The following is a 55,624-nucleotide window of genomic DNA, read 5'->3' as shown; positions in this document are numbered from 1 at the left end:
GCATCCCGCGCGACCTCGTCACCCCGATCCCGGCGTGCAAGAAGACCGACGGTTCCGGAACCGCGTCGGCGATGGCGGCCCAGCCGATCAACACGTCGTTCAGCGACGGCGGACTCAACTGCGTGACCCAGACCGTGCAGGGACTGACCGGACTGGACATCCAGTACTCGGCAGCGGTCTCCTTCAACGGCGTCATCGAGATGTCGAACGCGATCGGTGGCGTGCCGGTGTGCGTGGCGCAGCCGATCAAGGACTCCTACACGGGGCTCGACCTGCCGGCGGGCACCTCGACGCTGCAGGGTGACGAGGCGCTCGCGTTCCTGCGCACCCGGCACGGCGTCGGCGACGGATCGGACCTGGGCCGGATCTCGAGCCAGCAGGTGTTCCTGTCCTCGCTGCTGCGCACCGTGAAGTCGAACGACACCCTGACCTCGCCGACCACCCTGTACAAGCTCGCTCGCGCGGCAGCCTCGAACATGCAGCTGTCCGAGAGCCTGAACGACGTCGGGACGATGGTGCAGATGGGCCGGGCGCTGCAGGACCTGCCGCTGTCGCAGGTGAACTTCGTGCAGTACCCGGGCACGACCGGCGGCACCGGGGTCTACGAGGGCAAGGTCCAGCCGACGACGTACCTGGCCGACCAGCTGTTCGCGAAGATCAAGGCGGACCAGTCGTTCTCGCTCGGCGAGGGCAGCACGGGCATCGGGTCCGAGGCGAACACGGCGGCGCCGTCCGCTGCTGCCTCGTCGCCCGCGGCTGCTGCACCCTCTGCTGATGCAGCACCGTCGTCGCCTGCTGCCGCCGCTCCGTCCGCGCCGGCGCCGTCCTCGGTGGCCCCGTCGGCGACGCCGGAGACCATCGACGGCTTGGAAGGCCAGTCCGCCGATCAGGAGACCTGCTCCAAGGCCTTCGGTTACTGACCCGGCGCGTCCGGGCCCTGAGCTCGCGAAAGCGACAGTCTGCCGCCGAACATCCGCGGCACACTGTCGCGCTGACGACACAGACCGCGGGCTGTGCCAGGACACTGTCGCTTTCGCGTACTGGTCGGTCGTCATGCCCGAACGCAGAAACGGGGGCGCGGTGGTGGACCGCGCCCCCGGAAGTCGCTCCCCGAGCGGGCGCCAGGCAACCGGGCGCGCCGGGCCCGGCTCGGAGAGCGACGTCGGTGCTGTGTCGCGACTACGGGGACGAGCCCCGGAATGTGATCGCCGCGCCTCGATGATGCTATGCACCGGGGTACGCAGCGACAACCCCGTGGTGTCCCCACTTCGGGGGACCCGCGTTCTGCGACCGTGCCACGCGCGGAGGCGCAGCCGGGATGTGCTCGGGTCGAGAGTGGCCCGGTCCTCCTGTATGGTGGTGGGAGTGCTCGCGAGGGCGCTTGGAGACGTCGCATAGTCCGGCCGAGTGCACCACCCTGCTAAGGTGGAGTCCCCTTTAGGGGACCGAGGGTTCAAATCCCTCCGTCTCCGCACTCCACGAAACCCCGGTCCGATCGGACCGGGGTTTCGTCGTCCCTGCGCCCGACTCGATCAACCGCTCTTCCCGATGTTCACTTTTGGCGAGTGTTCAATTAAAGTGAACACGCCCGACTATTGAACGGTGGTGTCCATGGGCGAGGTCCTCGCAAGCATCCGAGAACGCCTCAGCGACTACGGGTTGGGGCTGACCGCGCGTGGCGGTCCAGACCGTGTCGACCTGGGCGTGTGGGACGCCGAGCTGACTCGACTCGACGGACAGTGGCGGAAACCGGTGACCGCCGCGTTCCTGCCTGCGATGACCCTGGGGGCCTACGACCGGGTGCTCTGGCCCTCGGACCGCCCTCGAGATCGGTTGGTCCTCGGTCACCGCATGACTCCGCGGAGTGCGGCGCAGTTCCGTGCTCTCGGGGTCAACTACGTCGACAGCGCAGGGAATGCCTTCGTCCAGGACCCGACGCTGCTGATCGACGTCCGGGGGAAGGTGCCGGTCGCGTCGGGCCGGGGAGACCCCGAGGCGGTGGGCCTCGTCAACCTGTTCAGCACGAAGCGGGCGCAGGTGCTGTTCGCGCTCCTGAGCTGGCCCGCGCTGACGGAGATGTCGACGCGCACGGTAGCGAGGTGCGCAGGAGTGTCCGTCGGGCTCGTCAGCGAGGTGTTCGAGCAGCTCAACGCGACCGATCGGGCTCCCTCTGACCTCGTTCCCGGTGGGCGCTCACGAGACGCCCTGATCGACCAGTGGACGGCGGCGTTCCCCACAGGGTTGGGCGCCGAGCGGCGAACGCGACGATTCGAGAGTGGAGACCTCGACGTCCGGCCGGTCCCCGGCGTCGAGATGATGGTGAGCGGTGAGGCGGCGACCTCGTGGGTGCGTCACCAGACGGTCTCCCTGTGGGTCCGCCCCTGGCAGCCCGCGATCGCGTTCGCCAACAGGTGGCGAACCGGAGGGGGATCGAACGTCGCGGTCCGTGACATGTTCTGGCTTGCGCCCGTGCCGAGACCCGGCGGGATCCGAGCGGCGCCGCCGCTGCTCGTCTACGCCGAGCTCATGGCTGCGGGCGATGGTCGCGCGCGTGAAGCCGCGGGGCGCCTGCGCCACGAGACGGACCTCGTCGATGCATGAGGCCGATCGGCTGGTGATGGTCGATCACGTCGTCAGTGACCTCGTCGATCGCCGTGGCGTCGATCCGGACCGGTTGATGATCGTCGGTTCGGAAGCACGAGACCATCTGCACCACACCGTCTTCAGTCGGAAGGATCCACTCCGGGGGACGCAAGACGTCGACGTCGCCATCGCCACGGACGACTGGGCGACGTACGAGACAATCGTCGACGAGTACCCGGTGACCGGGGCCAACGGCGTGCGGTTCGTCGTCGCTGACGTCGAGGTGGACTTCATGCCGTTCGGCGGTGTCGAAGATCCGGACGGGGTCGTCGAACCGGCGGCCCGCCGTGAGCAGATGAGCGTGTACGGCATCGCGGACGTGTTCCGTTCGGCGCCGCCGGTGGTGCTTCCGAGTGGTGTGGAGGTGCGCTTCCCGACTGCCGAGGGCTACACGCTGTTGAAGCTACGCGCCTGGGTGGATCGGGCGCACTACAACGACAAGGACTCCGAAGACCTCGCGATCGCTGTCGATTGGTACTGCGGCGACGCGGCGATCCGCAACTCGCTCTGGGACGAGGTCGACGATGCGGTGTTCGAGGCGCACTCCCACGACACTGACCTCATCGCGACCTGGTTGCTCGGTACGCGCGCCGCAGCCGTCGTCGGTCCGGAGCGGGCGGGAGAGCTCGCCGCATTGCTCGAGCGGACACCGATCAGGCCGCTTCGCTTCACGTTCTCGCCACTCTCGTCGATGCGGAACGACGAGCGGGTGCGTCGGATCGAGGCACTCACGGCCGGGTTCACCCGCGGCACCGACCGCTGACCCGACGGGTGACCGTCAGGCCGTCGCGACGCTCCCTGTCGAGGTCAGCTCGCCGCCCCCGCGCGTGCGACCACGCCGCACGGCACCCATGGCCACGAGCGTCAGGGCCACGGCGGCCAAGGTGATCCCGGCACCCGCCCAGATCGGCGACGTGTAGCCGAGCCCCGCGGCGATGGTGAGCCCACCGATCCAGGCGCCGAGCGCGTTGCCGAGGTTGAACGCGGCGATGTTCGCGCCGCTCGCCAGGGTCGGCGCGTGGTCCGCGTACTGCATCACGCGCGTCTGCAGGGCCGGCACGGTCGCGAACCCGAAGGCGCCCATCGACACGAGCGCGATGACGGTCAGCACGGGCGAGGTCGCGACGAGGGCGAACAGCCCGAGCACCACGGTGAGGGCGACCAGGACGACGAGCAGGGTCCGGTCGATCGAGCGTGCGGCGAGCTTGCCGCCGACGAAGTTCCCGACGAACAGTCCGACGCCGAACACGACGAGCAGCCACGGCACCGCCGACGACGGGAACCCGGACACCGAGGTCAGCGTGTACGCGATGTAGGTGAACGCCCCGAACATCCCGCCGTATCCGAGCACGGTCATGCCGAGCGACAGCCACACCTGGCCGGAGCGGAAGGCGCCCAGCTCGCGGGCGAGCGACGGGGTGTCCGTCGCGCGAACGGCGGGGTCGGCGGGGACGAGCACGAGCACACCGATCATGGCGACGACACCGATCACGACGATCGCCCAGAAGGTCGAGCGCCAGCCGAGCGCCTGGCCGAGGAACGTGCCGAACGGTACCCCGAGCACGTTCGACGCCGTCAGCCCCGTGAACATCAGGGCGACCGCCGAGGCGCGCTTCGAGCGCTCGACCATGTTCGCGGCGACGACGGAGCCGATGCCGAAGAACGCTCCGTGGCAGAGGGCCGCGATGACGCGTCCGGACATCATGACCTCGTAGGTCGGTGCGATCGCGGACAGCGTGTTGCCGACGATGAACAGCACGAGCAGTCCGAGCAGGACGGGCTTGCGGGGGAGCCTGGTGGTGGCTGCGGTCACGCCGAGGGCGCCGACGATGACGGCGAGCGCGTAACCGGTGACGAGCCAGCCGGCAGTGGTCTCGGTGACGCCGTAGTCGGCGGCGACCTCGGGCAGCAGGCCGGTGATGACGAACTCGGTCAGTCCGATGCCGAATCCGCCGAGTGCGAGGGCGATGAGTCCCGCGGGCATGGGGGTTCCTTCCGTTGTGCGGTGCAGCTGTGCCGCGTACGCTGGTTGTTGCAGGCGCGGGGTATCGATAGTTGCACACGCGGACTATCGGCGCAAGCAACTGCATGCGCTCGCAACGACCGTGGCGACCGACCGTGCAATCGACCAGAAGGAGCCCGATGTCCGTCGACGACACCTCCACCGCCGTCCGCGCCCACGGTTGGCGCACCCTGGCGGCGCTGCACGGCCTGATCGAGACGCGGCTCGAGCGCGCGCTGCGGGACGTCGACCTGTCCGTCGTCGAGTTCACCGTCCTCGACGCACTGCGCCGGCAGGACGGCTTCCACATGCGCATGCAGCAGCTCGCCCGCGCCGCTGCACTCAGTCCGAGTGCGACCACCCGTCTGGTCAACCGTCTCGAGGAGCGTGCTCTGCTGACGCGCGTCCTCTGCGCCGACGATCGCCGGGGCATGTACACGGAGCTCACCCATGCGGGTCAGGTGCTGCTCGAGCGAGCGACCCCGATCCACGCCGCGGCGCTCGAGGGGGCGCTCGCCGAGGCGCGCGACGTCCCGGAGCTCGAGGAACTCGCCGTGTCGGTCGACCGGCTGGAAGGCGCGACCGCCTGACTCGCCGACCCGCCGACCGGGAGGCCCGGATCGCCGCCGCCTCGCGCGCTGCGTTCGGCGGGTGGTCGCGTCTCAGGCCCGCGGCGGCCCCGTCGTCGACCGCACCACGAGCGTCGGCGGCACGAGCGTCCGGATCGGCTGCGCCGGACCCGAAGCCGAACCCGGCTCCGACGAACCCGAACCGATGCGCTCGACCAACCGCACCGCCGCGAGCCGCCCGACCTCGTAATTGTGCGGGTCGACCGTGGTCAGGCGCAGCAGGGGTGACGCGGCGAGCGGTGTCTCGTCGTTGCCGATCACCGAGACGTCCTCGGGCACGCGGAGCCCGGCTTCCCGCACGGCGGCGATCGCGCCCATCGCCATGACGTCGTTCGCGGCGAACACGGCGGTCAGGTCCGGGTGTTCCTGCAGGGCGCGGCGGGTGCCCTCGTACCCGGTCGCCTCGGACGTCGGGCCGTCGCCGTAGACCAGGGGCGTGATGCCGGACGCGACCAGCTGCGCGACGGTGGCCTCGCGGCGGACGGCAGCCGGGCCTCCCGAGCCGGTGATGTGGACGATGCGGCGGTGACCGAGTCCGATCAGGTGATCCGCTGCCAACCGGCCGCCGGCGGCCTCGTCCGAGGCGACGACGTCGAGGCCGACGGGCACGTCGGCGCGTGCGCCGGCGACGACGACGGGGGTGTCGGCGGGCACGACCAGGTCGGGGGAGCCCTCGGCGGCGAGCACGACGCCGTCGACCCGCAGGGAGACGAGGTCGTCGAACGGCGAGGAGTCGAGGTGGGCGTTCGCGCGGGTGTCCGCGAGGGTGAGGCGCAGGCCGTGTGGAGCGAGTGCTTCGCGGATGCCGTCGAGCAGGGGGACGAACCACGGGTTGCGGAAGTCGTCGACGACGACGCCGATCGTGCGGGTCCGGGTGCCGGCGAGGATCGCGGCGGCGCGGTTCCGGCGGTAGCCGAGCTCGGCTACCGCCGCGAGCACGGCCGAGCGGCGTGCATCGGAGACCCCCGGGTCGTCGCGGAGGACCATCGACACGAGCGACTTCGAGACGCCGGCGCGTGCGGCGACGTCGATGATCGTCGGTGGTCGTGACACGCGACTCCTTGACAGGACATGGGGTGGGACGGCTACAGTCTACCGACACGTTCTGGAACGTTCCAGAACGTGAACCCAGCGACCTTCTCGAAGGAGAGAACATGAGCGACAGCATCGGCGTCGCCGTCATCGGAGCCGGCATGGCGGGCAAGGCCCACATGGCTGCGTGGCGGAACGCGCCGTCCCTCTTCGCATCGACGCTGCCGCCCGTGCGGCTCGTGTCGGTCGGCGACGTCTACGAGCCCCTCGCGGCCGAGGCCGCCCAACGGTTCGGCTACGCGCGGCACGACACGGCCTGGCGGGCCGTCGCCGAGGCCGACGACATCGACGTCGTGAGCGTCGTCGTCGCGAACACGCTGCACCGCGAGATCGTCGAGGGGCTCCTCGCCGCGGGCAAGCACGTGTTGTGCGAGAAGCCGCTGTCGGACTCGCTCGAGGACGCGCGGGCGATGGCCACCGCGGCCTCCGAGGCATCGCAGCGCGGGCTCGTCGCCCGCGTCGGCTTCACCTACCGCCGTGCCCCCGGTCTCGCCGCGATCAAGCAGCTCGTCGAGGACGGCACGCTCGGCCGCGTCCTGCACGTCTCCGCCCGCTACTGGACCGACTACGGCTCGTCGCCGGACGTGCCGTTCTCGTGGCGCTTCGCCGGCGCGCCCGGCACCGGAGCCCTCGCCGACGTCGGCTCACACCTGGCGTACGTGGCCGAGTTCCTGGCAGGCGAGGTGCAGAGCGTCAACGGCGGCATGTTCACGACCGCCGTCACGAAGCGCCCGATCGCCGCCGGCTTCGCCCTGCGCGGCCAGGCGGTCCCACTGACGGGCGAGTTCGCCGAGGTCGAGAACGACGACTACGCCACGTTCAACGCGCGCTTCGGCGACGGCACGGTCGTCGGCTCGCTCGAGGTGTCCCGCGTAGCGGGCGGGCACCCGAACGGTCTCGTCATCGAGGTCTTCTGCGAGAACGGTGCCGCCCGCTGGGACCAGGAGCGCGCCGCGGAGATCGGCCTCGCGCTGCAGTCCGACGGCTCCCGGCTCGGCGGGTACCGTCAGGTCGTGCTCGGCCCGGACCACCCCTACGTCGCCGGCGGGATGGCGATGGACGCTCCCGGTGTCGGGTGGGGCCAGAACCAGATGTTCGAGTACCAGGCACGCGCGTTCCTCGACGAGGTCGCCGGCGTCGCCGACCCGCTGCCGGTGAACGCCACGTTCGACGACGGCGTCCACAACATGGAGATCCTCGACGCGGTGGCGCGGTCCGCCGCAGCCGGCGGCGCATCGCTGGACGTCCGCCCGACCGAGACCGTCCGCACCACTGAAGGAGCGCACGCATGAAGCTCAGGCTGTACAACGCGATCTTCCACGACCGGCCCCTCGCAGATGCCCTGACGGCCATCGCGGGCAACGGGCTGACCGGCATCGAGCTGAACACCGGCGGGTTCCTGCCGCCGGTGCACGTGCCGGACATCGACGCGATCCTTGCGTCGGACGAGGCCCGTGACGCCTTCCTCGCGCAGTTCGACGGCACCGGGGTGTCCATCGCCGGCCTGAACTGCAACGGCAACCCGCTGCACCCGGACCCCGCGATCGGTCCTGCGCACGCGGAGGACGTCCGCCGCAGCATCCGCCTCGCGGCACGCCTCGGCCAGGACCGCGTCGTCACCATGTCGGGCCTGCCCGCGGGGGAGCCCGGTGGCACCCGACCGAACTGGATCGTGAACGCCTGGAACTCCGCCGCGCTCGACGTCATCGAGTACCAGTGGAGCGTCGCGGTGCCGTTCTGGCAGGAGATCGACGCCCTGGCCCGCGAGCACGGGGTCGGGGTCGCACTCGAGCTGCACCCGCAGAACGTCGTGTTCAACCCGGCGACGATCCGCGAACTCGTCGAACGTGGTGGGCTGACGAACGTCGGCGTAGAACTCGACGCGTCCCACCTGTTCTGGCAGCAGATGGACCCGGTGGCGGTCGTCCGCGACCTCGGTCCGCTCGTGTTCCACGCCGCCGCGAAGGACGTCCGGATCAACCCGCACGCGGCGATCAACGGCGTGCTCGACAACTCGTTCCGTCGGCTGTCACCGGACGAGCAGCGCACGAACCTCGGTGGCGACGAATGGGCCAACGAGTGGCCGAAGCCGTCGGCGTGGGACTTCGTCGCGCTCGGCAAGGGGCACGACGAGGCGTACTGGTCGGCGTTCCTCGAGGCCCTGCGCGAGGTCGACCCGGACATGTGGGTGAACATCGAGCACGAGGACACCGAGCTCGGCCGCGAAGAAGGGGTCGCGGTCGCCGCGAAGGTCCTGCTCGCAGCCGACACGGCGCTCACGACGCGCGCGTGAGTCGCGTCTGAGACGCACCACGTGATCCAGTGCGCATCGGTGACACGCCCACCGGGCGCTGTCACCGGACCGATGTAGCATGCACGACACCTGTCCCGAGACGAGGAGCCCTGCGTGCCGGAGCCGACCGACCCCGCCTTCCCCCTCGAGCGCATCCGCGATGTCGGGGACGCCATCGTGGCGTCCGTCTCGACGGTCATCGACGGCAAGGACGAGGCGATCCGCACCGCCCTCACCGTGATGCTCGCCGAGGGGCACCTGCTCGTCGAGGACGTCCCCGGCGTCGGGAAGACGGTGCTGGCAAAGGCCCTCGGCGCCACGGTCGGCGGCACCGTGAACCGCATCCAGTTCACCTCGGACATGCTGCCGTCGGACGTGACCGGGGTGAACATCTTCGACCAGTCCTCGGGCACGTTCCGGTTCTCACCCGGACCGGTCTTCGCGAACGTCGTCATCGGTGACGAGATCAACCGCACCAGCCCGAAGACCCAGTCCGCCCTGCTCGAGGCGATGGCCGAGTCGCAGGTCACCGTCGACGGTGTGACCCGGCTGCTCGACCGGCCGTTCATGATCGTGGCGACGCAGAACCCGATCGACATGGAGGGCACGTACCCGCTGCCCGAGGCCCAGCGTGACCGCTTCATGGCGCGCATCACGATGGGCTACCCGAGTGTCGACGCCGAACGGCAGATGCTCGCGAACCGCGGCGGTGGCGACCCGCTCTCGCACCTGCGCCCGATCGTCGACGTCGCCACCCTGCGCGGTGTGATCGAGGCCGTCGCGACCGTGCACATCGCCCCCGACGTCGAGGCGTACATCATCGCGATCGTCCGCTCCACCCGGACCCACCCCGACCTGGTGCTCGGTGCCAGCCCGCGTGCGACGCTGCACCTGGCCCAGGCCGCCCGCGCCCACGCCGCACTGCTCGGCCGGCCGTTCGTGACCCCGGACGACGTCGCCGCCCTCGCGCCGATCGTGCTCGCACACCGGCTCGTCCCGGTCGCACGGGGTCTCGGCGGCACGGGTGAGGACACCGTCCGCGAGATCGTCGTCCGGATCGTCTCCGACACCGCCGTGCCGTTCACGGCGACGCCCGTCCGCTCCTGATGCCCGGCAGTTCGGCACCGTCGGCGCTGCTGCGGCGCACCGGTGCCGCGCGCTCGACACTCGGGCGCTTCGGGCGCCGCGGTCTGACGCTGCTGCGCCGCACCCCGTTCCCGCGGCCGACGGTGCGCGGCTGGACCGTCATCGCGATCGGCATCGGGCTGATCGGCGGTGGGCTCGTCGGCACCACGAGCGTCGCCGTCTCGGCCGGTCTGCTGCTGCTCGTGCTCGTCGTGCTCGGCATCGTGATGGCGTTCGTCGTCGCCGCGCCGCTCCGGGGCAGCCGCAGCACGACGCGGGCCATCGTGCAGGTCGGCGAGGTGTACCGCGAGCGCATCACCCTCGGCAGCACCAGCCTGCCGATCGGCCCGCGGTCCACCCTGCTCGTGCGCGAACAGCTCGAGGACGCCTTCGCCAGTGTGTCCGAGGCGGAGACCTACGCACTGGTCGGCCCGGGCGTCCCGGCCGCCGTGCTCGACGTCGAGGCGCTCGCGATGCACCGGGGTCGCACGCTCGTCGGGCCGGTCACCATCCGGGTCGAGGACCCCTTCGGCCTGCTCCGCATCGACCGCCCGGTGGTGGCGGCCGAAGAGGTCGTGGTCGTCCCCGCGAGCGCACCGCTCGGCGCGATCGACACCGGTGCCCTCGCCGGGGCGGTCTCCGCCGACGAAGGCCGGGTCGGGCAGGGTGGGTCCGCCGACGACAGCGAACTCCGGCCGTACCGTCCCGGTGACCCGATCCGCCGCGTGCACTGGGCACAGAGCGCTCGCCGCGGGGAACTGCACGTCCGGCAGACCACCCAGGCGCAACCGCCGGAAGCCGTGATCGCGCTCGACGTCCGACGCGAGTCGTACCAGAGCCTCGGGCGCGAGGACCTGGCTGAGCTCTCCGACCTCGGCGGCGACCAGGCGTTCGAGCACGCGGTCGTCGTGGCCGCCAGTGTCGCCCGCGCCCTCGCCGCCCGGACGTCGCGCGTCGTGCTCGTCAGCGACGGGCCGTCCGGCAGCACCCGCCACACCGGGGACGCTGGCGGCCTCACCGACGTGCTCGTCGGGCTCGCCGACGTCCGGCTCCGCAGTGATGCCCGGCCGGTCACCGACGTGCTGCCCGAGATCCGCGGGCGCGACGTGCACGGCATGACCGCGGTCGTCACGGGCAACTGCACCGCCGAGCAGGCAGCCGAACTCGTCACGGCGACGAGCGGCTCGAGCCGCGGGATCATGGCGACGATCGTGCCGCCGGACCCCGTGGTGCGGGGGATCCTCGACCGCGGCGGTTGGCGCACCCTCGTGGTGCCCGTCGTCGGGGCGACCGCCTCCGGAGCCGCACGGTGAGCGGCACCGCTGCGCCGTCGCGGCGGACCGTCGACGTGCACGAGGTCCTGGACCGCGACGACGACACCCGTGACTCCCCGAGCACCTGGGTGGTCGCCCTCGCCCCGGTGCCGGTGCTCATCGCCGCGCTCGCGATCCGTCCGCTCGTGCAGGGCACCGCCTGGTGGGTGTCCGGCGTGGTGGTCGTCGCGGTGCTCGTGGCCGTCATGCTCGCGGTCCGCCGCCGGGCTCCGGGAGTCCGGTTCGTCGCGCTCGTGGCGGCGCTCGTACTGTGCTCGTGTGCCGCCGCCCTGGTCAACGACGTGCAACCGCTCGGATGGCTCGACGCCGACGGTGCCCTGGGTGAGACGCTCGCCGCCATCCGGCTGAACCCCGCCCCGTTGCCGCAGACCGACGCGATCCGCCTGGTCGTGACGGTGTCGATCGCCTGGGTGGCGGGGGTCTCGCTGTTCCTCGCCGCGATCGCCCGGATCCCCTCGCTCGCCGCGGCCCCTGCGCTCGTCATCCTCATCGTGCCGGGGATCATCACCGGGCAGCCCGCCGGCACCGCGCTCGTGATCACCACGGCGATCTCGTTCCTCGCCCTGCTCTGGCTGTCGGTCCGACCGGTGCAACGAGCGCTGCCGGCCGCGGTCGTCGGGGCCATCGGACTCGTCGTGGCGATCGGGCTGCCCGCGATCGTGCCGCTCAACGCCAGTTGGCTGTCCGGGGTCACCGGAGCGATCCGGGCTCCGATCCAACCGGGTCGACCCGGCACCCTGCTCGAACTCGGCAACGACCTGCGCCAGCCGAGCGAGCTCGAGGTGCTCCGCTACCGGTCGTCCGACGGGCAGCCCGAGTACCTGAAACTCGCCGACCTCGACGAGTTCGGCACCGGGGACTGGGTGCCGACGGTGACGAACGCCGCCGAGGCCGAGACCGCCGACCAACAGCAGTGGGCCGAGGGCGTGAACCCCCGCCTGGCGACCCGCGGCGACGTGACCGTGCGGATCACCGGGCTGTCCAGCACCTACCTGCCGGTGCCGTCCGGCGCGGTGTCGATCGAGTCGCGGTCCACCAACCTCGACCTGTCGCAGTGGCGCTGGATGGGGAACTCGAGCACCGTTCGGTCGACCGGCCCGGCGACGCCCCGCGGGGCCACGTACGAGGTCTACGGAGCCTCGACGTTCGCGAACGAGTACCTGGACGCCGTCGCCCAGTCGGGGGCGCTCGCCCGTGCCGACGGCCGGGGGTTCCGTGCGCCGAGCGACGACCAGCTGCAGACCGACCTCGCGCTGCCCGACAAGCTCCCGGCCAACATCACGTCGACGGCCGATCGCGTGGCAGGCGCTGCGTCCGACGACTACGGCCGGGCCCGCGCCCTCGAACAGTGGTTCCGGAGCGACCTGTTCACGTACTCCGAGACGGCACCGGTCGAGCAGGGCTACGACGGCGACAGCATGGACGTCGTCTCGACCTTCCTGCGGGTGCGCGAGGGGTACTGCGTGCACTTCTCGTCGGCGATGGCCGTGATGGCCCGGACGCTCGGGATCCCGTCGCGCATCGCGGTCGGCTACCGGGCGGGGGCGGCGCAGCCCGACGGTGAGTACGCGGTGTCGAACCGGCAGCTGCACTCGTGGCCCGAGCTGTACATCCAGGGGGCCGGCTGGGTCGCGTTCGAGCCCACGCCGGACTCCGACGCGGCGGCGCAGCCCTCGACCGAACCCACCGCGACCCCGACCGCGGCGACGCCCGAGTCGCCGCTGCCCGCGCCCGAGCAGTCCGCCCCCGCCGAATCGTCGGCGACGCCGACCCCATCGGCGTCGGCGCAGCCCGGTGCGGCCGGCGCGTCGGGCGGCAGTGGTCCGGCCGGCCTGCTCTTCGGAGCGGCACTCGTCCTCGCATTGCTCATCGCCCCCGGACTCGTCCGAGCGCTCCGACGGCGGTCGCGGTTGTCCGCCGTCGCCGCGGGTCGCTCACCGGCGGTGACCGCCTGGCGCGAGGTCCTGGACGACGTCGCCGACCACGGGTACGCGCCGGGGCTCGCTCCTCCGGGCGATGCCGCGGCCGCCGCACGGACCGCACGAGCCGTGCTCGGACGGCTGCGGCCGGTGCTGCCGGGCTCGGTCGTGCCGCACCTCGACGCCGTGGTCGATGCGGTCGATCGTGAGCGGTTCGCCGCCGGCGGGGTCGCACCGGTCGACGGCGATGTGCTCGTGCGGCACGTGCAGCAGGCGCGGGAGTCCCTCGACGCCTCGGTCTCCGGTGCGCGGGTGGTGCGGTCGCGCGTGCTGCCGCCGAGCCTGCTGCCGTCGTCCGCGTGGTCCCACGAGGGCCGCCGGCGTTCGCGTCGCCGCCCCGCCTGACGGGTGCGGCCGGCTGGTCGCACGGTGCGGGCATCGCCGGCTGGTGCGAGGTAGACCGCTCCGTGCGGCGCTACGAGCTCGCACCGAGCGGTCAACGCGGCACGGGATGGCAGAGGCCGCACCGTGCGCCGCACCGCACCGCACCGCGCGCCGCGCCGCACCGCGCGCCGGCTCAGCGGCGGCGCACGACCGCCTCGACCAGGGACGCGACGACCTCGCCCGGCTCGACCCCCGGCAGCGCCGGCCCGTCGAACACGATGCCGACGTTGGCACCGATGAGCACGGTCGCGAAGGCATCGAGTGGCATGCCGGCGTCGACCTCCGGGTGCGCCCCGAACCACAGCCGCACCAGTTCGAGCACGCCGTCCTGCAGCACGCGTCGCTGCCGCACGAACTCGGGCAGGAAGTCCGGGTGCCGGATCGCGTAGGCACGGAACTCCGACAGCAGCGCGAACTGTTCGCGTTGGTCGTGCCGTCCGAATGCCGCTCGGACGACGTCGCCGATGTCGGTCGCAGCGATGTCCGCGAGGACGAGCTCGCGCAAGGACCCGAGCACCGCGTTCGTCCCGCGCTGCATGACCTGCGCGAGCAGGTCCTCTTTCGACGAGAAGTTCGAGTAGACCGCGCCCTTGCTGAACCCGGCGCGTGCCGCGACCTCGTCGAGGCGAGCGCCGTGGACGCCCTGTTCGGCGAAGACGACGGCACCGGCGGCGAGCAGGCGTTCACGGACCTCAGCGCGCGGCGTCCGAGGTGTGGGGGAGTCGGAGACGTCGTCGTTCATCGGTTCCTGCTTCGGCGGAGCGGGAGACCTGCCGCGCCGCGCGTCTGAACCCGCGCGGCATCAGCGAAGCCCCCATCAGATCGCCTGTTCGGGACCGCCGCGTTCGGGTCGCGTCGGTCCACAGCTGACGACATGAGCCGGGTCGATACCCGACGGTACCGATGGTACGCCGCAGCGCCGACAGATGACACCCTCAGCCGTCGAACGAAGAACCCGCACCCGCACCCGGCGACGGATCACCCGTCGTGTCGTGCTCTTCACGGACGCTGCCGGCCCCCGTGCGGCGACCCGGCCGGCGCAGCAGCCGGAGCGCGTCGGGTCGCAGGCTCCGTCCGCGCCGCAGCAGCGAACCGAGCGTCGACTTCGGCTGCCACTCGCGGCCGTTCGGCAACCCCCAGCCACGACGGACGGCACCCCACCGCAGCCCGAGCGACAGCGCGATCGCGGCGACGATCCCGATCGACGGCGATCCGAGGGCGGACGCGATCACCATCACGGTCGAGGCGGCGACGGCGACGGTGGCGTACAGGGCGTTCCCGCCGAACACCGCTGGGACCCGGCGGAGCAGCAGGTCCCGCATCGCACCGCCACCGACCGCGGTGATGGTCCCCATGATGATCGCGGCGGGCCAGTCGAGCCCGGCGTCGTAGGTGCGTTGCACGCCGACCACGGCCCAGAACCCGATCACGGCGGCGTCGAGCACGGTGAACAGCCGGTCCCACGTGAGCTCCGAGAACGACACGAGGAATGCGATGAGGGCGCCGGCGATCGCGACCGGCACGTAGAGCGGGTCGACGAGCGCGACGGGCGGCCCGTTCTGCAGCAGGGTGTCGCGCAGCATGCCGCCCCCGAGCCCGGACACGAACCCCACGACCAGGAACCCGAACAGGTCGAAGTCCATCGCGCGGGCGATCGATCCACCGAGCAAGGCGGACGCGAACACCCCGGCGAGGTCGAGCACGTTCGTGACCGACGCCAGGCCCTCGACGGACAGCAGGTTCATGAGAACCATCAAACATCACGTCGACCGACTGGCGGGCCGGGCGGCGGTTAGGTTAGCCTCACCTTCGTCATGCTCGCCACCCTCGTCATCGGCCTCCGCGAAGGCCTCGAAGCGACCCTCATCGTCGGCATCATCGCCGCGTTCCTGCGTCGCAACCGTGTCCCGCTCGCCCCCATGTGGTCCGGCGTCGGGATCGCCGTGCTGCTCAGCATCGGCGTCGGGTTCGGCCTGCAGGCCGTCGAGCAGGCCCTGCCGCAGGCCCAGCAGGAGGGCATGGAGGCGGTCATCGGCATCGTCGCCGTCGTCTTCGTCACCGGCATGATCGTGTGGATGCGCACGCACGCGCGCACCTTGACGAAGGACCTCGAGGCGAGCGCGACCGAGGCGCTCGGCCGCGGCACCGCATGGGCACTCGCCGGCATGGCGTTCCTCGCCGTCCTCAAGGAGGGCTTCGAGACCGCGGTCTTCCTCCTCGCCACGTTCCAGGCGTCGTCGGACACCGGTCTCGCCGCCCTCGGCGCGGTCATCGGCATCGCGGGCGCCGTCGTCGTCGGGTACGGCATCTACACCGGCGGCGTCCGGCTGAACCTGTCGAAGTTCTTCACCGGCACCGGCGTCTTCCTGGTGTTCGTCGCCGGCGGGCTCGTCCTGACCGTCCTCCGCCGTGCGCACGAGGCCGGCTGGATCGTCATCGGGCAGCAGCGCACCGTCGACCTGACCTGGCTCGCCCCGAACGGTTCGGTGCAGGGCGCCCTCGTCACCGGCGTGCTCGGCATCCCGCCGGACCCCCGCGTCATCGAGGTGCTCGGCTGGGTCCTCTACGTCGTCCCCGTCCTCGCCCTCACGCTCTGGCCCCGTGCCTGGCGACCGTCGCCGGCACGCGTCCCGGCGGTCCGCGCCACCGTCGCCGGGGCCCTCGCCATCGCCGCAGCAGCACTGGCGATCGCCGTCCCGACGGGTGGCGTCGACCTGCCCCGCACCGCCTCCGTCGGTGGGGACGCCACGTCCGTCTCGGCGGACGTCCACGGTGCGTCCGGCGTCCTCCGCGTCGCCGGCACCACCACCGGCCAGGAGGCCCGGCTGACGTTGCCGACGTCGGCCCACCGCCGCGTGACCCGCGCGGGCGTGGCCGCCGACCGGTGGCGGGTCCGCACGTCGGCCACCGCCGCGGACCGCCCGGCGACGCTGTCGCTCGACGACCTCGTCGGGCTGTTCGGCCGGATCCCCGTCGGCGTCTCGCCGTCGACGAACCCCGGCCCGTTCACCGCCCGTTGGGCGGTGCGCGACACCGTGACCCTGTGGACGGTCCGTGGTGGCGTCCTGGACGCCATCCGCGACGAACGCACCGTGCTGACGCTGAGCGGTGGGGGCCTCCCGTCCGCCCGCACCACGACCCTGGACCGCTCCGTGTGGTCCGTCCCCGACTCCCGCGTCGAGCAGGCGGCCACCTCGGTGGCGGCCGCGGACACGCGGGCTGCCGAGCTGCTGCTCTGGAAGGCCTGGTTGCCGATCGCCCTCGGCGTCGCGGCCGCCGCCCAGGCGCTGCTCGCACTCCGAGACCGCCGTCGTCGGACGGCGCCCCTGAACCCCACCCCCGAAACCGTCCCGACACGCGGCCCACCCGCCGGGGACCCTGCAAGGAGCAACGACTATGCCGTTCGGTAAGCCCGTTCGACCCCTGATCACCCTCGGCGCCCTCGGCGTCGTCACCGCCCTCGCACTCACCGGCTGCGCGAGCTCCGACGGTGCCTCCGACAGCTCCACCGACGCCGCGAAGGTCTCGCGGGTCACCATCACCCTGACGAACGACGGCTCGGACCAGTGCAAGGTCTCCGAGACGAAGGTGCCGGCCGGCCCCGTCACGTTCTCGGTGAAGAACGAGTCCTCGACCGCGATCACCGAGGTCGAACTGCTGCAGGACCAGCGGATCCTCGGCGAGAAGGAGAACCTCGCACCCGGCCTCGACGCCGTGCGGTTCACCGCGACCCTGACCGGTGGGGAGTACCAGGTGTACTGCCCCGGAGCCGACACCGAGCTCACCGACTTCACCGTCACCGGCAAGGTCGCCTCGACCGCGAACAGCAGCGCCGCCAACCTGCTCGACGAGGGCACGAAGGGCTACGCCGAGTACGTCGACGGCCAGGTCACCGACATGGTCACCGCCGTCGAGCAGCTGCAGAAGGACGTCGACGCCGGCGACCTCGAGGCCGCGAAGACCGACTACGCCAACGCCCGCCCGTTCTACGAGCACGTCGAGAGCGACGTCGACGGCTTCGTCAAGGAAGGCCACAAGGCCACCGACAACGCCGGCAACCTCGACTACCTGATCGACATGCGCGCCTCGAACCTCGACCCGGCCGTCGGCTGGAGCGGGTTCCACGCCGTCGAGAAGGACCTGTTCCAGGCGGGGGAGATCACCGCGTCGACCAAGAAGACCGCCGCCGACCTGACCGAGAACGTGCAGCTGCTCGCGAAGCTCGTGCCGACGCTCGACTACAAGCCCGAAGACCTGGCGAACGGTGCTGCCGGGCTGCTCGAAGAGGTCCAGTCGAACAAGGTCACCGGTGAGGAAGAGGCGTACAGCCACATCGACCTGGTCGACCTCGCCGCCAACGTCGAGGGTGCACGCCAGGCGTTCGCGTACCTCAAGCCCGGGCTGACCAAGCTCGACCCGACCCTGACGAAGCAGATCGCGAAGCAGTTCGACGCGACCAACACGCTCATGGACGGCTACCGGAACGCCGACGACCTCGGTGGCTTCGACACGTGGGACGCCGCGACCAAGCAGTCCGACGCCAACACGGTCTCGCAGCAGATCCAGGCGCTGCAGGACCCGCTGTCCCGTCTGGCCGAGAAGGTCGCCACCGCGTGACCGACCCGCACGACGGCACGGAGTCCGCGCCGGGGCACGTCTCCCGGCGCGGGCTGTTCGGCGCGGGGCTCGTGGCGGCCGGTGCCGGCGCGGGCGCCGCGGTCGGCATCGGTGGCGCGACCGCCGCGACGGGCGTCAACCCGTTCACCGCGGCGGCGAACGGCGACGAGTCCATCGACCTGTCGCAGAGCCACCCGTTCTACGCGACCACCGCACGGCAGTCGCAGGGCGGTGTGCAGACCACACCCCAGCGGTACTGCGTGTTCATGACGTTCGACCTGTCCACGAGCGTCGCCACCGAACTGCAGGTGCTCCTCGCCCGTTGGTCCGCGGCGATCGCGCAGCTGCAGGCCGGCAAGACCGTCGGCAGCGTCGAACCCGCCCACGGCAACGGGGTGGGCGCCGACACGGGCGAGGCGCTCGACCTCGGCCCCGCGTCCCTGACGGTCACCGTGGGCCTCGGCCCCGGGGTCTTCGACGAGCGCTTCGGGCTGGCCGACAAGCGCCCGGCGGCCCTCGCCGACGTCCCGCGGCTGCCGAGCGACAACCTGCAGGCCGGACTGACCGGCGGCGACCTGTCGCTGCAGGCCTGCGCCGACGACCCGCAGGTGGCGTACCACGCCGTCCGTGACCTGGCCCGGATGGCCCGTGGCACCGCGACCGTGCGGTGGACGGTGCTCGGGTTCGGCCGGGCCTCGGCCGGCCCCGACCAGTCGACGCCGCGCAACCTGATGGGCTTCAAGGACGGCACCCGGAACGTCACCACCGACGAGGAGCACGACCGCTTCGTCTGGGTCGACGAGCCGGGCGACGGTGCGGCGTGGATGACCGGTGGCACCTACCAGGTGGTCCGGAAGATCCGGATGAACATCGAGACCTGGGACGCCGACGTCGTCAGCGACCAGCAGCGCGTGTTCGGCCGCACGAAGATCGAGGGTGCGCCGCTGTCCGGCGGGTCCGAGCACACGACGCCGGACTTCGCCGTGACCGGGTCGGACGGGGACACGAAGATCGACCCGAGGTCGCACATCGCCCTGGCCGCGCACGAGGCGAACGGCGGCGTGAAGATCCTGCGGCGTCCGTACAACTACACCGACGGCCTCAACGAGTACGGCCAGCTCGACGCCGGGCTGCTGTTCCTGGCGTACATGAACGACCCGGAGCACTTCACGCAGCTGCAGCGGAAGCTCGGCGCCTCGGACCGGTTGAACGAGTACATCTCGCACATCGGGTCCGCGGTGTTCGCGGTCCCGCCGGCACCGCGCAAGGGTTCGTACATCGGCGAGCAGCTGTTCCGCTGAAGGTGGGTGCCCTCCGCCGTTTCCCTGGAGGCGGAGGGCACCCGCGCCGCGGGGTCTCGTCGAACGGAACCACCGCCGACCGGAGAGGTGACCCGGCGCGACGCGTCGCGATGCGACAGGGCTGACAGTACCCCGCGGATCCCTGGAGCAGCAGTGCGGGCGCACCAATGGGACAGCGAGGGCGGCAGCGGTTCCGCGCGCTGTGCGCGGCGGACGCGATCCGTGCCTCCCGGAACGACGGAACGGGCCGTCCCACGTTGGTGGGACGGCCCGTTCGTGTCGACCGGGAGGCGCGGTGTCAGTCCGTCAGGACGCTCGCGTCGGTCCGTGCGCGCTTCCGGCGGACGACCACGAGCGCTGCGATGCCCGCCAGGAGCAGCAGGCCGGCGGCGATCGCCGGTGCGACGAGCTCCGCGCCGGTGTAGGCGAGGTCGCCGCCGGCGTTCGCGGTGTCGGTCGGGTCGTTGATCGTGTCCGTTCCCGTTCCCGTTCCGGTGCCGTTGCCGGTGCCGGCGCCCGGGGTGTTCCCGCCGCCCGCGCCCGGCGTGCCCGGGTCCGTCGGGTCGGTGGGGTCGGTCGGGTCCGTCGGGTCGACGACGGCGGCCATCGGGATGGTCACGGCGAGCGTCACCGTCTGGCCACCCGGCAGGGTGACGACGAGCGGTGCGTCCGTCGTGGCGGCGGCACGGGCAGCCGTCCGGACCGTCGCTGCGTCCGCCGACGGCTCGAGGGCCGGCACGGCGAAGGTCAGCGTCGCGCGACCCTGCTCGTCGTTCGTGTCGAGGATCGTCGGGTCGATCTCGGTGCTGGCGAGTTCGACGTCACCGGCGCTGACCGACACGGTGCCGGCCTTCGCGGGGTCGTCGCTGCTGAACACGAGCGACGACAGGGCGACCGTGATCTCGTCACCGGGCTGGAAGCCACCTGCCGGGGTCGGCGTGACCGTCGCACCGACGGCACGCTGGTCGGACGGCGGCGTGACGGTCGGGTTGTCCAGGAAGTAGTCCACCTGCGCCTGCAGGTCGACCTGGCCCGAGTCCGCGATGTTCGTGCCCGTCGCGAAGGCGGCGAAGTTGTCGCCACCCGTCGACAGGAAGGAGTTGACCGTCACCTTGAGGGTGTCGTCGAGGGCGATCGACTCGCCGTCGAGGGTCATGCCGGTGATCCGCTCGCCACGGCCCTTCGCGGGGTCGTAGGTGTACGCGAAGCCGTCCGAGACGCCGAGCTTCAGGAACGGACGCGGGAGCCCGTCCGGCTGCCACTGCTGCTCGAGCGCGTTCTTGATCTGCTGGCCCGTCATGTCCTCGGTGACCAGGGTGTTGGCGAACGGCTGGACGAGCGCGGCCTCCTTGTAGGTCACGGTGCCGTCGGGGTCGCCCGCGCCGCTCGACGCGTAGACCATGTCCGTGCGGAGCCCGCCGGGGTTCATGAAGGCGATCTGTGAGCCGTTCCGCTCGGTGGCTGAGCGCTGGACTTCGGCGATGTAGTTGCCGAGTGCGGACTCGCCGCCGCGGTTCTCGGACGTGCGGTCAGACTGCACCGCACGACGCAGGTCGCCGGTGATCTCGCCGAGCTTCTTGCCACCCTCGACGTCGGCGACGGCCTTCGCAGCCGTCACGATGTCGGCCACCGCGTTCACCGAGGTGGGGTCGGCCGGCACGCGGGTCTCGCCGTTGACCGACTTGACCTCGGACGTGATCCCGGTGAGCTGCTTGTCGGCGTCGACGGTGAGCTGCAGGTGTCCGTAGTTCACGCCGTACGAACCGGTCTGGATCACCGGGCGCGTCGTGCCGTCCGGGCCGGCGATCCGGTGGTTGTAGGTCGCGTGGGTGTGCGCGGAGACGATCGCGGACACCTTCGACGAGACACCCGAGGTGATCGTGCCGAACACGCCGGACCCGGTCGCGTCGGCGAGGGCGTTCGTCGGTGCGCCCTCGTGCACGAGCAGGACGAGCACGTCGGCCTCGCCGTTCGTGTCGACACCGTCGGTGAGCTGCTCGGCGTACTTGTTGACCTGGCTGACGATCGGGGCCATCGCGAGGCCCTCGACGCCGCCGGGGCTGACGAGCCCGGGGATGAGGTCCTCGGTGGTCGCGCCGATGAAGCCGACCTTCACGCCGCCCTTCTCCACGATGGAGTACGGGGCGAACGCGGGGTCGGTGGTGCCGGCCTTGACGATGTTCGCCGAGACGTAGGGCCAGTCGGCACGGTCCTCGATGCGCCCGGTCAGGTCGTCCTGGCCCTTGTCGAGCTCGTGGTTGCCGATCGCGCTGACGTCGAGGTCCATCGCGTTGAGCGCGTCGATCGTCGGAGCGTCCTGCTGGATCAGCGACGTGAACGTCGAGGCGCCGACGTTGTCGCCGACGCTGGCGAAGATGGTGTTCGGGTTGGCCTCGCGGTACGACTGCACGACGCCGGCGAGCTTGGCGGCACCGGCGGCCTTGTCGGCGGCGGTGCCCTCGGACTCGATGCGGCCGTGGAAGTCGTTGACGTCGATGATGTCGATCGTCGTGTCGCCCTCGGCAGCGACGGCGGTGGACGGGACGGAGAGTGCGACGAGCACACCCGCGGTGGCGAAGGCCGCGCCGCTGGCGATGCGCCGTCGGCGGCGCGGAGAGGAGTGGAGGTTCATCGTCCGAGAACCTATGAGGACGCACAGCCGACCCGCCAGTGTGACGCCGAAGTCGTCACACGACGTTCACATGGGCGCGATGAGGGGGCGGAGGGTCCGGTGTGCGATCCGGAGGCCCTCGAGCACCTTGTCGTCCGTGCCGCCCCAGAGCGGGTCCTCGTGCTCGACCGACAGCGTGCCGTCGAACCCGGCCTCGTACAGGCGGTCGACCACGTGCGGCCAGTCCACGACGCCACGGCCCGGCACCCGGAAGCGCCACCAGCCCATGTCCCACGGGTCGTCGTCCTTGTCGACCTTGCCGAAGAACCCGTACTCGTTGCGCTTCGCCGGGAACAGTTCGAGGTCCTTCGCCTGCGCGTGCACGATGTGCTCCGCGAACGGCAGGATCGTCTCGACGGGGTCGATGCCGATCCAGGTCAGGTGCGACGGGTCCCAGTTCAGTCCGAAGCCGAGCCCGGTGACCCAACCCCAGAGCTCGGGGGAGTACGCGAGGTTGCCCGGGTAGCCGTCCGGGTGCCAGCCCTCCATCACGCAGTTCTCGATGATCAGCCGCACGCCGCGCTCGCCGGCGTAGTCGACCAGTTCGGGCAGCACCCGGTCGCCGATCCGCATGTTCTCCCGAACGGACTTCGAGTTGTCGCGGCCGATGAACGTGCCGACGTACGGCACACCGAGCACCTGCGCGGCATCGACCGCGTGCTTGAGGTGGGTGCGGATCTCCTCGCGCCGGGCGAGGTCCTGGTGCAGGTTGTTCTCGTAGTACGCGAGCGCCGAGATCTCGAGCCCCGTGCGGTCGAGCAGGTCGCGGGTCGCCGCGGCGTCGTCGTCGGTGAACGTCGCCACGGGCAGGTGCGCCGCCTCGAAGTCGCGTCCGCCGGTGCCGGGCCACACCCCGACCTCGAGCCGCTCGTAGCCCTGCCCGGCGGCGAACTCGGCGATCCGGTCGAGCGACCACCCGGGCAGGCAGGCCGTCAGCATGCCGAGCTTCACGGGATCTCCCGCCAGGTGGTCTCGGCGGCGCTGCCGATCACGGCGTCGATGATGTCGGCGGAGCGGGCACCGTCCGCGAAGGTCGGCAGCCCGTCGGGGGCGACGCCGGTGCGGACCGCGCTGTAGGTGTCGGCCACGAACGCCGCGAAGGCGTCGAGGTACCCCTGCGGGTGCCCGGACGGCACGATCGCCAGACGCCGTTGGTCCGGGTACCCCTGCGACGGGTCGCGGACGACGATCTGGGCGCCGCGCTCGTTGCCGAACCACGCGGACTCGGGCTGCTCCTGGTCGAACGCCGCGCTGCCGCGGGTGCCGTCGACCTCGAACCACAGACGGTTCTTCCGGCCCGAGGCCACCTGCGAGATCACGACGTTGCCGATGCGACCGGTGCCGGTGCGGAACGTCGCGACCGCGGTGTCCTCGGTGGTGACCTCGGCCCGCTCGGCTGCGTCGGCGACCGGGTCCGGATCGGGGGACCCGGAGAACGACGGACCCGAGGCGGCGGGCCGGGTCGGGTAGACGATGTCGGTCGCGGCGGACACCGAGGTGAAGCGCTCGCCGGTGACGAACTCGACCAGGTCGCACCAGTGCGAACCGATGTCGGCGAACGCCCGGGACAACCCGCTCGAGGTCGGGTCGACCCGCCAGCTCGAGGCGTCCTCGTCGAGCATCCAGTCCTGCAGGTAGTGCCCGTGCACCGCCAGCAGCCGGCCGAGTTCACCGTCGGCGATGCGCGCGCGGATCTCGCGGACCATCGGGTGGTACCGGTACACGAACGGCACGGTGGCCACGACCCCGGCGTCCGCCGCAGCGGCGACGAGTTCGGCGGCCTGGGCCGGGTCGATCGCGAGGGGCTTCTCGCACACCACGTGGATGCCGGCGGCGATCACCGCCATGGCCTGCGGGTGGTGCTGGTCGTTCGGCGTGCAGATGTGCACGACGTCCGGGGCGTCCGCGATGACGTCGTCGAGGGAGGCGTACCCGCGCGGCAGGTCGAGCTGCGCCGCGACCTGCTCGGAGCGGGACGCATTCCGCCCGAGCACACCGAGCACCTCGGCACCAGCAGCCCGGGCCGCGCGGGCGTGGACACCCGCGATCATGCCCGTGCCGACCACGACGACGCGCAGGCGTCGTCCTTCGTACCCACTGCTCATGGTGCTCCCTCGCGCCGGACTGACACCACCGTAGCGGCCCGGCCATCCACCGGGGCCGATGAGTACGGTCGGGGGCATGTCGAGCCTCCAGACCAGCCTGCTCATCCTCGGAGCCAGCGGCGACCTGTCCAAGCGCCTGCTCCTGCCGGGTCTCGCGACCCTGCTCGAGGTCAAGGACGACTGGGACGTCCAGCTCCTCGGCGCGGGCGTCGAGGACCTGTCCGACGCCGACTGGAAGGCGCAGGTGCGCGAGTCCTTCGAGAACGCGCAGGCGTCGAAGAACGAGGGCGACGAGGGCGCAGCGGGCGAGTCGTCGCTGTCCGAGCGACTGCAGGCGGTCGTCGACGCGTCGTCCTACCGCAAGGCCGACGTCACGAGCCCCGACGACCTGCGCGCGCTGCTCGACGCCTGCGACCACGACCCGGCGATCTACTTCGCGCTGCCGCCGGCCGTCACCGAGAAGAGCTGCGAACAGCTCGCCCGCCTCGACCTGCCGAAGGGCACCCGCCTGGCGCTCGAGAAGCCGTTCGGCACCGACGCCGACAGCGCGGAGCACCTCAACGACCTGCTGCACTCGTTCATCCCCGAGGAGCGGATCCACCGGGTCGACCACTTCCTCGGCCGGTCGACGGTGCTCAACCTGATCGGGCTGCGCTTCGCGAACCGCATCATCGAGCCGCTGCTGTCGTCGCAGCACGTCGAGCGCGTCGACATCGTGTACGACGAGACCCTCGGGCTCGAGGGGCGTGCCCGCTACTACGACAAGGCCGGTGCCCTCACCGACATGATCCAGAGCCACCTGCTGCAGGTCATGGCGGTCGTCGCGATGGAGGCACCGGCGTCCATCGACGCCGACGACCTGCGGACCCAGAAGGAACTCGTCCTGCGTGCCGTCCGGCCGTGGGGCGGGGACGTCGTCGCCGCCGGCAAGCGCGCCCGGTACACCGCGGGGAAGGTCGGCGACCGACAGCTGCCGTCGTACGCCGACGAGGACGGCGTCGACCCGTCGCTCGGCACCGAGACCCTCGCACAGCTCACCCTGGAGATCGCGAACTGGCGCTGGGCCGGGGTGCCGTTCACCCTGCGGTCGGGCAAGGCCCTCGCGAAGCAACGTCGCGAGATCGTCATCACCTTCAAGGACTCGCCGCAGGTACCGGTCGGCCTGACCGGTGCCGCGCAGCCGGATCGTCTGCGGATCTGGATCGCCCCGGACGAGATGCAGCTCGAACTCAACGTGAACGGGCCAGGCGACCCGTACACGATCGACCGCACCAGCCTCGAGACGACGTTCAACCCCGGGCGGCTGAGCGCCTACGGCGAGGTCCTCGCCGGTGTGCTCGAGGGCGACGCGACCCTGTCCGTCCGTGGCGACAGCGCCGTGCAGGGATGGAAGGTCGTCGGTCCGTTCCTGGAGGCGTGGAAGGCCGGCACGACCCCGCTCGACGAGTACCCGGCGGGTTCGAACGGCCCCGACGGCTGGGACAACATCGAGGCCTGAGACCGACGGCGGCGTAGCGTCTGATGACGTGACCACCATCGACGACGTCCTGCAGACCGTTCCCGAACCCGCCGGCGCCGACATCCGTGTCGACGACGTCCGCTACGACCACGAGGGCACCGAGCTGCTCGGTGTGCTCGCCAAGGACACAGCGATCTCCGGGCCCCGTCCCGCCGTCCTGGTCGTGCACGACTGGCACGGCGTGAACGAGCACGTGCAGGCGCGGGTGACGATGCTCGCCCGGCTCGGCTACGTGGCCTTCGGCGCGGACATCTACGGCGCCGGCGTCCGGCCCGGGGACGACACCGCCGGGCAGGTCGCCGGCTCGTACTACCAGGACCTGCCGCTGCTCCGCGCCCGTGCGACCGCCGGCCTCGAGCGACTGCGCCAGGACCCCGACGTCGATCCATCGCGCATCGTCGTCATCGGGTACTGCTTCGGCGGCTCCACCGCGATCGAGCTCGCCCGCACCGGCGCCGATCTGGTCGGCGCGGTGTCGTTCCACGGCGGACTCATCACCCACGACCCCGCCGACGCATCGGCGATCCGCGCGAAGCTGCTCGTGTTGACCGGGGGAGCGGACCCGGTCGTGCCCGACGAGGCCGTGCACGCCTGGCAGGACGAGATGCGCACCGAGCCCGGGGTGGACTGGCAGGTCGTCACGTACGCCGGCGCGATGCACGCGTTCGCCGTCCCCGGGACCGATGCGCCCGACCACGGTGCCCAGTACCAGGAGCGCGCCGACCGTCGCTCGTGGCAGGCGCTGCAGGTGTTCCTGGCCGAGGTGTTCGGCGAGGAGGCCGCCGCGCTCTGACGGTGGGAGCGGATTCGCGACACGCCGCGTGGAGCGGTCGGACGGCCTCGATTGGCGCCCTGGCCGCACCTGTTGTAGAGTCTTCCACGGCCGCAAAAGCCACGCGCTCGTAGCTCAATGGATAGAGCATCTGACTACGGATCAGAAGGTTGGGGGTTCGAGTCCCTTCGAGCGCACAGTGACGGTTGAACGGCATGACACCGAACAGACGAAGGCCCCGGCGGGTTCCGCCGGGGCCTTCGTCGTCGTTGGTTGATGCGACGGCTTCGCGCGTGCGGCTGTGCACCGTCGAATGAGCAGAAGACGACGCCTGCAGTGACGTCACCCGTCGTCTTCTGCTCACTCGACGGACCCGTCAGCGCCGTCGCCGTCGCCCGAGCAGCGCGATCCCCAGGACGACCAGCGCGACGACGACGAGCACGATGACGACGAGCTCGGGGAGCAGGTCGATCGACGAGGTGTCGTGGCAGTCGACGGACGCATCGACGCACGATGCGAGGACGGTCGCAGTGGTCATGGTCTGAGTGAAGCACGACGAGGGTTGGATGGGGGACATGACGACGACGTCCGTGTTCGAACAGATCCCGTGCGACCGCTGGGTCACCGACGACGATCTCGTGTTCGCCGTGCTCGATGCGCATCCGGTGTCACCCGGTCACACCCATGTCATCCCGAAGCGGTGGATCACGAGCTGGTTCGACGCGACCGAGGACGAGCTCTCCGCGATGACCCGGATGGTGGCGCTGCTGAAGGCCCGCCTCGACGAGCAGCACCACCCGGACGGCTACAACGTCGGGTTCAACGACGGATCCGCCGCTGGCCAGACCGTGTTCCACGCCCACCTGCACGTGATCCCGCGCTTCGCCGGCGATGTGCCGGCGCCGGCGGGCGGGGTACGCCACGCGGTCATCGGCCGCGGCCACTACTGAGCGCAGGGGCCAGGCATCAGCGGCCGGGACGGCGGACGGGGCGCCCCGTCCGGCTCAGAGCCGGATCGTCGTACCGATGAGGCCGGACAACGCGAGGGCTCCTGGGACGAGCAGTCCGAACAGCGTGAGCGTCGCGCCGATCAGGATGGCTGCGAACGCCAGGCCGTCCCCACGCTCGTCGGTCCGTCGGACCTCGTGCCGCGCGATGAACCCGACGACGACGCCGCCGATCGGCGCGACGAAGGCCAGGGCGATCGCCACGACGGCGAGCAAGCTCAGCGGCGCGAGGACGGCCGCCGTGTCGGCGTCGGGTCCGGAACTGGCGGGGGCGAGGTCGGTCACGAATGTCTTCCGTTCAGTTGGCGCACGTGGCGAGCTGCGTGCGAGGTTCGGGCCAAGCGTAGAGCGGTGCCGCCCGCAGCGGAGAGCCCGCGTTCGGGTGCCCGTCCCGCCCGCTCAGCGCTCCCGCGCGGCCTGCTGTCGATCCTTGTGGTGCTCCTTCACGACGGCGCTCACCGTGAGCCACAGCAACAGCGATACGAACCAACCGATTGTCACCGCTTCTGCTGTCTGCTCCAGGATGGGCACGAGTGGCAGCAGGTCCACCCCGTCCGCACCCTTGCTGAGGATGACGGCCGTTGATACCCACAGGGCGATCGACACGAGCAGGGACACGAGCCAGACGACCAAGATGCCGTCACGCCAACCGTTGTTCACGTCGTCGAGAGTATCGCTCAGCTCAGCGCCCGAGCGCCTCGAGCCTCCGCTGCAGCGCCCGCTCCAGGTACGGCTCCAACGACATCGCCCACGTCGCCGTGACGTGGGTCGTGTCCCGGTAGACCAGCACCCCACCGATCACGGCCGGGCAGGTCGTTTCGGTGCAGTAGTAGTCGGTCAGGTCGATCGCAGCCGCACGTCCTCCGGCCGCCGTGAACGCCCGCACCGCCTCGATCGTCGAGTCGGTCTGCGCCAGGGCTTCGGAACGCGGCCGGTCGCACGACGCGTTCGTCGGCCCGGACATCTTGCCCACGCACGTGACGACGTCGGGTCGGGGGACCGGGTTGTCCCGGATCGCGATGACCGGCAGCTCGTCGCCGGCGGCCTGCTCCCACGCGTCGACGAGTCCGTTGCGGGTGGCGATGTCGCGACTCCTGCCGGGTGGCAGGCTCACCGGCATCTGCGTCGCCGAGTGGGTGACGACCAGGGCGTCGGCGTCACGGTGGGCACGGACGTAGTCGATCGCCGCGTGCTTCCAGGCGTTGCAGCCGCGCATGGCGGCGGGACTGACGGAGTCCTGCTGGGCGGTCGTCAGGTAGCAGCCACCGTTGCCCGCCAGGTCGATCCGCCACCCGTTGTCGTCGGCGATCTTCTCGTACGCACCGAGCAGCGCGTTGCTGTGCGAGTCGCCGATGACGATGAGGTGCTTGGACCACCCGGTCGCCTTGCCGAGCACACACGTGGTGAAGCTGCCCTTCCAGCACTCCGGGCGGTTCGCGTCGTCCTGCTCGGCCGACGCGGGGGCGGGGACGCGCACGTCGGCGAGCTCCGGGTCGACGCAGGGGTCGGCGCTGCTGATCCGGGCGGCGGCTCCGATGCAGGACTCGTCCTGCTTCGCGCGCTCAGCGGCGAGCTGCTTCGTGAGCTGCTTGGTGACGCCCTCGGCGTGGACTTCCTGCACGTAGACCGCGGTCAGCGTCGAGGTGCCGAGGGTGACGACCGTGAAGGTGCAGATGAACCCGAGTGCGACGACCCCGCGGGGCCGCAGGTCGCGCAGCCAGGTCGAGAACCGGACGGGTTCCTCGAACCAGATGGTCGTGGCGGCGGCGAGCCCGACCGAGACGAGCAGCGCCGATGTGCTGGTCGCCCAGTCGAGCGGGCGACCGAGCATGATCGGCAGGATCACGACGAGCGGCCAGTGCCACAGGTACAGCGCGTACGAGATCCGGCCGGTGAACGCGACCGGGCCGAGTGCCCCGATCGACTCGAACACCGTGCGACCGCCGAACAGCACCACGAGGGTGGCGCCGGCGACGGGGAGCAGCGCAGCGATGCCGGGGAACGGCGTGCCCGGACCGATGACGACGAGCGACAGGACGAGCGCGACGGCGCCGGTGCTCGTCAGGATCACGCGGACCCGCCGGGCGACCTCGGTGCGGACCTCGGGCAGGTGCACGGTCGCAGCGAGCCCGCCGAGTGCGAACTCCCACGCCCGGGTGCCCGTGGAGAAGTAGGCGACGCCGGGGTTCGTGGTGGTCTGCACGATGCTCCACACCAGCGACAGCACGACGACGGATCCGAGCAGCAGCCGTGCGGTGGTCAGCGTGGAGAGCCGCCCGCGAACGGCGACCGCCAGTCCGATGAGCAGCAGCGGCAGGACGATGTAGAACTGCTCCTCGACCGACAGCGACCAGAAGTGCTGGAACGGTGAGGGGTCGTCGGCCGAGGCCAGGTAGTCGACCGAGTTCGCCGCCAGCTCCCAGTTCTGCAGGTAGACCGTCGACGCGATGAGTTCGCGGCCGTACTGCGCCCACAGTGTGCTCGGGACGGCCACCAGGACGGCGGCGCCGGTGGTCAGGATCGTCAGCAGCGCGGCCGGCAGCAGCCGCTTCGCTCGGCGTGACCAGAACCGGCCGAGGTGGATCCGCCCGGTCGCGAGCTGTTCGCGCAGCAGCAGCCCGGTGATCAGGAAGCCGGAGATCACGAAGAAGACGTCGACGCCGACGAACCCGCCCCGCAGGGCGTGCGGCCACAGGTGGTACACGACGACCGCCAGCACCGCGAACGCGCGGAGCCCCTGGATGTCCCACCGCGTCGTGTCGCGCGCGCGGTGCGCGGGGCCCCGCTCGCCCGGCGTTGCAGTGTTCACTGCGACGATCCTACGAGAAGCAGGTCACGCCCTGCGGCGGGATGCGAGAAGACGGGAGGCGCGGTGCGGACCCGCACCGCGCCTCCCGTCCGTCAGTGGGTCGCGCCCACCCCGTCCCGCGGGGTTCCGAGATCTCGGAACCTCACGCGCGCGCGGCGCGCCGATCGGAACCTCGGCGGAACCCGGGCGGGGTGTCGCGGAACTTCGGCGGAACGCGGTCGGGGGTGTCTTGGACCCTCGTGGGCCCTAGACGGTCGCGCGCACCTCGGCCAGCGACGGGTAGTCCGTGTAGCCCTCGGCGGTCGCGCCGTAGAACAGCTCCGGGCGTGCCTCGTTGAGCTCCGCGTCCTGCTCCCAGCGGTGTGCGAGGTCCGGGTTCGCGATGGCCGGGCGGCCCGCGGCGACGGCGTCGGCGTGGTCGGCGTCGACGAGCGCGATCGCCTCGTCGCGGGTGGTCTGCGCCGAGAAGCCCGAGTTGACGACGAACGGGGCGCCCGCGGTGCGGCGGATGTGCTGTACGAGGTCACCGGTCGGCTCGGCGTGCAGGACGTCGATGAAGGCCAGGCCGAGCGGCGCGAGGCCCTCGGCGATGGCGGTGTAGGTGGCGTGGACGTCGGCCGCGTCGTCCTCGAGCACGCCCTGGATCCCGTGCTCGGGCGACAGGCGGATGCCGGTGCGGTCGGCGCCGACGGCCTCGGCGACGGCGGTCGTGACCTCGACCGCGAAGCGCGCACGGTTCTCCGGGGAGCCGCCGTACTGGTCGGTGCGGGTGTTCGAGACCGGCGACATGAACTCGTGCACCAGGTAGCCGTTGGCGCCGTGGACCTCGACGCCGTCGATGCCGGCGGCGATCGCGTTGCGGGCGGCCTGGACGAAGCCCTGCACGGCGTCCTGGACCTCGGCGGTGGTCAGCTCGTGCGGGACGGGCATGTCGGCCTTGCCGGTCGCGGTGTGGGTCTGTCCGGGAGCGGCGATGGCGCTCGGGGCGACGATGCGCGGCGTCTGCGAGATGTCGGGGTGCGAGACCCGGCCACCGTGCATGAGCTGCATCACGATGGTGCCGCCCTCGGCGTGCACGGCGTCGGCGACGCGGCGCCAGCCGGCGATCTGCTCGTCGGTCTCGATGCCGGGCTGCCCGGGGTAGGAGCGGCCTTCCTGCACGGGCCAGGTGCCCTCGGTGATGATCATGCCGAGACCCGCGCGCTGGCGGTAGTGCTCGACGAGCAGGTCGTTCGGGATGCCGTGCTCGCCGGCGCGGGTGCGCGTGAGCGGGGCCATGACGACGCGGTTCGACAGGCGCAGGGCGCCGAAGGAGGTGGGTTCGAAGAGCTTCACGAGGGGGTGCAACGTCGTGTTGCCCCGTGCAATTCCCTCGGTCAGTCGCGCGGGCACACCAGCGTCGACGAGCGGACCTGGCCCTCGGGTCGGATCACCTGGTGCTGCGAGAGGGGCTTGCCGCAGATCGGGCACCCCCGGTCGATCGTGCGGTCGTCGATGCCCTCGGGGCGTCCGGCGCCGATCTGCGACGGGCCCATCTTGTTGATGAGCGTCGTGTTCCACCGTTCGTACCACTTGCCGAAGCGACCCACGGTGCATCCTTTCGTTCGTGCACGAACCATTATGGCACCATCGGCCCGGGATTACACCTGGTCGACGCGTTCCAGCAGCTCGGTCAGGTCGTCCTTGAGGGCTTCGAGTCGCTCCAGGGGCCATCCGAGCCGGTCCGCGACCGCCAGCGGGACGGATCGAGCTCGGTCGCGGAGTGCTCGCCCGGCCGTGGTCAGCGAGACCTCGAGCTGTCGTTCGTCGGCGGCGCTGCGGGTCCGGCGGACGTAGCCCGAGGCCTCGAGGCGCTTGAGCAGTGGGCTCAGGGTCGCCGAGTCGAGTCGGAGCTCACCGGCGATCTCGCGCACCGACCGGGGGTCCTGCTCCCAGAGCGCGAGCATCACGAGGTACTGCGGGTGCGTCAGCCCCATCGGTTCGAGCAGGTCGCGGTAGAGCCCGATGACGCTCCGGCTCGTGGCCGCGAGGGCGAAGCAGAGCTGCCGGTCGAGGGCGAGCGGGTCCGGTGCGGCGGTCATGCGCCCACGATACCGTTCGCGCACGAAGTGTTCCCGGGTTCCTGTGGGTGGCGCGGGTCGGTGTGCGTGGGTCGGTGCGACAAGTTCGACGTCGTGCGACATCGACCTTGTCGCACTGGCGCGGCCGCAACAGTTGCAGGCGCGGGCTTGCGACGTCCTCGACGTCGTACGACATCGAGGATGTCGCTCCGGGTCGCGGGTCGGCGTCGGCCGCGCGCGGTGGGCGCACGCACGGGAGGCCCGGTGCCAGTCTCGTGGACCGGCCCCGGGCCTCCAGGCTGGGGACGTCGACTACGCGCGGTGCGCGGGCGGGTGCCCCGAGTCGTGCGCGCCTGCGTCCGGCGCCACGGGGAGCGCGTGCGACCCCGTGCGGGTGTCCTCGTGCCCGGGCTGACCGGAGGTCGGGTGCGACCGCTCGAGCTTGGCGCCCTCGACGTCGACGTCCGGCACGATCCGGTCGAGCCACTTCGGGAACCACCACGCGCTCTGGCCGAGCAGGTGCATCGCGGCCGGGATCAGCAGCATGCGGACGACGAACGCGTCGATGAGCACACCGAACGCCAGCCCGAAGCCGATCGGCTTGATGGTGGAGGAGTCCGAGAAGATGAAGCCCGCGAACACCGAGATCATGATGATCGCCGCTGCCGTGACCACCGCGCGACCGGCGTGCAGCCCGCGCTGGACCGCGACCTTCGCCGAGGCGCCGTGCGCGTAGGCCTCACGCATGCCGGACACCAGGAACAGCTGGTAGTCCATCGCCAGGCCGAACAGGATGCCGATCTCGATGATGGGCAGGAAGCTCAGGATCGGCGCCGGGTCGTGCACGCCGAACACGGAGCCGAGCCAGCCCCACTGGTAGATCGCGGTCAGCCCACCGAAGGACGCCATCACCGACAGGATGAAGCCCGCCGTCGCCGTGATCGGCACCAGGAAGGACCGGAACACGATGATCAGGATGATGAGCGACAGGCCGACGACCACCACGAGGTAGAGCGGCAGCACGTTCGACAGCTTCTCGGAGACGTCGATGTTGGCGGACGCGTTGCCGGCGACGCCGAGTGTGACCTTGCCGTCGTCGGTCGTGACCGTCTGCTCGCGCAGGTCCTTCACGAGGTTCTCGGTGGAGACGCTGTCCGGACCGCCGCCGGGCTTCACCTGGAACGCGATGATGTCGCGGGCCGACGAGGTACCGATCGGCAGCACGGCCTTGACGTCGTCGTTCTTCGCCAGGGCCTCGCCGATGGTGACCTCGGTCGCGGTGACGTCGGACTTGCTGATCGACTCCGGCAGCGTCGCGACGACGAGCAGCGGGCCGTTCTGGCCGGCGCCGAACTCCTTCTCGAGCGTCTTGTAGGCCTTGTACTGGCTCGAGTCCACCGCCTCGGACGAACCGCTCGGCAGGCCGAGGCGCATCTGCGTCGCGGGGAGCGCGATGACACCGAGCACGGCGACACCGGCGACGAGCGTGACGATCGCGCGCCAGGTCTTCATCGGCTTGTTCGGCACCCGGGTCGAGCCGGTGTTGCCGATCGTCGTGCGCTCCTTCTTCCGCAGGATCCGCATGCCGATGACGGACAGCAGTGCCGGCGTGAACGAGGTGGCGATGAGGATCGCGAAGAGCACCGCGACCGCACCGACGGTGCCCATGAGCCCGAGGAACGGGATGCCGGTGATGTTCAGCGCGAGCAGCGCGACGATGACGGTCGCACCCGCGAAGACCACGGCGTTGCCGGAGGTACCGTTCGCCAGCCCGATCGACTCGTGCACCTGCATGCCCTGCTTCAGCTGCGTGCGGTGCCGGTTCAGGATGAACAGCGAGTAATCGATGCCGACCGCCAGGCCCAGCATCACCCCCAGCACGGGCGTGACCGAGATGAACTCGACCAGGCCGGAGAACGACAGCGAGGCGAGCGAGGCCACGCCCACGCCGAGCACGGCGCTGACGAGCGGGATCGCGGCGCCGATGATCGTCCGGAGCATCAGGAAGAGCACGAGCGCTGCGATGATCACGCCGACGATCTCACCCGGGCCGAGGATCGACGGCACGCCCTGCGCGATGTCGTTCGACACGTAGACGTTCACGCCGCTGATGTCGGCCGAGTCAGCGTCGTCCGCGATGGTGGTCTTCGTGTCGGCGGGGACCTCGTAGGTCGACTTCGTGAACTGGACGGTGCCGATGGCGGCGCTGCCGTTCGACGACACGAAGCGGACGTCCTTCGACAGGTCGAGGAGCTTCGAGCCCTGCTCCAGCTCCTCGGCGCTGTCGTCGAGCTTCTTCGAGTTCGTGTCGATCGTCTTCTGCGCGTCGGCGATCTGCTGCTCGCCGGCGTCGAGCTGGGCCTGCTGCGCTTTGATCTGCGCCTGGGCCTGCTGGAGCTGCGCCGCTGCGGCCTGTGCCTGCGCTGCGGGGAGCGCTGCGCCGGCGGCCTCGGCCTGGGCCTTCTTCGCGTCGAGCTGGTCCTGCGCGTCCTCGATCTGCTGCTTGCCGGAGGTCAGCTGCGCCTTCTGGGCGTCGAGCTGGTCCTGGCCGGTCTCGAGCTTCGCGCGGCCGTCGCTGATCTCCTTGCGACCGTCGACGATCTTCTGGCGCTGCTCGTCGAGCTGGTCCTGGGTGTCGAAGCCGCTCGTCGTGCCCTTGACGCCGTCGAGCTTCTCGAGGCTGGTCAGGAAGTCGCCGATCTCGGACTGCTGCGAGGACGAGAACGCCTTGCCGTCCTTCGTCTCGAAGACGATGGTGCCGTTGCCGCCGTTCGCGGACGGGAACTTGTCGGCGAGCTCGTCCTGCACCTGACTGGTCTTGGTGTTCGGGATGGAGATCGCGGACGAGATCGTCCCGGCGAACAGGGTGTAGGTGACGCCGGCGACGGCCATGATCACCACCCAGGTGATGATCACGAGCCAGTGGCGTCGTGCGGAGAACCGTCCGAGACGGTAGAGGAGACCGGCCATGCGGTTGCCCCGTTCCTTTCGTTGCAGGTGCTGTGTGGTGCGGGGTGCGCCGGTGGACCCCTGGGGAGGGAAGTGTCAGTCGGTGGGCATGTAGCCGCTGCGGACGCTGTGCACGAGTCGTGCGAGCAGGGCGTCCCAGGCCGCGACGGAGCGGTCGTCGATCGCGGGGCCGTCGGTGGTCAGCCAGTGTTCCGCGATCACGACGATGCCGCTCATCAGCGACTCGACGAGCAGGGCGGCGTCGAGGGGGTCGGCGGCCGGGTAGCGGCGTGCGACCTCGTCGCGGAGTCGCTCGGTGACCCGTGAGAACGCCGTCTGCGTGAGGACCGCTGCCTTCGGGTCGTCCTTGCCAGGGTCGCCGAGGATCCGGTACATGCTCGAGATCGCCGACGCCAGGTCGGCACCGCGTGCTGCTGACTCGAGCTCGTCGAACATCGAGGCGCGGCTACCGTCGCCGACCGGGGTGCGTGCCATGTCGGCGAGGAACCGGTCGATGATCACGGACAGTTCCTGCTCGCACACGGCCAGCAGGACCTCGTCGAGCGAGGCGAAGTGGTTGAAGACCGTGCGCCGGGCGATGTCGGCCCGAGCTGCCAGGTCGTCGACGCTGAACTCGCGGCCGCCGCGTTCGTCGATCAGGTCACGAGCGGCCTGCAGGATCGCCGCACGGTGCTTCGCCTTGAGGGCGGCGCGGCGGTCGGTCGTGAGGGTCACGAACGAGAACACTAGGTGCATCGATGCACTCGGTGCAACGACTACGAGTGCATCCTCAGGTTCGTACCCCGCAGTGGAAACACGGTTCTGAACAGATGTGCCCGTGGTTGACTGGGCCCAGCACTGCCGCCAGCACGACCGCCGTACGAAGGAGTACTCGATGCCCGTCCGCCTGTCCCCGGAGACCCTCGCCGAGATCGCCGCGAGCGGCGTCGCCGTCCCGACCTACGACCGCGACGGGATCACCGCCGGCATCGTGCACTTCGGCGTCGGCGGCTTCCACCGCGCGCACCAGGCGATGGTGATCGACCGGCTCCTGCAGCGGGGTGAGGCCCGCGAGTACGGCATCTGCGGCGTCGGCGTCCTCGAGCAGGACCGCCGGATGGCCACCGCGATGGCCGAGCAGGGCGGGCTCTACACGCTCGTCCTCAAGCACCCGGACGGCACCCGTGAGTCCCGGGTCGTCGGCAGCATCGTCGACTACCTGCTCGCGGTCGACGACCCCGACGCCGTCGTCGAGAAGATGGCGCATCCCGACACCAAGATCGTCAGCCTGACCATCACCGAGGGCGGCTACAACTTCGACCACGTCACCGGCGAGTTCGTCGCCGACGAGCCCGGCGTCGCGGCCGACCTGCGCGGCGACGGACCGCCCCGCACCGTGTTCGGCCTCGTCGTCGAAGCCCTCCGTCGTCGTCGCGACCGCGGCCAGCAGCCCTTCACCGTGATGTCGTGCGACAACATCCAGGGCAACGGCCACGTCGCCCGCGAGATGTTCACCGCCTACGCCCGCCTGCAGGACCCGGCGTTCGCCGACTGGTTGGACGAGCACGTGTCGTTCCCGAACTCGATGGTCGACCGCATCACCCCGGTCACCGCCGACGAGGACCGCGCCTGGGTCCGCGACGAGCTCGGCATCGAGGACGCCTGGCCCGTCGTCGCCGAACCGTTCTTCCAGTGGGTCCTCGAGGACGACCACCCCGCCGGGCGCCCGCCGTACCAGGACGCCGACGTGCAGCTCGTCGAGGACGTCGAGCCGTACGAGCTGATGAAGCTCCGGCTGCTCAACGCCTCGCACCAGGGCCTGTGCTACTTCGGGTACCTGTCCGGGTACCGCTACGCGCACGAGGCCACGCAGGACCCGACGATCGCCGCGTTCCTGCGCCGCTACATGGACGAAGAGGGCTCGCCGACCCTGCACCCCGTGCCCGGCATCGACCTCGAGGACTACAAGTCCACCCTCATCGAGCGCTTCCAGAACCCCGAGGTCCGCGACACCCTGGCCCGGCTGTGCGCCGAGTCGAGCGACCGGATCCCGAAGTGGCTGCTGCCCGTGGTCCGCGACAACCTCGCCGCCGGCCGGCCCGTCACGCTGTCCGCTGGCATCGTCGCGTCGTGGGCGCGGTACGACGAGGGCACGGACGAGTCCGGTGAGCCGATCGAGATCGTCGACCGCCTGGCCGAGTCGCTGCACCGCATCGCCCTGACCCAGCGCGACGACCGGCTCGCCTTCATCGCGAACCGGCAGGTCTTCGGCGACCTGATCGACGACGAACGGTTCGTCGCCGCGTACCGCGACGCCCTCGACGGGCTCATCGCCGACGGCGCCCACGCCACGGTCGAACGCTTGTCGCGTTCCTGACGCGAGTCGTGCCCTGCGCGTGAGCCGATGGCGGCCGGGAGGCGCGTGGCCGTGTCCGCCACGGGCCTCCCGTCCGCTGCCCGGTAGCGTCGAGACCATGGCGACGATCGCGCTCATCAGTGGCGCTCCCGGGAGCGGCAAGACGACGCTCGCGTCGGCGCTCGCCGCCGAACTCGGCTGGCCGCGCGTCGACCGCGACCAGCTGTACGCCGGGTTGATGGCCGGCGCCGACCTCGGTCGCGACGATGTCGTGCCGCACGGCGTCCGGTTGTTCTGGACCGTGACGGCGCACCTCGCGGTAGCCGGGTGCAGCGTCATCGCCGACGCGACGCTGTACCGCGGTCAGTCCGAGGCTGACGTGCGCTCTGCCCTGGTGTCGGCCGGGGACGTGCGGAACGTGCACTGCCGATCCGCGCTGGCGTTCGACCGGTTCGTCGCCCGCGGTCACCAGCAGGAGCTGAACGACCGGGTGGCGCGCAACGCGCCGGTCGTCACCGAGCCGCTCGACCTCGGGGTCCCACGCCTCGACGTCGACACGACCGACGGCTACGACCCAGCGCTCCTGCGGGTCGTCGACTGGCTGCGTGCTCCGTCGTGAACCGGACCGACCGCCTGTACGCGCTCGTCGAGGAGCTCCGCGCCGCTGCGCCCGCGCTGCGGAGCGCGCGCCGACTCGCCGAGCTGTTCGGGGTCAGTGTGCGCACGGTCGAGCGGGACCTGCTGTCCCTGCAGCGAGCCGGGGTGCCGATCTGGGCCGAGCCGGGGCGGACCGGCGGGTACACGATCGACGCCCGTGCGACGCTCCCGCCGCTCGGACTGACCGTCGACGAAGCGCTCGCGGTGGCGATCGGCCTCGGCACGCTCGGCTCCAGCCCGTTCCGTGACGCGGCTCGCAGCGCTGCCCGCAAGGTCACCGCGGTGCTCGCCGAGGACGACGCCCGACGGGCAGCGCGACTCGCGAGCCGCGTGCACCTGCTGGAGTCGGGGGAGCGCACGCCTGCTCCCACGGCGCTCGCCGGTGCGCTGACGGGCGGGCGCGTCGTCCGGATGCGGTACCGCGACGCAGCGGGCGCGGAGACCGATCGCGTCGTCGAACCGCTCGGGTACATCGGGAAGGGCGAGGACTGGTACCTGGTCGCGTGGTGCCGGTTGCGCGATGGCGTCCGTGCCTTCCGTGGAGACCGGGTGCTGGCGGTCGAGGAGACCGACGAACAGGCACCGCCCCGAGTGGTCCGACTCGACGAACTCGACATCCCGCACGGTGTCCTGCGCCCCGTGCTCGGAGACCTGCTCGGGGACTGAGGTGCCCGATCCGTCTCCCGGTTCGCCGTAACACCGACAGGACGGTGTCGCGGTGGTCGCGCATGCTCGACGAGTCCGGTCACGGTGGCCGGCCAGGAGGGCATCCCATGCAGTTCGCATCGATCCGGATCATCACCGACGACCTCGACGGGATGGTGCGGTTCTACGAACGCGTCACCGGGACCGAGGCGCGGCTGCCCGCACCCGTCTTCGCCGAGATCGTGACCGGCGGCGCCGTGCTCGCCCTCGCGACCCCGGCGACCGTGGCGATGCTCGGACCGGTCGCGCCGGAGCCCCGCACGAACGGCGGCGTGTTCCTCGAGTTCGTGATGGACGACGTCGACGCCGTGTTCGCGGGGTTGCGTGGTGACCTCGACGACGTGGTGCTGCCGCCGACGACGATGCCCTGGGGAAACCGATCGGCGCTGTTCCGTGACCCCGACGGCAACCTCGTGAACCTCTTCAGCCGCCCCGCTTGACCGTGTATTCTGTCAGTCACTGACAGAAACGAGTGCGCATGCAGCTCCACGTCGAAACGCACGGGCATGGCCCGGTCCGGGTCGGACTCGTGCACGGGATCCTCGGCTCGACCCTGGTCTGGCGTGACCTCGTGTCCCACGCCGATCCGGAGCGGTACACGTTCCTCGTGCCGGACCTGCGGGGTCACGGCGGGAGCGACCGTGCCGCGTTGTACACACTCGCCGCGTTCGCCGACGACCTCGCCGAGACGCTGCCGCAGGGCCTCGACGCCGTCGTCGGACACTCGCTCGGCGGACGAGTGCTGTTCGACGCCGTCGACCGGTTGCGCCCGGCCCGCGCGGTGTACCTCGACCCCGGCTTCCACCTGCGGGCGCCGGGGCGGAGCGTGCTCGGGCGGGCGTTCTGGGCGCTGCCCGGGCTGCAGCCGCTGCTCGTGAGGGCCTACGACCGCACCGATCCGCGCTGGGGCCCGGAGAACGTCGCGCTGGCAGAGGAGAGCCACCGGCACTGGGACCGCACGATGCTGCGGGACGTCCTGCGTGAGGTCGCGACCACCCCGGTGGCGCCGACCGCTCCGCTCGTGCCGTCGACGCTCGTGCTCACCGACGACGGACGGCACGTGGTACCGGCGGCCGAGGTGCCCCTGTACGAGCGCCTCGGGTGGGACGTCGAACGGGTCTCGGGGGTGCACCACGACCTCGCGATGGAGGACGCAGCCCGCACGATGCGCTTGCTCGACGACGTGCTCGGCGGGGCGCACGCATGAGCGTCACCACGGTGTTCGGCGGGGTTTCCAACGTCCTCGTCTCCGACGGCACGACCTCGCTGCTCGTCGACGGCTTCTTCAGCCGCCCCGCGTTCCTGCGGCTGATGCTCGGCCGGCTCCGCCCCGAGGTCACCCGGATCGAGGACGCGCTCGCCCGGTTCGACGTCGACCGCCTCGATGCCGTGCTCGTCTCGCACTCGCACGCCGACCACGCCCTCGACGCCCCGGTGGTCGCCGACCGGACCGGCGCGGAACTCGGCGGCTCGGCGTCCACCCGGATGATCGCCACCGGCTACGGGCTCGACCGTGTGCCCTTCCGAGAGCTCCACGACCGTCAATCGTTCTCGGTGGGAGCCTTCACGGTCACCCCGCTGCACGCACTGCACAGCGACGGCGACGCGGTCCCCGGGGACATCACCGAGCCGGTCAGCCTGCCGGCACGGATGCGCGACTTCCGCACCGGTGGGTGCTTCTCGTTCCTGTTCGAGCACGCGGACGGATCGGTGCTGGTCCACCCGACGGCGAACTTCATCCCCGGATCGTTCGCGGGCCTGCAGGTGGACACGCTCTACCTGGGTGCCGGCGGCGCCGGTGCGAAGCCGACGGCCTGGATCGAGCAGTACTGGCACGAGACCGTCGGCACCCTGCGGCCGAGCGTCGTCCGACCGGTGCACTGGGACGCGTTCTGGCGTCCGCTGACCCGTCCGCTCGCACCCTTGCCGAAGAAGCTCGACCGGCTCGACGTCACGATGCGGGAGTTCACGCGGTTGGCGGACGCCGACGGTGTCGCCCTCCGGCTGCCGGCGCTCTGGCAGCGCGAGCAGGTGTCCGCGCGGTCGGCGTCGTGACCGGGGTCCGGGCGCAGAACCGTCGAGCGACGGAACGGTCCATCGAGGAAGCCGCGGTCGGGCTGGTCGGTGCCCGCGGGTTCGACGCCGTCACGGGGGTCGAGATCGCCGCCGCGGCCGGCACCACCGAGCGCACGTTCTTCCGGTACTGCGCCTCGAAGGTCGATGCGTTCCTGTTCGTCTCCCGCGACGTCCACGATGCCGTTTCCGCTGCGGTGACCGGTCCGGTGGCCTTCGTCGCGTTGGCCGACGTGATCGCCGGCGTCCTCGGGACGTTCGAACGCGATCGCCCCGACGACCTCGACCGCCTGGTCCGGGTGCGCGCGCTGCTCGTCGCCGATCCGGCGCTGCTGTCCGCGGTCCTCGAGCGGGACGCCGCGCAGACGCTGGCGCTGCACCGTGCCTGGGGCGGCGCCGACCGGTTCGCGGTGCCGCTGGCCCTGCTCGCGCTGCGCGCCGCGTTCGACGAGTGGGCGGAACGTCCAGCAGGGGAGTCGCTCAGCGCGGCGTTCCGCCGGACCTGCGCCGCGCTGCGGACGGCCACCGGCAGCTGAGCGCGCGCGTCGCGCCCTGGACGCACCAACCTGGCGGGCGGGAGGCCCGTGGCGGGCGGCACCCGGGCCTCCCGTCCGCTCTGCGTCGCGACGCAGGACGCGCTGCGCGGAGGGAGCACGTTCGTCTGGTGCGATAACGGTTCTGGTTCACGAAGTCCGCAGATCACGAACCAGGACCGTCAGCCGTCAGGAAGCACGTCGTCGTCCCACGGCACCGGTGTCGTCTCGCCCGTCTCCCAGTCGTGGCGCAGGATCCCGTAGCCGACCGAGGCGACCGCCCGGCCGCCCGCGATCGGCCACCGCGCAGCGTCGGGACGCCGAGCCCGCGGCCGCGGAACGCACCCGCGATGCGCAGGTCGAACAGCGGGACCGGGTCCTCCAGGTCCTCGAACCGGACGACCCCGATGCGACCGTGCTCCGTGTGGTCGACCCAGTACGTGTCGAGCCGGGTCAGCCGGACGGAGCGCTCGGTCATGCCGTCACGCTAGCGGGCGTGCAGCGTCGTGGCCCAGCGGCCGATCGCGTCGTACGCCTGCTCCCGCACGTCGGGTGCGGAGAGCACCACGTCGTGCACGGCTCCCGGCAGTCGACGGACCGTCACCTCGTTTCCGAGTGACAGGGCGCGATGGGCCACCGTGTCGACGTTCAGCGCGACGTCGGCGTGCGCCATGCCCGGGTCCCACCGGGGCTGCAACATGCTCTTTTCGCTGAGCATGACGAGCACGGGGACCCGGATGCCGAGCCCGCGCTCCACCGTCTCCTGCCCGTCGAAGATCGCGGCGAGCCACCCCGGGTGCAACGGGAACCCCCGGTCCGGCCGCCACTGCTGGTCGTACGTCCACGATCCCTCGCCCGCGGCCGACACGGTGCGCGTGTAGAAGCCGGGGTCGACGGCCGGCATCGGAGCGAGGGGATTCCGCCTGGCACCGAGCTTGATGACCGGCGCGACCAGTGCTCGGCCGACGGCGGTCGCCTGGAACTCGAGCCACGGACTGTTCAGCACCACCCCGTCGACGAGCTCGGGGTGCCGCGCAGCCCACAGCGACAGCGTCAGCCCGCCGGTGGAGTGCCCCATCACGACCAGTCGGCGCCTGCCGGGGCCGGGGTGCTCGGCGGAGACCGCGTCGAGTGCTGCTGCGATGTCCTCGTCGTAGACAGCCAGGTCGTCCACGTCACCAGGGGTCTGGTGCGGGCGGAGGCTCCGGCCGTACTTCCGCAGGTCCAGCGCATGGAAGCGGGCGCCGAGCCGTTCGACCCGTTCCGCCAACTCAACCTGGAAGAAGTAGTCCGACCACCCGTGCACGTACAGCACGTCGACGCCGTGCAGCGGCCCGCGGCCGTGCAGGAGCAGGTCCGTCGGGGTGTGCCGGCGTCGCACGAGCGTGGCGACGACGGCTCCCTCGGAGTCGGTGCCGAGCGGCAGTTCGAGTCGCTCGAAGGGCGCCCCGAGGACGTCTTCGTGCCACCCCTGCTCGGCCATGCGCCCACCGTATCCGCCGCCGCTGCGGGTGGTACCGGGGTACCACGGCCGCCCGACGGAGATCGGCTGCGACGGCGATGCGGTGGGCACGGCGGTCTCCGTACCGTTGCCGCATGATCGAGATCCAGAACCTCTCCAAGCGCTACGGCGAGAAGGTCGCCGTCGACGACGTGTCCTTCACGGTGCGCCCCGGCGTCGTCACCGGCTTCCTCGGTCCGAACGGCGCGGGCAAGTCCACCACGATGCGCGCCGTCGTCGGACTGGACCGGCCGACCTCGGGCACCGCCCACGTCGACGGTCGTCCCTACCGCGAACTCCGCGATCCGCTCCGCCGCGTGGGCGCCCTGCTCGAGGCGAAGGCGGTCCACAAGGGACGCAGCGCCTACGACCACCTGTCGGCGCTCGCCGCGACGCACCGGATCCCGACGGCCCGCGTGCACGAGGTCATCGGCATGACCGGGCTCGAGAACGTCGCGAAGAAGCGTGTCGGCGGGTTCTCGCTCGGCATGGGGCAGCGGCTCGGCATCGCCGCGGCGCTGCTCGGTGACCCGCAGACGCTCATCCTCGACGAGCCGGTCAACGGCCTCGACCCCGAGGGCGTCGTGTGGGTGCGCCGACTCGCCCGCAGCCTGGCCGCCGAGGGGCGTGCGGTCTTCATCTCGAGCCACCTGATGAGCGAGATGGCGCTGACCGCCGACCGCATCGTGGTGATGGGTCGGGGCCGGGTGCTGGCGGACATGGACATCGCGGACCTGGTCGCCGGTGCCACCGAGCGCTCGGTCACCGCGCGGACGCCGGAACCGGAGCGACTCCTCGCCACGATCTCCGGGCCCGACGTCACGATCGGCTACGAGGGCGACGGGTCGCTGCAGGTCCGTGGTCTCGGCGCCGAGCAGATCGGCGAGGCAGCGGGTGCCGCGGGCATCGTCCTGCACCAGCTGGCCACCACCGAGGCGAGCCTGGAACAGGCCTACCTCGAACTCACGCACGACCAGGTCGAGTACCGATCGGAGGTGGCCCGATGAGCGCGGTCACGAGCAACACCGTGCCTCGGCACGAAGCGTCGGGCAGCCGGTCGTCCGGCATCCACTTCTCCGGTGTCCTGCGCTCGGAGTGGATCAAGCTCCGCTCGCTGCGGTCGACGGCGTGGACCTTCCTGCTGCTGCTCGTCCTGCCGATCGGCATCGGCGTGCTCCTGGCAGCCTTCGCGGACACCGGCGGGCAGGGGCTCACCGGCGACGCGGCGCGGAACGCCCTGGTGCAGTACAGCACGAGCGGCACGATGCTCTCCGTCCTGATCGTCGCGGTGATCGGTGCCCTCGTCGTCACGGGCGAGTACGGCACCGGCATGATCCGCTCGTCGTTCGCTGCGGTCCCGCGACGGTCGGTCGCCCTGGCGGCGAAGGCGATCGTCCTCGCCGTGGCCGTCTTCGTCACGAGCGCCGTGAGCGTGTGGGCCACCGCCTTCATCACCCTGCCGATCGCCGCGGGTCGTGACGTCGAGGCGTCGTTGGACGCGAGCGTCGCGATGCCGTTGCTCGGAGCCTCGGTGTACCTGACGCTCATCGCACTGCTGGCCTTCGCGGTCGGTGTGGTCCTGCGTTCCACAGCCGGTGCGATCGCCGGGGTCCTCGGCCTGATGCTGGTCGCACCGGTCGTGGTGCAGCTCGTGCAGACGTTCACCGGGGCGGACTGGCTCGGCACGCTCACGAACCTGCTGCCGCAGAACGCGGGGCAGCCGCTCATGCAGTTCGGCACCGAGGTCACGTCGGGATGGCACGACGGCGTCCTAGCCTTGGGGGGATGGAGCGGATTCGCGGTACTGCTGGCCTGGGTGGTCGTCGCCTCGGTGACGGCGCTCGGCCTGGTCGAGAAGCGGGACGCGTGACCCCTGCCGCCCTCGCCCCCGGTGCCGTCGTCGACGGCACCGGGGGCATCGCCCTGCCCGACGCGCCCGGCCGGCTCCGGCGGTTCTGGGCGCGACACCCGGTCGTCACCGACGTGCTGCTCATGCTGCTGTGGGGCGGGCCCGAGGTCATCGCGGCGTTCGGCAACGTGTTCCAGGCCGACCGGAGCACGGGTGCGCGGATCGTCGTGATCGTGCTCGTGGGGGTCGCCGTCGCGGGGATCCCGCTCCGACGAACGTACCCGGCGGCGACGGCGGTGTTGGGCCTCGCCTCGGTGGTCGCGATGGCGTGGACGGAGGCGGGGTACTCGCCCGTCCTCGTGGCCGCGTACGCCGCAGCCGTGTGGTGGTCTCGCGCGGCCGGCTGGTGGACCGCCGCGGTCGCGACCGTCCTGGCCGTCGGGGCGACGGCGGTGCGCGTGTGGGTGGTCGCCCCCGGTTCCGGGGGGCTGGCCGACGTGCTGTCCCCGCAGCCGGCGGCGTTCCTGCTCGCCGCGGTCCTGATCGGGATCAACGTCGCGAACCGCCGCCGCTACACGCAGGCCCTGATCGACCGGGCGCACCAACTCGCCCGGGAGCGCGACCAGCAGGCGCAGCTCGCCACCGCCGCGGAACGCGCCCGGATCGCGCGGGAGATGCACGACATCGTCTCCCACTCGCTCACGGTGATGGTGCGGTTGGCCGAGGGCGCGGCGGCCGGGTCGGCAGCGGGGTCGGCAGCTGCGTCGTCCGCCGGGGCCGAGTCGGCAGCGACGGCGGCCATGCGCGGTGTCGCCGACGTCGGCCGCGGCGCGATGGGCGACATGCGCCGCATGCTCGGCGTGCTCGGTGGCGCCGACGAACCCGCGCTCGCGCCGCAGCCGAGCCTCCACGACGTCCCGCAGCTCGTCGACCGCTTCCGCGCCCTGGGCACACCCGTCTCGCTGGAACTGGTCGGCGTCGTCCCCGACGACGACGCGCTGCAGCTCGCCGTGTACCGGGTCATCCAGGAAGGCCTGACGAACGCCGCACGCCATGCGCGCCAGGCACGGTCGGTCGACGTGCGCGTGGCCGCGTCCGACATCGACGTGACGGTGGTCGTCACCGACGACGGGCGGACGGGAGGCCCGGTGCGGCCGGACGGGTCGGCTGACGTCGGTCCCGGGTCGGGTCGAGGGCTCATCGGGATCGACGAGCGCATCCGTGCGTTGGGTGGGCAGGTGAGCGCGGGCCCCCGCGCCGACACCGACGGTTGGCAGATCCGGGCGACGATCCCGGTCAGGACGGAGGACCGGTGATCCGCGTGGCGATCGTCGACGACCAGCAGCTCATCCGGACCGGGTTCCGGCTGCTGCTCGAGGCGCAGCCCGACATCGAGGTCGTCGGTGAAGCCGGCGACGGCGGTGCCGGGGTGCGGCTCGTCCGTGCCCTGCGTCCGGACGTCGTGCTGATGGACGTGCGGATGCCCCACGTCGACGGCGTCACCGCGACGGCCGCGATCGTCGAGCAGGTCCCGGAGACCCGGGTGCTCGTGCTGACGACCTTCGACCTGGACGAGTACGCATTCGGTGGCCTGCGTGCCGGGGCGAGCGGGTTCCTGCTCAAGGACGTCAGCGCAGCCCAGCTCCTCGACGCCATCCGGTCGGTGGCTGCAGGCGACGCTGCGGTCTCACCGCGGGTGACCCAGCGCATGCTCGAGTTGTTCGGTTCCGTGCTCCCCGACGACCGGCCGGCGGGCCCGGACCCGCTGGAGCCCCTGACCCCGCGGGAGCGCGACGTGCTGCTCGCGATGGCTCGCGGGCTGTCGAACCCCGAGATCGCCGCACACCTGGTGACCAGCGAGTCCACGGTCAAGACCCACGTGGGGCGGGTGCTCGGCAAGCTCGGGCTGCGCGACCGGGTGCACGCGGTCATCTTCGCCTATGAGCACGGTCTCGTCCCGCGGTCCTGACCGGGCGCCGATCGCGCGGCGCGGGCGTGCTCAGCTGCGGGGTGCGCGCGAGAAGAACAGTGTGATCGCGCCGAGGGCGATGGACGCCACGATGAGCACCCAGGCCAGCACGGGGATCAGCCCGTCCCACGGGGTGAACAGGAGCACGATGCCGATCACCAGCACGACGGCGGCGGCGATCAGCACGAGGCGGTGCGGTCTTGCCGGGTGGGTTCTGGTCACAGGTGCACCGTACGCGACGGGACTGCGGACGGGCGCAGTCGCGCGCCGCTAGCCTGGCCGCAGTGACACGTTCTCCCGCTCTGTGACGCAGAGCCCATCCAGCGACACCGGTTCGCTCCTCGGACGAGGGGCGGTGATCTCGTGCGCCCGGAACGGGGACTCCCGACGGAGTTCCCCAGCACCCCGGCGCCCTGTCGAGACCACTCCAGAGAGACCGTTCGTCCATGTCATCTTCTTCTTCTACCGTCGACCGCTCGGTCCTCCGCGCTTCGTGCGGTGACTGCTTCGCGCTCTGCTGCACCGCCTTCGGGTTCCAGCGGTCCAGCGACTTCCCGATCGACAAGCCTGCCGGCACCCCGTGCCGGAACCTGGCCGACGACTTCTCCTGCACGATCCACCAGGCGCTCCGTCCGCGGGGCTTCACCGGGTGCACCACGTTCGACTGCTTCGGGGCCGGCCAGTACGTCTCGCAGGTCCTGTTCGACGGCACGAGCTGGATCGACGAACCCGAATCGAAGCCCGAGATGTTCCGGGCCTTCGCCGTCGCCCGGCAGCTCCACGAGATGCTCTGGTACCTGGCCGAGGCGGTGTCCCGCTCGACCGCTCTGGGGTCTGCGGAAGCACCGACCGTGCTCCGGGTCCGCATCCAGCAGATCCTCGACGGCGAGCTGGCCGGCGTCCTCGCGGTGGACGTCGAGTCACTCCGGTCCGAGGTCCGTTCCGTCCTGATCGACGTCAGCACCGAGACCCGAGGTGGGTACCCCGCCGCCGGCGACGTGGTCGGTGACCTGCATCCGTCGGCGGACCTGGCCGGCCGCGACCTCCGTGCCCGTTCCCTGGCCGGGGCCGACCTGCGCGGTGCGGTCCTGATCGCCGCGGACCTGCGGGGCTGCGACCTGTCGGGCGTGGACCTGCTCGGGGCGGACCTGCGCGATGCCCGGCTCGGGGGAGCGGACCTGTCGAACGCGCTGTTCTTGACTCAACCCCAGGTGAACGCTGCGCAGGGCGACGCGTCCACGGTGCTGCCCGACGACCTCGACCGCCCGTCGCACTGGTCGCTCCGTTGATCCGGGTCAGGGCAGGACGATGACCTTGCCGGCGATCCGACCGGCCGCGCCCTCGGCGTGCAGCGCGGGCAGCTCGGCGAGCGGGATGCGCCGCGAGACCTCGACCGCCAGGGCCCCGGCGTCCACCAGCGCGACGAGTTCCGTCAGGCGTTCGCGGTTCGGCAGGACGAACACGGTCGCTGCACGAACGCCTCGGGACTCGTCACCCGGCGTGGCCATGAACGCCGTCGTGCTCACGACGACTCCGCCGTCACGGACCGCTGCGACGTCCGCCGCGAACTGCTCGGGCTCGATCGGCGCCAGGTTGAGCAGCACGTCGACCTGGCCGTCGAGTGCGCCGAGCACGTCGGTGTCGGTGTGGTCGATGACCTGGTCGGCTCCGGCGGCGCGCACGGCGTCGGCGCTGCGGGGGCTGGCCGTCGCGATGACGTGTGCCCCGGCGCGCTTCGCGAGCTGGACGGCGTACTTGCCGACGACCCCGCCGGCGCCGACGATGAGCAGGCGCTGCCCGGCGGTGAGCCGACCGTCGTCGAACAAGGCCTGCCAGGCCGTCAGCGCGACGGACGGCAGTGCGGCGGCATCGGCCAGCGGGATGGTGCTGGGGGCTGCGACCACGGCCTCCGCCGGTGCGATGACGAACTCAGCCGCGCCGCCGTCGCGCTCCATCGGGAGGAACGCGATCACGGCGTCGCCCACGGTCACGCCGATCACGCCGTCGCCGATCGCGTCGACGGTGCCGGAGACGTCGTAGCCGGGGACGTGCGGCAGCTCGATCGGGATCGGGAGGAAGCCGGCTCGCATGCCGTTGTCGGCCGCGTTGTAGGCGGAGGCCGCGACTCGCAGTCGCACCTGCCCTGCGCCTGGGATCGGCTGCTCGATCTCGCCGTACTGGAGGACCTCGGGTCCGCCGACTTCGTGGAACTGCACTGCCTGCATGGTCGCGCCTCTCGTAAGTGCTTCGAATTCGAAGCGAGTACGATGACCGTAACACTGCTTCGAACTCGAAGCAATGGGTAAGATCGATGCATGACGGAAACCCCGACGGAACTGACCCCGACGCAGCTCGGCGCCTACTTCGCCTTCACCGAGGTGGGGGCACTGCTCCGTCCGGCCGTCGAGAAGCAGCTGCGCGACGTCGGCGGGTTGAGCTACGTGCAGTTCCAGCTCCTGGCGCGCTTGGGGGATGCTCCGGAGGGGCACCTGCGCATGACGGACCTGGCCGACGGTGTCGTCTACAGCCGCAGTGGTCTGACCTACCAGGCGCAACTGCTCGAGCAGCGCGGCCTGGTCACCAGGTCACCGTCGCCCGATGACGAACGCAGCACCGTCGTCGCCGTCACCGACGCGGGGCGCGAGGTCCTTTCCGACGTGTTCCCGGGGCACATCGGCACCGTGCACGGGCTCCTGTTCGCACCGATCTCCGACGACGACGCGAGCGACCTCGCCCGGATCCTCGGACGCATCAGCGAGCACCTCCGCGCGAACCCGGCACGGTCGGCATCTCGGCGTTCCGCGAAGGCGGTGACCGCATGAGCCTCGAACGGCGCCCCGCAGGGTGGATCATCGTCGGTTCGGTCGTCGTCGGGCTGGCGTTGACCGTCTACGCGACCTCGTACTGGCTGTTCCCGACGTCGTTCCAACTCCAGGAGCGGTTGCCCGACGGATCGATCAACCCGCGCACGTGGGCCGACCTGCTCGTCTCGTACATCCTGGCGCTCGGGTGCTTCGTGGTTGCCGGATGGGTGGGCGTCCAGCGGCTCCGGGCCGGCCGCCGCTGAGGCGTCAGCTGCGCGTGCGTGACCGTCGTCGCGACACGGTGTCGACGACGAGCGTGGCGACCCCGAGCGCGATACCGATCAGACCGAGCAGGTAGCCGAACAGCATCAGGATGCCGCCGCCGATGTTCGCACCGCCCCCGGTGTCGTTCGCGAGCGACCACCCACCGATCCCGACCGACAGGAAGGCGCCCAACAGGAACACCGTGCACATCACGTGCAGGACCCTCGTGCTCTGGGAGGTCATGGCGACTCGCTTCCGTGCGTGGACCGGTACCGGATGGTAGCGCGACCTGCGAGGGTGGAGCGATGACCCTCGAGATGCTCTGGGAACGAGCCGATCCATCCCAGGTGCTGCGCGACCGCTTCGGTTTCACGGACGCTGCCGCTGCCGAGGACTGGGTCGTTCGGACACTCGAGCGGTGGTGGGGCGTGCGCGTCGATGCCTGCGAGCGCATCGTGATGAGCGACCACAACGCGCTCGCCTGGATCTCGACCGCTGGCGGCCGGATGCTCCTGAAGTGGTCGATCGCGCCGGAGGGCTTCGAGCGTCTGGCGTTCGCAGCGGACCTGACGGCGTGGCTCGGGGAGCGCGGCCTGCCCGTCTCGGCCCCGGTGCCGACACTCGACGGCCGGGTGCAGCTCGAGCACGACGGGGTCTCGATGGGGCTCCAGCACGTCATCGACGGAACACTGCTGGACGTCCGTGACGTGGCACAGGTCCACGCCGCCGGGGCGACGCTCGCCCGCATCCACGACGCCCTGCGCGACAGCCCCGATCGGGCGCGGGCAGTCGGTGTGCGCCCGCCGCCGACCCCGCTCCGGCAGCAGATCGCAGGCTGGCTCGACGGCACACCGGCGCACGTGCCGGACCGTGCCCGGGTGGCACTGCGACGGCTGCTTGCAGCCGCGCCGTCCGACGAGCTGCCGGTCCAGATCGTGCACGGGGACTACCGGGCGGCGAACGTCCTGTGCGCGGACCCGGACGTCGTCGCCGTCATCGACTTCGAGGACCTGCGGCTCGACCACCGCATCGTCGAACTCGCGCGGTCGGCCGTCCTGCTCGGGACGCTCTTCCATGACTGGGGGCCAGTCCCCGCAGCCGTCCACCGGCAGCTGCTCGACGGCTACCGCTCGGTGAGCGCGCTCACTACGGACGAACTCGCGTGGTGGGGCGTCCTGGTGCTCTGGTACACGATGCTGTTCGTCCCGCCGGGGGATGACCCCACCGGGTGGGGCGCTGCCGCCGGGGCGCTCGCCGGCTAACGTCCGGCGCGCTTCGCCGCCCTGGCGACGGCCACGAGCGCAGCGATCCCGACGGCGACCCCTGCGACGCCGACGACCATGCCGCCCATGTACATGAACCCGGCGGCGAAGTTCACGCCGGTGCCGTCAGGGGTGAGGATCGTCCAGACGGAACCACCGGCGGTGAGCAGGAAGCCCAGCTCGAGGAAGACAATCGCGAGGGTGACGATCGAGCGGATGTCGTGCATGGTCCGAACCTACCGAACCCGCACCGGTGGCAGAGTGGCGTGATGGGGAGTATCAGGAACGTCGCGGTCGGGCTGCCGACGAAGGACAGCCACGTGCTGCTCTCCGAATCGTTCGACCAGACGCGCGGCCTGCGCTTCCACCGCGCCGTCGGCGGCGGCATCGAGTTCGGCGAGACCGCCGTGCAGGCGCTCCGTCGGGAGTTCCGCGAAGAGCTCGACGTCGCCCTCGACGAGGTCCGGCTGCTCGGTGTCCTCGAGAACCTGTTCGAGTACGAGGGGCAGCCCGGACACGAGTACGTCCACGTCTTCGCCGTCCGGTCGGCCGATCTGGACGAAGTGCCGCTCGACGCCGAACTCGTGGTGCTGGACGAGGGCAGCCCGGTGCGCTGGGTGTCCGTCGAGACAGACGCGCCGGTGTTCCCTGCCGGCGTGCTCGATCTGCTCGCGGACACTGACCGGATGGACTGCTCGACCAGCTGATGTCACGAGCCCGTCGGCCTCTCACCTGCCGGCGGCGAACAGCTCATCGCCGCAGCACACGGCGGTCAGGGTGGTGAGTGCAAGTGTGGCCGGGACTGCGTTCACCAACGATCGTCTCTGACCAGTTGTGCCGGCTCGGACGGCGCATGGCGCCGCCGTGCACCAGGCCTCGCCCGGAAGCCGCCTCGGTCGGTGTCGGACGATGGTGTTGCGGGCGCTGATCAGCTGGCGCCTCATCGACTCGACCCCTGACGAGTGAAGATCACGCGGTCCTAACTGCGATCTGAGCAACCGTTGAGGCCGGGGTGGAACTACCGGGTTTGAACAGGCCTTCTCGGCGCAGATCATTGCGCTCGGCGCTTTCGTGACTGCAGCCGGCCATGCACTCTGGGATACAATTGGCTTCCCGACTTGCTTCGACCTCATTCGCGGTGACTTCCAATCAATCCAAATCGATGACAACGGAAAGAACAGAACATGGAAAGTGAACCCAAGGTACTGAGTGGCATTTCTGCGCATGCCTGGTCGCGTGCAATTTATGCAATCTTCGGGGTTGCGCTGTTTCTCGTCGTCGTTGGCGCTGTCGCAATCGGTGTCCATGCCGTGAGTAAGAATCGTGGTATCGGCGATGTTGCTCTCGTCGTCGGCGAGACGTGCGCATGGGGAGTTTTCTTCAGCGTCCTGGCCGTGCTGGCACTGATCATCGCGATGAATCTTCGCGTGCGACGTGAGCGCAAGTACGGGTACGCGACCATTCAGACCGAGAGCGACGTGCCATTTCTCGAACAGCGCTGATCGCTCCTCCTCTTCTTTCCGCGAGAGATGCCCAGTCATGTGAACGAATCCGGCCTCAGTTCTGCTCGCTCACGACAGACACTGCGTCTTGTTCGCCTACGGCTGCGAGACGTCTCGTCGTTAGCGCGGCTGCGGCGTTCCGCCCGGCGGAATCTGGGGGTGCGGCGGTTCTCACAACCGTGACTCGCAAGCGTCTTCGGTGAAGGTGTCCTTCACAGTGGCTTGCGAGACAAGCGCGGCGACGCAGTCCGGAGCTGGCTCGCCTGAGCTTCCGGCAGTCGGACACGGCTCGGCGCGAGGACTACCTGGTTGCCGCGGGCGTGCGCCGCGACGACCGACGTGTAGTAGATGGAGGTGCATCGGGAGCTCGTGTCTCACGTGCTGCACGCTCCTACTGCGATGATCGCCTGGCGACGAGACCCGCACGAGCGAACGCCCCCGGAGCCGCCCGTCATCGTCCGGCGGGACGAGATCGCCCCCGCACGCGTCACGATCCCGTCACGACGGGCACTTTCCCAGCGGACACGGCGGTGTTCCGCGGCGAAGTCCCGGCGACCGCCCGAGATCGGCTGGAACGCTCCCGAACGACCGCACCAGATCGGTGCGGTGATGCACCACGGGGGAACCAGAGCGATGACGATGAGACGTGCAGGGGGAGCCGCGCTCGGCTTCGTGGGCGGCAGTGTGCTCGCCGGTTTGATGGTCGGGGTCGGCGTGACGCCGATGATCGCGGTCGCCGGGGTGAGCACGACGTCGGCGATCGGGGTGTTCGAGTCGCTGCCGGAACACATCGAGATCGGGGAGCTGCCGCAGCGCAACCAGATCTGGGCGTACCGCGGCGGCGAACCGGTGCACCTGGCGAACGTGTGGGCGCAGGACCGGCAGGAGCTGTCGTTCGACCAGATCAGCGACCAGCTGAAGCACGCGGCGGTCGACGGCGAGGACAAGCGGTTCTACGAGACCGGCGGTGTGGACGCGACGTCGATGGTCCGCTCCCTGGTGAGCGTCGCCGCGTCGCGGGGCGAGGGCGGTTCGGGTGGCTCGACGCTCACGATGCAACTCGTCCGGAACATCAAGATCCAGCAGGCGAGCGAGCTGCCGATCCTCGCGGAGCAGAAGGCTGGCTTCAAGGAGGCGACGAAGCGCTCGCCCCAGCGGAAGCTCGCCGAGATGAAGTTCGCGATCGGGCTGGCGAAGAAGTACTCGAAGAAGCAGATCCTGACGGCGTACCTGAACATCGCCTACTTCGGCGACCAGACCTACGGCGTGCAGTCGGCAGCACAGCACTACTACGGCAAGTCCGCGACGGACCTGACCCCGGCCGAGGCGGCGTCGCTCATCGCGATCGTGCAGTGGCCGGAGCGCCGCGATCTGTCGACACCGGACCACTACCGCGACAACGCCGCGCGGCGGAACGTGATCCTGCGCTCCATGCACGAGCAGGGGCACCTGACGACCGACGAGTACCGCACGGCACGGCTGTCGCGGCTGGCCGATTCCGTCCGGATCACCGCGCCGCAGCAGGGGTGCGAGGCCGTCGAGACCGGTGCGGAGTTCTTCTGCGACTACGCCGAGCGCGTCGCGCAGCGGTTGCCGCAGCTCGGTGCGACGAAGCAGCAGCGCGCCGATGCCTGGCGGACGGGCGGGTACCGCATCCAGACGACGCTCGACCTCGACCTGAACGCGAAGCAGAAGGAACTGCTCGACCGGTACGACCCGAAGACCGAGACCCGGCTGGCGCTGGGTGCGACGCTGAACACCGTCGAGGCGGGCACCGGCCGGGTGCTCACGATGGCGCAGAACACCGACTACGACCGGTCGGAGCAGGCGCCGCCGAGCGCAACGTCGCTGAACTACTCGGTGGACCAGGCCGACGGTGACTCGGCGGGGTTCCAGACCGGCTCGACCTACAAGATGTTCACGCTGCTGGCGTGGCTCGAGGCCGGCCGCAGCCCGGACACGGTCGTGAACGGCTCGCCACACCCGCAGAGCACCTGGACGGCCTGCGGCGAGCAGACGACGGCGTTCTGGCAGCCGAAGAACGACTCACCCGGCCAGAAGGGGCCGTACTCGGTGCGGTCGGCCACCGCCCAGTCCGTGAACGCCGCGTACCAGTCGATGGCCGCGCAGCTCGACCTGTGCGATATCCGTGACGTCGCGAAGCGGCTCGGCGTGCACCTGGCGGCGGGTGGCGAGCTGCCGTGGAACCCGGCGTCTCTGCTCGGCACCGAGAGCATCGCGCCGCTGACGATGGCAGCCGCCTACGCCGGCATCGCGAACGGTGGTCGGTACTGCGCCCCGGTCGTCATCGACCAGGTCACGGCACCGGACGGCACGGAGCTCGGCGGGCAGCCGCGCAACTGCTCGCGGGCGGTCTCGCCGCAGACCGCGGCGACCGCGTTCGAGGTCATGCAGGGCGCGTTCCGGGGCGGCACCGCGAGCGGCGGCCAGACCCCGGACGGCGCGACGCTCTTCGGCAAGACCGGCACGGCCGACGCCGCCGACCAGGTCTGGCTGATCGGCGGGACGTCCCGTGCGGTCACGGCCTACTGGCAGGGCAACACCGACGGCGGGAAGCGCAACCTGCGGTACTACTCGAACGGTCAGGGCGGCACCTACGCGGGGTCCCGCGCAGCGGTCTGGCGCGACGCGCAGACCGCGGTGAACGCCGCCTTGCCGGTGGGCTGACGACAGCAGGCGGGCCCTGGAACCAGACGGATGACGGACGGGAGGCCCGTTGCCAGCTGGCAACGGGCCTCCCGTCTGCTCGTCGGTTGCGTCCTAGGACAGCTTCTTGCTGTCCGCGAGCCAGCCCGCGAGCTCCTTCATGTACTCGGCCTGCGAGGCGTAGTCGAGCG

At 71.0% G+C, this 55,624-nt stretch carries 56 protein-coding genes and 2 tRNA genes (2 of these 58 running past the window's edge); 36 read left to right on the top strand and 22 right to left on the bottom strand.

The annotated features are described in order from the left end of the window. From ITJ59_RS08190 to ITJ59_RS08175, 4 genes are all read left to right on the top strand, one after another. Positions 1-920, top strand: the 3' portion of a protein-coding gene (locus ITJ59_RS08190; RefSeq protein ID WP_323749450.1) for an LCP family protein. 301 nt of this gene lie to the left of the window's left edge; 920 of the gene's 1,221 nt are visible here — the last part of the coding sequence; the start codon falls outside the window, past its left edge; it ends in the stop codon at positions 918-920. Positions 921-1,383: 463 nt separating this feature from the next. Next, positions 1,384-1,472, top strand: a tRNA-Ser gene (locus tag ITJ59_RS08185). Between the two features lie 139 nt (positions 1,473-1,611). Next, positions 1,612-2,601 (top strand): type IV toxin-antitoxin system AbiEi family antitoxin, encoded by a 990-nt coding sequence (locus ITJ59_RS08180; RefSeq protein WP_194650614.1) that lies wholly within the window; start codon positions 1,612-1,614, stop codon positions 2,599-2,601. 16 nt (positions 2,602-2,617) lie between these two features. After that, entirely contained in the window at positions 2,618-3,406 is a 789-nt protein-coding gene (locus ITJ59_RS08175; RefSeq protein WP_228511254.1) for a hypothetical protein, read from the top strand. Positions 3,407-3,421: 15 nt separating this feature from the next. Here ITJ59_RS08175 and ITJ59_RS08170 read toward each other — a convergent pair whose 3' ends face one another. Then, positions 3,422-4,627, bottom strand: a complete 1,206-nt coding sequence (locus ITJ59_RS08170) for an MFS transporter (RefSeq protein ID WP_194650612.1) — start codon at positions 4,625-4,627, stop codon at positions 3,422-3,424. Between the two features lie 158 nt (positions 4,628-4,785). Here ITJ59_RS08170 and ITJ59_RS08165 point away from each other — a divergent pair, with 158 nt between their 5' ends. Continuing rightward, on the top strand, positions 4,786-5,235 hold the full coding sequence (locus ITJ59_RS08165) for a MarR family winged helix-turn-helix transcriptional regulator (protein WP_194650611.1): 450 nt from the start codon (positions 4,786-4,788) through the stop codon (positions 5,233-5,235). 72 nt (positions 5,236-5,307) lie between these two features. Here the strand turns inward: ITJ59_RS08165 and ITJ59_RS08160 are convergent, their stop codons facing one another. Beyond that, positions 5,308-6,327 (bottom strand): LacI family DNA-binding transcriptional regulator, encoded by a 1,020-nt coding sequence (locus ITJ59_RS08160; RefSeq protein WP_194650610.1) that lies wholly within the window; start codon positions 6,325-6,327, stop codon positions 5,308-5,310. Positions 6,328-6,428: 101 nt separating this feature from the next. Here ITJ59_RS08160 and ITJ59_RS08155 point away from each other — a divergent pair, with 101 nt between their 5' ends. The 5 genes from ITJ59_RS08155 to ITJ59_RS08135 all read left to right on the top strand — a co-directional run bounded on the left by ITJ59_RS08155 (position 6,429) and on the right by ITJ59_RS08135 (position 13,442). Further along, on the top strand, positions 6,429-7,658 hold the full coding sequence (locus ITJ59_RS08155; RefSeq protein ID WP_194650609.1) for a Gfo/Idh/MocA family protein: 1,230 nt from the start codon (positions 6,429-6,431) through the stop codon (positions 7,656-7,658). Beyond that, on the top strand, positions 7,655-8,659 hold the full coding sequence (locus ITJ59_RS08150; protein WP_194650608.1) for a sugar phosphate isomerase/epimerase family protein: 1,005 nt from the start codon (positions 7,655-7,657) through the stop codon (positions 8,657-8,659). Before ITJ59_RS08155 ends, ITJ59_RS08150 begins: the two co-directional genes overlap by 4 nt. A gap of 114 nt (positions 8,660-8,773) precedes the next feature. After that, positions 8,774-9,766, top strand: coding sequence for a MoxR family ATPase (locus ITJ59_RS08145; protein WP_323749449.1), 993 nt, complete (start codon positions 8,774-8,776; stop codon positions 9,764-9,766). Next, positions 9,766-11,097: a DUF58 domain-containing protein gene (locus ITJ59_RS08140; protein WP_194650607.1), complete on the top strand. Its 1,332-nt coding sequence runs from the start codon at positions 9,766-9,768 to the stop codon at positions 11,095-11,097. The genes ITJ59_RS08145 and ITJ59_RS08140 overlap by 1 nt, the downstream gene beginning before the upstream one ends. Next, complete coding sequence (locus ITJ59_RS08135) at positions 11,094-13,442, top strand: transglutaminaseTgpA domain-containing protein (protein WP_194650606.1); 2,349 nt, start codon at positions 11,094-11,096, stop codon at positions 13,440-13,442. The genes ITJ59_RS08140 and ITJ59_RS08135 overlap by 4 nt, the downstream gene beginning before the upstream one ends. A 172-nt stretch (positions 13,443-13,614) precedes the next feature. Here ITJ59_RS08135 and ITJ59_RS08130 read toward each other — a convergent pair whose 3' ends face one another. Next, the gene (locus ITJ59_RS08130; RefSeq protein WP_194650605.1) at positions 13,615-14,223 is read right to left on the bottom strand and encodes a TetR/AcrR family transcriptional regulator; all 609 of its coding nucleotides are present in this window, start codon (positions 14,221-14,223) and stop codon (positions 13,615-13,617) included. Between the two features lie 193 nt (positions 14,224-14,416). Then, positions 14,417-15,226, bottom strand: a complete 810-nt coding sequence (locus tag ITJ59_RS08125; RefSeq protein ID WP_194650604.1) for a trimeric intracellular cation channel family protein — start codon at positions 15,224-15,226, stop codon at positions 14,417-14,419. Between the two features lie 69 nt (positions 15,227-15,295). Here ITJ59_RS08125 and efeU point away from each other — a divergent pair, with 69 nt between their 5' ends. The 3 genes from efeU to efeB are packed head-to-tail and all read left to right on the top strand — an operon-like array spanning position 15,296 to position 19,399. Further along, the gene (gene efeU, locus ITJ59_RS08120; RefSeq protein WP_194650603.1) at positions 15,296-16,891 is read left to right on the top strand and encodes an iron uptake transporter permease EfeU; all 1,596 of its coding nucleotides are present in this window, start codon (positions 15,296-15,298) and stop codon (positions 16,889-16,891) included. After that, positions 16,878-18,098 carry an iron uptake system protein EfeO gene (gene efeO, locus ITJ59_RS08115; protein ID WP_194650602.1) on the top strand — a complete coding sequence of 407 codons (1,221 nt, stop codon included), beginning with the start codon at positions 16,878-16,880 and terminating at the stop codon, positions 18,096-18,098. The genes efeU and efeO overlap by 14 nt, the downstream gene beginning before the upstream one ends. Further along, positions 18,095-19,399 (top strand): iron uptake transporter deferrochelatase/peroxidase subunit, encoded by a 1,305-nt coding sequence (efeB, locus tag ITJ59_RS08110; RefSeq protein WP_194650601.1) that lies wholly within the window; start codon positions 18,095-18,097, stop codon positions 19,397-19,399. Before efeO ends, efeB begins: the two co-directional genes overlap by 4 nt. A 298-nt stretch (positions 19,400-19,697) precedes the next feature. Here the strand turns inward: efeB and ITJ59_RS08105 are convergent, their stop codons facing one another. The 3 genes from ITJ59_RS08105 to ITJ59_RS08095 form a co-directional block, all read right to left on the bottom strand. After that, positions 19,698-22,031: a bifunctional metallophosphatase/5'-nucleotidase gene (locus ITJ59_RS08105; protein WP_194650600.1), complete on the bottom strand. Its 2,334-nt coding sequence runs from the start codon at positions 22,029-22,031 to the stop codon at positions 19,698-19,700. 66 nt (positions 22,032-22,097) lie between these two features. Next, positions 22,098-23,021 (bottom strand): sugar phosphate isomerase/epimerase family protein, encoded by a 924-nt coding sequence (locus ITJ59_RS08100; protein WP_194650599.1) that lies wholly within the window; start codon positions 23,019-23,021, stop codon positions 22,098-22,100. Further along, positions 23,018-24,175: a Gfo/Idh/MocA family protein gene (locus ITJ59_RS08095; protein ID WP_194650598.1), complete on the bottom strand. Its 1,158-nt coding sequence runs from the start codon at positions 24,173-24,175 to the stop codon at positions 23,018-23,020. Before ITJ59_RS08095 ends, ITJ59_RS08100 begins: the two co-directional genes overlap by 4 nt. 76 nt (positions 24,176-24,251) lie before the next feature. On the opposite strand from ITJ59_RS08095, the gene ITJ59_RS08090 reads away from it, so the two are divergent. From ITJ59_RS08090 to ITJ59_RS08080, 3 genes are all read left to right on the top strand, one after another. Continuing rightward, on the top strand, positions 24,252-25,673 hold the full coding sequence (locus ITJ59_RS08090) for a glucose-6-phosphate dehydrogenase (protein WP_194650597.1): 1,422 nt from the start codon (positions 24,252-24,254) through the stop codon (positions 25,671-25,673). Between the two features lie 28 nt (positions 25,674-25,701). Continuing rightward, a complete protein-coding gene (locus ITJ59_RS08085) occupies positions 25,702-26,487 on the top strand; it encodes a dienelactone hydrolase family protein (protein WP_194650596.1) in 786 nt (261 codons plus the stop codon). 103 nt (positions 26,488-26,590) lie between these two features. Continuing rightward, positions 26,591-26,663: transfer RNA gene (locus ITJ59_RS08080), tRNA-Arg, on the top strand. Between the two features lie 179 nt (positions 26,664-26,842). Here the strand turns inward: ITJ59_RS08080 and ITJ59_RS08075 are convergent. Further along, positions 26,843-27,004, bottom strand: coding sequence for a hypothetical protein (locus ITJ59_RS08075; RefSeq protein ID WP_194650595.1), 162 nt, complete (start codon positions 27,002-27,004; stop codon positions 26,843-26,845). Positions 27,005-27,041: 37 nt separating this feature from the next. Here ITJ59_RS08075 and ITJ59_RS08070 point away from each other — a divergent pair, with 37 nt between their 5' ends. Then, complete coding sequence (locus tag ITJ59_RS08070) at positions 27,042-27,416, top strand: HIT family protein (RefSeq protein WP_228511252.1); 375 nt, start codon at positions 27,042-27,044, stop codon at positions 27,414-27,416. Positions 27,417-27,470: 54 nt separating this feature from the next. Here ITJ59_RS08070 and ITJ59_RS08065 read toward each other — a convergent pair whose 3' ends face one another. Next, a complete protein-coding gene (locus ITJ59_RS08065) occupies positions 27,471-27,758 on the bottom strand; it encodes a DUF4190 domain-containing protein (protein WP_194650593.1) in 288 nt (95 codons plus the stop codon). A gap of 209 nt (positions 27,759-27,967) precedes the next feature. Between ITJ59_RS08065 and ITJ59_RS19785 the strand changes: the two genes are divergently transcribed. Next, positions 27,968-28,042, top strand: coding sequence for a hypothetical protein (locus ITJ59_RS19785; protein WP_416354859.1), 75 nt, complete (start codon positions 27,968-27,970; stop codon positions 28,040-28,042). Between the two features lie 113 nt (positions 28,043-28,155). On the opposite strand, the gene ITJ59_RS19595 is transcribed toward ITJ59_RS19785, so the two are convergent. From ITJ59_RS19595 to ITJ59_RS08030, 6 genes are all read right to left on the bottom strand, one after another. Then, positions 28,156-30,282, bottom strand: a complete 2,127-nt coding sequence (locus ITJ59_RS19595; RefSeq protein ID WP_194650591.1) for an acyltransferase family protein — start codon at positions 30,280-30,282, stop codon at positions 28,156-28,158. Between the two features lie 246 nt (positions 30,283-30,528). Beyond that, positions 30,529-31,617, bottom strand: a complete 1,089-nt coding sequence (locus tag ITJ59_RS08050; RefSeq protein WP_194650590.1) for an alkene reductase — start codon at positions 31,615-31,617, stop codon at positions 30,529-30,531. 41 nt (positions 31,618-31,658) lie between these two features. Further along, complete coding sequence (locus ITJ59_RS08045) at positions 31,659-31,871, bottom strand: hypothetical protein (protein WP_194650589.1); 213 nt, start codon at positions 31,869-31,871, stop codon at positions 31,659-31,661. A 51-nt stretch (positions 31,872-31,922) separates the two neighbouring features. Then, positions 31,923-32,363, bottom strand: a complete 441-nt coding sequence (locus ITJ59_RS08040) for a MarR family winged helix-turn-helix transcriptional regulator (RefSeq protein ID WP_194650588.1) — start codon at positions 32,361-32,363, stop codon at positions 31,923-31,925. A gap of 291 nt (positions 32,364-32,654) precedes the next feature. After that, positions 32,655-35,312: an MMPL family transporter gene (locus ITJ59_RS08035; protein ID WP_194650587.1), complete on the bottom strand. Its 2,658-nt coding sequence runs from the start codon at positions 35,310-35,312 to the stop codon at positions 32,655-32,657. A gap of 75 nt (positions 35,313-35,387) precedes the next feature. After that, entirely contained in the window at positions 35,388-36,026 is a 639-nt protein-coding gene (locus ITJ59_RS08030; RefSeq protein WP_194650586.1) for a TetR/AcrR family transcriptional regulator, read from the bottom strand. A 160-nt stretch (positions 36,027-36,186) separates the two neighbouring features. On the opposite strand from ITJ59_RS08030, the gene ITJ59_RS08025 reads away from it, so the two are divergent. The 7 genes from ITJ59_RS08025 to ITJ59_RS07995 all read left to right on the top strand — a co-directional run bounded on the left by ITJ59_RS08025 (position 36,187) and on the right by ITJ59_RS07995 (position 41,618). Then, positions 36,187-37,668 (top strand): mannitol dehydrogenase family protein, encoded by a 1,482-nt coding sequence (locus tag ITJ59_RS08025; RefSeq protein ID WP_194650585.1) that lies wholly within the window; start codon positions 36,187-36,189, stop codon positions 37,666-37,668. Between the two features lie 97 nt (positions 37,669-37,765). Then, entirely contained in the window at positions 37,766-38,266 is a 501-nt protein-coding gene (locus ITJ59_RS08020; protein ID WP_194650584.1) for an AAA family ATPase, read from the top strand. After that, positions 38,263-38,970, top strand: a complete 708-nt coding sequence (locus ITJ59_RS08015) for a helix-turn-helix transcriptional regulator (protein ID WP_194650583.1) — start codon at positions 38,263-38,265, stop codon at positions 38,968-38,970. Before ITJ59_RS08020 ends, ITJ59_RS08015 begins: the two co-directional genes overlap by 4 nt. 107 nt (positions 38,971-39,077) lie before the next feature. Continuing rightward, entirely contained in the window at positions 39,078-39,449 is a 372-nt protein-coding gene (locus ITJ59_RS08010; RefSeq protein ID WP_194650582.1) for a VOC family protein, read from the top strand. Positions 39,450-39,487: 38 nt separating this feature from the next. After that, the gene (locus ITJ59_RS08005; RefSeq protein WP_194650581.1) at positions 39,488-40,216 is read left to right on the top strand and encodes an alpha/beta fold hydrolase; all 729 of its coding nucleotides are present in this window, start codon (positions 39,488-39,490) and stop codon (positions 40,214-40,216) included. Continuing rightward, on the top strand, positions 40,213-41,064 hold the full coding sequence (locus ITJ59_RS08000) for an MBL fold metallo-hydrolase (RefSeq protein WP_194650580.1): 852 nt from the start codon (positions 40,213-40,215) through the stop codon (positions 41,062-41,064). The genes ITJ59_RS08005 and ITJ59_RS08000 overlap by 4 nt, the downstream gene beginning before the upstream one ends. Continuing rightward, the gene (locus tag ITJ59_RS07995) at positions 41,061-41,618 is read left to right on the top strand and encodes a TetR family transcriptional regulator (RefSeq protein WP_194650579.1); all 558 of its coding nucleotides are present in this window, start codon (positions 41,061-41,063) and stop codon (positions 41,616-41,618) included. Before ITJ59_RS08000 ends, ITJ59_RS07995 begins: the two co-directional genes overlap by 4 nt. Positions 41,619-41,781: 163 nt before the next feature. Here the strand turns inward: ITJ59_RS07995 and ITJ59_RS07990 are convergent, their stop codons facing one another. Together ITJ59_RS07990 and ITJ59_RS07985 are read right to left on the bottom strand one after the other, a co-directional pair. Beyond that, positions 41,782-42,093: a hypothetical protein gene (locus tag ITJ59_RS07990; protein WP_194650578.1), complete on the bottom strand. Its 312-nt coding sequence runs from the start codon at positions 42,091-42,093 to the stop codon at positions 41,782-41,784. A gap of 9 nt (positions 42,094-42,102) precedes the next feature. Further along, entirely contained in the window at positions 42,103-43,098 is a 996-nt protein-coding gene (locus tag ITJ59_RS07985) for an alpha/beta hydrolase (RefSeq protein ID WP_194650577.1), read from the bottom strand. A gap of 113 nt (positions 43,099-43,211) precedes the next feature. Between ITJ59_RS07985 and ITJ59_RS07980 the strand changes: the two genes are divergently transcribed. Genes ITJ59_RS07980 through ITJ59_RS07965 form a run of 4 tightly spaced genes read left to right on the top strand, consistent with a single transcriptional unit; the run spans position 43,212 to position 46,934 of the window. Then, positions 43,212-44,123, top strand: a complete 912-nt coding sequence (locus ITJ59_RS07980) for an ABC transporter ATP-binding protein (protein WP_194650576.1) — start codon at positions 43,212-43,214, stop codon at positions 44,121-44,123. Beyond that, the gene (locus ITJ59_RS07975) at positions 44,120-44,986 is read left to right on the top strand and encodes an ABC transporter permease subunit (protein ID WP_194650575.1); all 867 of its coding nucleotides are present in this window, start codon (positions 44,120-44,122) and stop codon (positions 44,984-44,986) included. The genes ITJ59_RS07980 and ITJ59_RS07975 overlap by 4 nt, the downstream gene beginning before the upstream one ends. Further along, positions 44,983-46,281, top strand: coding sequence for a sensor histidine kinase (locus ITJ59_RS07970; RefSeq protein ID WP_194650574.1), 1,299 nt, complete (start codon positions 44,983-44,985; stop codon positions 46,279-46,281). Before ITJ59_RS07975 ends, ITJ59_RS07970 begins: the two co-directional genes overlap by 4 nt. Beyond that, complete coding sequence (locus ITJ59_RS07965; RefSeq protein ID WP_194650573.1) at positions 46,278-46,934, top strand: response regulator; 657 nt, start codon at positions 46,278-46,280, stop codon at positions 46,932-46,934. Before ITJ59_RS07970 ends, ITJ59_RS07965 begins: the two co-directional genes overlap by 4 nt. Positions 46,935-46,964: 30 nt before the next feature. Here the strand turns inward: ITJ59_RS07965 and ITJ59_RS07960 are convergent, their stop codons facing one another. Then, the gene (locus tag ITJ59_RS07960) at positions 46,965-47,156 is read right to left on the bottom strand and encodes a hypothetical protein (protein ID WP_146249808.1); all 192 of its coding nucleotides are present in this window, start codon (positions 47,154-47,156) and stop codon (positions 46,965-46,967) included. Between the two features lie 224 nt (positions 47,157-47,380). On the opposite strand from ITJ59_RS07960, the gene ITJ59_RS07955 reads away from it, so the two are divergent. Next, the gene (locus tag ITJ59_RS07955) at positions 47,381-48,223 is read left to right on the top strand and encodes a pentapeptide repeat-containing protein (RefSeq protein WP_194650572.1); all 843 of its coding nucleotides are present in this window, start codon (positions 47,381-47,383) and stop codon (positions 48,221-48,223) included. 6 nt (positions 48,224-48,229) lie between these two features. Here ITJ59_RS07955 and ITJ59_RS07950 read toward each other — a convergent pair whose 3' ends face one another. Continuing rightward, positions 48,230-49,159: an NADP-dependent oxidoreductase gene (locus ITJ59_RS07950; RefSeq protein ID WP_194650571.1), complete on the bottom strand. Its 930-nt coding sequence runs from the start codon at positions 49,157-49,159 to the stop codon at positions 48,230-48,232. A 90-nt stretch (positions 49,160-49,249) separates the two neighbouring features. Here ITJ59_RS07950 and ITJ59_RS07945 point away from each other — a divergent pair, with 90 nt between their 5' ends. Further along, a complete protein-coding gene (locus tag ITJ59_RS07945; RefSeq protein WP_194650570.1) occupies positions 49,250-49,756 on the top strand; it encodes a MarR family winged helix-turn-helix transcriptional regulator in 507 nt (168 codons plus the stop codon). Beyond that, positions 49,753-50,001, top strand: coding sequence for a hypothetical protein (locus tag ITJ59_RS07940; RefSeq protein WP_194650569.1), 249 nt, complete (start codon positions 49,753-49,755; stop codon positions 49,999-50,001). Before ITJ59_RS07945 ends, ITJ59_RS07940 begins: the two co-directional genes overlap by 4 nt. Before the next feature lie 4 nt (positions 50,002-50,005). On the opposite strand, the gene ITJ59_RS07935 is transcribed toward ITJ59_RS07940, so the two are convergent. Beyond that, positions 50,006-50,245, bottom strand: a complete 240-nt coding sequence (locus tag ITJ59_RS07935; RefSeq protein ID WP_123291904.1) for a hypothetical protein — start codon at positions 50,243-50,245, stop codon at positions 50,006-50,008. Positions 50,246-50,307: 62 nt separating this feature from the next. Here ITJ59_RS07935 and ITJ59_RS07930 point away from each other — a divergent pair, with 62 nt between their 5' ends. Then, positions 50,308-51,264 carry a phosphotransferase gene (locus tag ITJ59_RS07930; protein WP_194650568.1) on the top strand — a complete coding sequence of 319 codons (957 nt, stop codon included), beginning with the start codon at positions 50,308-50,310 and terminating at the stop codon, positions 51,262-51,264. On the opposite strand, the gene ITJ59_RS07925 is transcribed toward ITJ59_RS07930, so the two are convergent. After that, positions 51,261-51,491 (bottom strand): hypothetical protein, encoded by a 231-nt coding sequence (locus ITJ59_RS07925; RefSeq protein ID WP_194650567.1) that lies wholly within the window; start codon positions 51,489-51,491, stop codon positions 51,261-51,263. The two genes, ITJ59_RS07930 and ITJ59_RS07925, sit on opposite strands and share 4 nt — an antisense overlap. Positions 51,492-51,533: 42 nt before the next feature. On the opposite strand from ITJ59_RS07925, the gene ITJ59_RS07920 reads away from it, so the two are divergent. From ITJ59_RS07920 to ITJ59_RS07910, 3 genes are all read left to right on the top strand, one after another. Next, on the top strand, positions 51,534-51,971 hold the full coding sequence (locus ITJ59_RS07920; protein WP_194650566.1) for an NUDIX hydrolase: 438 nt from the start codon (positions 51,534-51,536) through the stop codon (positions 51,969-51,971). A gap of 477 nt (positions 51,972-52,448) precedes the next feature. Then, positions 52,449-52,766, top strand: coding sequence for a hypothetical protein (locus tag ITJ59_RS07915; RefSeq protein WP_194650565.1), 318 nt, complete (start codon positions 52,449-52,451; stop codon positions 52,764-52,766). Between the two features lie 633 nt (positions 52,767-53,399). After that, positions 53,400-55,454 carry a transglycosylase domain-containing protein gene (locus ITJ59_RS07910; protein ID WP_228511248.1) on the top strand — a complete coding sequence of 685 codons (2,055 nt, stop codon included), beginning with the start codon at positions 53,400-53,402 and terminating at the stop codon, positions 55,452-55,454. Between the two features lie 93 nt (positions 55,455-55,547). Here ITJ59_RS07910 and ITJ59_RS07905 read toward each other — a convergent pair whose 3' ends face one another. Next, a protein-coding gene (locus tag ITJ59_RS07905; protein WP_194650564.1) for an ABC transporter substrate-binding protein crosses the window boundary here: on the bottom strand, positions 55,548-55,624 show its end. It continues 934 nt past the right edge of the window; 77 of the gene's 1,011 nt are visible here — the last part of the coding sequence; its start codon lies off the right edge, out of view; it ends in the stop codon at positions 55,548-55,550.

The sequence above is a fragment of the Curtobacterium sp. VKM Ac-1393 genome (assembly GCF_015350995.1).
Taxonomy (GTDB): domain Bacteria; phylum Actinomycetota; class Actinomycetes; order Actinomycetales; family Microbacteriaceae; genus Curtobacterium.
Note: the sequence above shows the minus strand (reverse complement) of the source record. Positions and strands in the feature narration are given on the sequence as shown.

What these genes read in the sequence shown, in the direction of transcription:
- ITJ59_RS08140 (WP_194650607.1), top strand. Translation starts at nt 9,766, where the DNA reads ATGCCCGGCAGTTCGGCACCGTCGGCGCTGCTGCGGCGCACCGGTGCC.
- ITJ59_RS08130 (WP_194650605.1), bottom strand. Translation starts at nt 14,223, where the DNA reads ATGAACGACGACGTCTCCGACTCCCCCACACCTCGGACGCCGCGCGCT.
- ITJ59_RS08075 (WP_194650595.1), bottom strand. Translation starts at nt 27,004, where the DNA reads ATGACCACTGCGACCGTCCTCGCATCGTGCGTCGATGCGTCCGTCGAC.
- ITJ59_RS07920 (WP_194650566.1), top strand. Translation starts at nt 51,534, where the DNA reads ATGGGGAGTATCAGGAACGTCGCGGTCGGGCTGCCGACGAAGGACAGC.
- ITJ59_RS07930 (WP_194650568.1), top strand. Translation starts at nt 50,308, where the DNA reads ATGACCCTCGAGATGCTCTGGGAACGAGCCGATCCATCCCAGGTGCTG.
- ITJ59_RS08025 (WP_194650585.1), top strand. Translation starts at nt 36,187, where the DNA reads ATGCCCGTCCGCCTGTCCCCGGAGACCCTCGCCGAGATCGCCGCGAGC.
- ITJ59_RS07990 (WP_194650578.1), bottom strand. Translation starts at nt 42,093, where the DNA reads ATGACCGAGCGCTCCGTCCGGCTGACCCGGCTCGACACGTACTGGGTC.
- ITJ59_RS08005 (WP_194650581.1), top strand. Translation starts at nt 39,488, where the DNA reads ATGCAGCTCCACGTCGAAACGCACGGGCATGGCCCGGTCCGGGTCGGA.
- ITJ59_RS08175 (WP_228511254.1), top strand. Translation starts at nt 2,618, where the DNA reads ATGGTCGATCACGTCGTCAGTGACCTCGTCGATCGCCGTGGCGTCGAT.
- ITJ59_RS08165 (WP_194650611.1), top strand. Translation starts at nt 4,786, where the DNA reads ATGTCCGTCGACGACACCTCCACCGCCGTCCGCGCCCACGGTTGGCGC.
- ITJ59_RS08040 (WP_194650588.1), bottom strand. Translation starts at nt 32,363, where the DNA reads ATGACCGCCGCACCGGACCCGCTCGCCCTCGACCGGCAGCTCTGCTTC.
- ITJ59_RS07985 (WP_194650577.1), bottom strand. Translation starts at nt 43,098, where the DNA reads ATGGCCGAGCAGGGGTGGCACGAAGACGTCCTCGGGGCGCCCTTCGAG.
- ITJ59_RS07980 (WP_194650576.1), top strand. Translation starts at nt 43,212, where the DNA reads ATGATCGAGATCCAGAACCTCTCCAAGCGCTACGGCGAGAAGGTCGCC.
- ITJ59_RS08105 (WP_194650600.1), bottom strand. Translation starts at nt 22,031, where the DNA reads ATGAACCTCCACTCCTCTCCGCGCCGCCGACGGCGCATCGCCAGCGGC.
- efeO (WP_194650602.1), top strand. Translation starts at nt 16,878, where the DNA reads ATGCCGTTCGGTAAGCCCGTTCGACCCCTGATCACCCTCGGCGCCCTC.
- ITJ59_RS08150 (WP_194650608.1), top strand. Translation starts at nt 7,655, where the DNA reads ATGAAGCTCAGGCTGTACAACGCGATCTTCCACGACCGGCCCCTCGCA.
- ITJ59_RS07950 (WP_194650571.1), bottom strand. Translation starts at nt 49,159, where the DNA reads ATGCAGGCAGTGCAGTTCCACGAAGTCGGCGGACCCGAGGTCCTCCAG.
- ITJ59_RS07940 (WP_194650569.1), top strand. Translation starts at nt 49,753, where the DNA reads ATGAGCCTCGAACGGCGCCCCGCAGGGTGGATCATCGTCGGTTCGGTC.
- ITJ59_RS08095 (WP_194650598.1), bottom strand. Translation starts at nt 24,175, where the DNA reads ATGAGCAGTGGGTACGAAGGACGACGCCTGCGCGTCGTCGTGGTCGGC.
- ITJ59_RS07975 (WP_194650575.1), top strand. Translation starts at nt 44,120, where the DNA reads ATGAGCGCGGTCACGAGCAACACCGTGCCTCGGCACGAAGCGTCGGGC.
- ITJ59_RS07915 (WP_194650565.1), top strand. Translation starts at nt 52,449, where the DNA reads ATGGAAAGTGAACCCAAGGTACTGAGTGGCATTTCTGCGCATGCCTGG.
- ITJ59_RS08090 (WP_194650597.1), top strand. Translation starts at nt 24,252, where the DNA reads ATGTCGAGCCTCCAGACCAGCCTGCTCATCCTCGGAGCCAGCGGCGAC.
- ITJ59_RS07955 (WP_194650572.1), top strand. Translation starts at nt 47,381, where the DNA reads ATGTCATCTTCTTCTTCTACCGTCGACCGCTCGGTCCTCCGCGCTTCG.
- ITJ59_RS08180 (WP_194650614.1), top strand. Translation starts at nt 1,612, where the DNA reads ATGGGCGAGGTCCTCGCAAGCATCCGAGAACGCCTCAGCGACTACGGG.
- ITJ59_RS07925 (WP_194650567.1), bottom strand. Translation starts at nt 51,491, where the DNA reads ATGCACGACATCCGCTCGATCGTCACCCTCGCGATTGTCTTCCTCGAG.
- ITJ59_RS07910 (WP_228511248.1), top strand. Translation starts at nt 53,400, where the DNA reads ATGACGATGAGACGTGCAGGGGGAGCCGCGCTCGGCTTCGTGGGCGGC.
- ITJ59_RS08000 (WP_194650580.1), top strand. Translation starts at nt 40,213, where the DNA reads ATGAGCGTCACCACGGTGTTCGGCGGGGTTTCCAACGTCCTCGTCTCC.
- ITJ59_RS07935 (WP_123291904.1), bottom strand. Translation starts at nt 50,245, where the DNA reads ATGACCTCCCAGAGCACGAGGGTCCTGCACGTGATGTGCACGGTGTTC.
- ITJ59_RS07945 (WP_194650570.1), top strand. Translation starts at nt 49,250, where the DNA reads ATGACGGAAACCCCGACGGAACTGACCCCGACGCAGCTCGGCGCCTAC.
- ITJ59_RS08035 (WP_194650587.1), bottom strand. Translation starts at nt 35,312, where the DNA reads ATGGCCGGTCTCCTCTACCGTCTCGGACGGTTCTCCGCACGACGCCAC.
- ITJ59_RS08070 (WP_228511252.1), top strand. Translation starts at nt 27,042, where the DNA reads ATGACGACGACGTCCGTGTTCGAACAGATCCCGTGCGACCGCTGGGTC.
- ITJ59_RS08125 (WP_194650604.1), bottom strand. Translation starts at nt 15,226, where the DNA reads ATGAACCTGCTGTCCGTCGAGGGCCTGGCGTCGGTCACGAACGTGCTC.
- ITJ59_RS08155 (WP_194650609.1), top strand. Translation starts at nt 6,429, where the DNA reads ATGAGCGACAGCATCGGCGTCGCCGTCATCGGAGCCGGCATGGCGGGC.
- ITJ59_RS08010 (WP_194650582.1), top strand. Translation starts at nt 39,078, where the DNA reads ATGCAGTTCGCATCGATCCGGATCATCACCGACGACCTCGACGGGATG.
- ITJ59_RS08020 (WP_194650584.1), top strand. Translation starts at nt 37,766, where the DNA reads ATGGCGACGATCGCGCTCATCAGTGGCGCTCCCGGGAGCGGCAAGACG.
- efeU (WP_194650603.1), top strand. Translation starts at nt 15,296, where the DNA reads ATGCTCGCCACCCTCGTCATCGGCCTCCGCGAAGGCCTCGAAGCGACC.
- ITJ59_RS08170 (WP_194650612.1), bottom strand. Translation starts at nt 4,627, where the DNA reads ATGCCCGCGGGACTCATCGCCCTCGCACTCGGCGGATTCGGCATCGGA.